Origin of the sequence: Neisseria weixii (assembly GCF_002327085.1) — a bacterium.
Taxonomy (GTDB): domain Bacteria; phylum Pseudomonadota; class Gammaproteobacteria; order Burkholderiales; family Neisseriaceae; genus Neisseria; species Neisseria weixii.
The window spans coordinates 1-57,671 of record NZ_CP023429.1 but is presented as its reverse complement, the minus strand read 5'-3'; the positions used below and the strand labels follow the sequence as shown (position 1 = coordinate 57,671).

The 57,671-nt window shown below is 50.9% G+C and carries 49 protein-coding genes, 2 tRNA genes, 3 rRNA genes and 9 pseudogenes (1 of these 63 running past the window's edge); 14 read left to right on the top strand and 49 right to left on the bottom strand.

The window, feature by feature from the left end; genetic code table 11:
* The 10 genes from CGZ65_RS00320 to CGZ65_RS00275 all read right to left on the bottom strand — a co-directional run.
* On the bottom strand, positions 1-7 hold the 5' end (the start) of the coding sequence (locus tag CGZ65_RS00320) for a F0F1 ATP synthase subunit epsilon (RefSeq protein ID WP_096294408.1). The gene continues 419 nt to the left of window position 1, outside the view; only the first 7 of its 426 coding nucleotides appear in the window; its start codon is at positions 5-7; its stop codon lies off the left edge, out of view.
* 10 nt (positions 8-17) lie between these two features.
* Positions 18-1,415, bottom strand: a complete 1,398-nt coding sequence (atpD, locus tag CGZ65_RS00315; protein WP_096294407.1) for a F0F1 ATP synthase subunit beta — start codon at positions 1,413-1,415, stop codon at positions 18-20.
* Positions 1,416-1,450: 35 nt separating this feature from the next.
* Positions 1,451-2,326, bottom strand: coding sequence for a F0F1 ATP synthase subunit gamma (gene atpG / locus CGZ65_RS00310; RefSeq protein WP_096294406.1), 876 nt, complete (start codon positions 2,324-2,326; stop codon positions 1,451-1,453).
* Between the two features lie 25 nt (positions 2,327-2,351).
* A complete protein-coding gene (gene atpA, locus CGZ65_RS00305; protein ID WP_096294405.1) occupies positions 2,352-3,899 on the bottom strand; it encodes a F0F1 ATP synthase subunit alpha in 1,548 nt (515 codons plus the stop codon).
* A 10-nt stretch (positions 3,900-3,909) separates the two neighbouring features.
* Entirely contained in the window at positions 3,910-4,443 is a 534-nt protein-coding gene (locus tag CGZ65_RS00300; RefSeq protein WP_096294404.1) for a F0F1 ATP synthase subunit delta, read from the bottom strand.
* A 4-nt stretch (positions 4,444-4,447) separates the two neighbouring features.
* Positions 4,448-4,918, bottom strand: coding sequence for a F0F1 ATP synthase subunit B (locus CGZ65_RS00295; protein ID WP_096294403.1), 471 nt, complete (start codon positions 4,916-4,918; stop codon positions 4,448-4,450).
* A 70-nt stretch (positions 4,919-4,988) separates the two neighbouring features.
* On the bottom strand, positions 4,989-5,222 hold the full coding sequence (gene atpE, locus CGZ65_RS00290) for a F0F1 ATP synthase subunit C (protein ID WP_004284425.1): 234 nt from the start codon (positions 5,220-5,222) through the stop codon (positions 4,989-4,991).
* 79 nt (positions 5,223-5,301) lie between these two features.
* Entirely contained in the window at positions 5,302-6,168 is an 867-nt protein-coding gene (gene atpB / locus CGZ65_RS00285; protein WP_096294402.1) for a F0F1 ATP synthase subunit A, read from the bottom strand.
* Entirely contained in the window at positions 6,158-6,511 is a 354-nt protein-coding gene (locus CGZ65_RS00280; protein WP_096294401.1) for an ATP synthase subunit I, read from the bottom strand. The genes atpB and CGZ65_RS00280 overlap by 11 nt, the downstream gene beginning before the upstream one ends.
* Positions 6,512-6,895: 384 nt before the next feature.
* On the bottom strand, positions 6,896-7,756 hold the full coding sequence (locus CGZ65_RS00275; RefSeq protein WP_096294400.1) for a ParB/RepB/Spo0J family partition protein: 861 nt from the start codon (positions 7,754-7,756) through the stop codon (positions 6,896-6,898).
* A 147-nt stretch (positions 7,757-7,903) separates the two neighbouring features.
* On the opposite strand from CGZ65_RS00275, the gene CGZ65_RS00270 reads away from it, so the two are divergent.
* Together CGZ65_RS00270 and CGZ65_RS00265 are read left to right on the top strand one after the other, a co-directional pair.
* Complete coding sequence (locus tag CGZ65_RS00270; protein WP_096294399.1) at positions 7,904-8,479, top strand: UbiX family flavin prenyltransferase; 576 nt, start codon at positions 7,904-7,906, stop codon at positions 8,477-8,479.
* A gap of 79 nt (positions 8,480-8,558) precedes the next feature.
* A complete protein-coding gene (locus tag CGZ65_RS00265) occupies positions 8,559-8,996 on the top strand; it encodes a PNPOx family protein (protein WP_096296049.1) in 438 nt (145 codons plus the stop codon).
* A 340-nt stretch (positions 8,997-9,336) separates the two neighbouring features.
* Here CGZ65_RS00265 and CGZ65_RS00260 read toward each other — a convergent pair whose 3' ends face one another.
* Together CGZ65_RS00260 and CGZ65_RS00255 are read right to left on the bottom strand one after the other, a co-directional pair.
* On the bottom strand, positions 9,337-9,705 hold the full coding sequence (locus tag CGZ65_RS00260) for a hypothetical protein (protein ID WP_096294398.1): 369 nt from the start codon (positions 9,703-9,705) through the stop codon (positions 9,337-9,339).
* Between the two features lie 64 nt (positions 9,706-9,769).
* Positions 9,770-10,426 (bottom strand): NAD(P)-dependent oxidoreductase, encoded by a 657-nt coding sequence (locus CGZ65_RS00255; RefSeq protein WP_096296048.1) that lies wholly within the window; start codon positions 10,424-10,426, stop codon positions 9,770-9,772.
* 124 nt (positions 10,427-10,550) lie between these two features.
* Here CGZ65_RS00255 and CGZ65_RS00250 point away from each other — a divergent pair, with 124 nt between their 5' ends.
* The 3 genes from CGZ65_RS00250 to ubiG all read left to right on the top strand — a co-directional run bounded on the left by CGZ65_RS00250 (position 10,551) and on the right by ubiG (position 12,514).
* Complete coding sequence (locus tag CGZ65_RS00250; RefSeq protein WP_096294397.1) at positions 10,551-11,438, top strand: LysR family transcriptional regulator; 888 nt, start codon at positions 10,551-10,553, stop codon at positions 11,436-11,438.
* A complete protein-coding gene (locus tag CGZ65_RS00245) occupies positions 11,435-11,704 on the top strand; it encodes a GIY-YIG nuclease family protein (protein WP_096294396.1) in 270 nt (89 codons plus the stop codon). The genes CGZ65_RS00250 and CGZ65_RS00245 overlap by 4 nt, the downstream gene beginning before the upstream one ends.
* Positions 11,705-11,797: 93 nt before the next feature.
* Entirely contained in the window at positions 11,798-12,514 is a 717-nt protein-coding gene (ubiG, locus tag CGZ65_RS00240) for a bifunctional 2-polyprenyl-6-hydroxyphenol methylase/3-demethylubiquinol 3-O-methyltransferase UbiG (protein WP_096294395.1), read from the top strand.
* A 90-nt stretch (positions 12,515-12,604) separates the two neighbouring features.
* On the opposite strand, the gene CGZ65_RS00235 is transcribed toward ubiG, so the two are convergent.
* From CGZ65_RS00235 to CGZ65_RS00195, 9 genes and pseudogenes are all read right to left on the bottom strand, one after another.
* Positions 12,605-13,264 carry a hypothetical protein gene (locus tag CGZ65_RS00235; RefSeq protein WP_096294394.1) on the bottom strand — a complete coding sequence of 220 codons (660 nt, stop codon included), beginning with the start codon at positions 13,262-13,264 and terminating at the stop codon, positions 12,605-12,607.
* A 79-nt stretch (positions 13,265-13,343) separates the two neighbouring features.
* Positions 13,344-13,991: pseudogene (locus CGZ65_RS00230) on the bottom strand (TIGR01621 family pseudouridine synthase).
* 2 nt (positions 13,992-13,993) lie between these two features.
* Entirely contained in the window at positions 13,994-14,566 is a 573-nt protein-coding gene (locus CGZ65_RS00225) for a TMEM165/GDT1 family protein (RefSeq protein ID WP_096296047.1), read from the bottom strand.
* A gap of 339 nt (positions 14,567-14,905) precedes the next feature.
* Positions 14,906-15,019 (bottom strand): 5S ribosomal RNA (gene rrf, locus CGZ65_RS00220).
* A 121-nt stretch (positions 15,020-15,140) separates the two neighbouring features.
* Positions 15,141-18,031: ribosomal RNA gene (locus tag CGZ65_RS00215) — 23S ribosomal RNA — on the bottom strand.
* A 425-nt stretch (positions 18,032-18,456) separates the two neighbouring features.
* Positions 18,457-18,532: transfer RNA gene (locus CGZ65_RS00210), tRNA-Ala, on the bottom strand.
* Between the two features lie 11 nt (positions 18,533-18,543).
* A tRNA-Ile gene (locus tag CGZ65_RS00205) sits at positions 18,544-18,620 on the bottom strand.
* A gap of 129 nt (positions 18,621-18,749) precedes the next feature.
* Positions 18,750-20,289, bottom strand: a 16S ribosomal RNA gene (locus CGZ65_RS00200).
* Together the 16S, 23S and 5S rRNA genes with 2 tRNA genes alongside form the textbook arrangement of a ribosomal RNA operon.
* 703 nt (positions 20,290-20,992) lie before the next feature.
* Positions 20,993-21,799: a cytochrome C assembly family protein gene (locus CGZ65_RS00195; protein WP_096294393.1), complete on the bottom strand. Its 807-nt coding sequence runs from the start codon at positions 21,797-21,799 to the stop codon at positions 20,993-20,995.
* 118 nt (positions 21,800-21,917) lie between these two features.
* Between CGZ65_RS00195 and ffh the strand changes: the two are divergent.
* Positions 21,918-23,287: pseudogene (gene ffh, locus CGZ65_RS00190) on the top strand (signal recognition particle protein).
* 84 nt (positions 23,288-23,371) lie between these two features.
* Here ffh and CGZ65_RS00185 read toward each other — a convergent pair.
* Both CGZ65_RS00185 and CGZ65_RS00180 read right to left on the bottom strand, forming a co-directional pair.
* Positions 23,372-23,977 (bottom strand): annotated as a pseudogene (locus tag CGZ65_RS00185) (nitroreductase family protein).
* Between the two features lie 30 nt (positions 23,978-24,007).
* Positions 24,008-24,391 (bottom strand): annotated as a pseudogene (locus CGZ65_RS00180) (DoxX family protein); the annotation flags it as partial.
* Positions 24,392-24,495: 104 nt separating this feature from the next.
* Here CGZ65_RS00180 and CGZ65_RS00175 point away from each other — a divergent pair.
* A complete protein-coding gene (locus CGZ65_RS00175) occupies positions 24,496-25,392 on the top strand; it encodes a LysR family transcriptional regulator (RefSeq protein WP_096294392.1) in 897 nt (298 codons plus the stop codon).
* A 68-nt stretch (positions 25,393-25,460) separates the two neighbouring features.
* Here the strand turns inward: CGZ65_RS00175 and CGZ65_RS00170 are convergent, their stop codons facing one another.
* The gene (locus tag CGZ65_RS00170) at positions 25,461-26,456 is read right to left on the bottom strand and encodes a S49 family peptidase (protein WP_096294391.1); all 996 of its coding nucleotides are present in this window, start codon (positions 26,454-26,456) and stop codon (positions 25,461-25,463) included.
* 68 nt (positions 26,457-26,524) lie between these two features.
* A complete protein-coding gene (pdxA, locus tag CGZ65_RS00165) occupies positions 26,525-27,529 on the bottom strand; it encodes a 4-hydroxythreonine-4-phosphate dehydrogenase PdxA (RefSeq protein ID WP_096294390.1) in 1,005 nt (334 codons plus the stop codon).
* 251 nt (positions 27,530-27,780) lie between these two features.
* Between pdxA and zupT the strand changes: the two are divergent.
* Together zupT and CGZ65_RS00155 are read left to right on the top strand one after the other, a co-directional pair.
* Positions 27,781-28,589: pseudogene (gene zupT / locus CGZ65_RS00160) on the top strand (zinc transporter ZupT).
* Between the two features lie 231 nt (positions 28,590-28,820).
* Positions 28,821-30,170, top strand: a complete 1,350-nt coding sequence (locus tag CGZ65_RS00155; protein WP_096294389.1) for an MFS transporter — start codon at positions 28,821-28,823, stop codon at positions 30,168-30,170.
* A gap of 59 nt (positions 30,171-30,229) precedes the next feature.
* On the opposite strand, the gene CGZ65_RS00150 is transcribed toward CGZ65_RS00155, so the two are convergent.
* Positions 30,230-30,388, bottom strand: coding sequence for a hypothetical protein (locus tag CGZ65_RS00150; RefSeq protein ID WP_232507462.1), 159 nt, complete (start codon positions 30,386-30,388; stop codon positions 30,230-30,232).
* Between the two features lie 436 nt (positions 30,389-30,824).
* Here CGZ65_RS00150 and CGZ65_RS00145 point away from each other — a divergent pair, with 436 nt between their 5' ends.
* Positions 30,825-31,838 (top strand): HupA family protein, encoded by a 1,014-nt coding sequence (locus CGZ65_RS00145; protein ID WP_157742670.1) that lies wholly within the window; start codon positions 30,825-30,827, stop codon positions 31,836-31,838.
* Positions 31,839-32,047: 209 nt separating this feature from the next.
* Here CGZ65_RS00145 and CGZ65_RS00140 read toward each other — a convergent pair.
* The 7 genes and pseudogenes from CGZ65_RS00140 to CGZ65_RS00105 all read right to left on the bottom strand — a co-directional run bounded on the left by CGZ65_RS00140 (position 32,048) and on the right by CGZ65_RS00105 (position 39,002).
* Positions 32,048-34,878: pseudogene (locus CGZ65_RS00140) on the bottom strand (valine--tRNA ligase).
* 192 nt (positions 34,879-35,070) lie between these two features.
* Positions 35,071-35,364, bottom strand: a complete 294-nt coding sequence (locus CGZ65_RS00135) for a helix-turn-helix domain-containing protein (RefSeq protein ID WP_095501722.1) — start codon at positions 35,362-35,364, stop codon at positions 35,071-35,073.
* A gap of 287 nt (positions 35,365-35,651) precedes the next feature.
* Positions 35,652-36,430 (bottom strand): annotated as a pseudogene (map, locus tag CGZ65_RS00130) (type I methionyl aminopeptidase).
* 255 nt (positions 36,431-36,685) lie between these two features.
* Positions 36,686-37,246, bottom strand: a complete 561-nt coding sequence (locus CGZ65_RS00120) for a hypothetical protein (protein ID WP_096294387.1) — start codon at positions 37,244-37,246, stop codon at positions 36,686-36,688.
* Between the two features lie 135 nt (positions 37,247-37,381).
* Positions 37,382-37,984, bottom strand: a complete 603-nt coding sequence (locus tag CGZ65_RS00115; protein WP_096294386.1) for a BON domain-containing protein — start codon at positions 37,982-37,984, stop codon at positions 37,382-37,384.
* Between the two features lie 68 nt (positions 37,985-38,052).
* Positions 38,053-38,646 (bottom strand): phosphoheptose isomerase, encoded by a 594-nt coding sequence (locus CGZ65_RS00110; RefSeq protein ID WP_096294385.1) that lies wholly within the window; start codon positions 38,644-38,646, stop codon positions 38,053-38,055.
* Positions 38,647-38,654: 8 nt separating this feature from the next.
* On the bottom strand, positions 38,655-39,002 hold the full coding sequence (locus CGZ65_RS00105) for a YraN family protein (RefSeq protein WP_096294384.1): 348 nt from the start codon (positions 39,000-39,002) through the stop codon (positions 38,655-38,657).
* Positions 39,003-39,024: 22 nt separating this feature from the next.
* Here CGZ65_RS00105 and rsmI point away from each other — a divergent pair, with 22 nt between their 5' ends.
* The gene (rsmI, locus tag CGZ65_RS00100; protein ID WP_378595820.1) at positions 39,025-39,948 is read left to right on the top strand and encodes a 16S rRNA (cytidine(1402)-2'-O)-methyltransferase; all 924 of its coding nucleotides are present in this window, start codon (positions 39,025-39,027) and stop codon (positions 39,946-39,948) included.
* A 279-nt stretch (positions 39,949-40,227) separates the two neighbouring features.
* Here rsmI and argG read toward each other — a convergent pair whose 3' ends face one another.
* Both argG and CGZ65_RS00090 read right to left on the bottom strand, forming a co-directional pair.
* On the bottom strand, positions 40,228-41,571 hold the full coding sequence (argG, locus tag CGZ65_RS00095; RefSeq protein ID WP_096294382.1) for an argininosuccinate synthase: 1,344 nt from the start codon (positions 41,569-41,571) through the stop codon (positions 40,228-40,230).
* 138 nt (positions 41,572-41,709) lie between these two features.
* Positions 41,710-42,231, bottom strand: a complete 522-nt coding sequence (locus CGZ65_RS00090) for a hypothetical protein (RefSeq protein ID WP_232507460.1) — start codon at positions 42,229-42,231, stop codon at positions 41,710-41,712.
* Between the two features lie 67 nt (positions 42,232-42,298).
* Between CGZ65_RS00090 and CGZ65_RS00085 the strand changes: the two are divergent.
* From CGZ65_RS00085 to CGZ65_RS00075, 3 genes and pseudogenes are all read left to right on the top strand, one after another.
* A pseudogene (locus tag CGZ65_RS00085) lies at positions 42,299-43,107 on the top strand (competence/damage-inducible protein A).
* 470 nt (positions 43,108-43,577) lie between these two features.
* A complete protein-coding gene (locus tag CGZ65_RS00080; protein ID WP_096294380.1) occupies positions 43,578-44,219 on the top strand; it encodes a phosphatase PAP2 family protein in 642 nt (213 codons plus the stop codon).
* Positions 44,209-44,490 (top strand): annotated as a pseudogene (locus tag CGZ65_RS00075) (alpha/beta hydrolase); the annotation flags it as partial. The gene CGZ65_RS00080 and the pseudogene CGZ65_RS00075, both read left to right, overlap by 11 nt.
* An 86-nt stretch (positions 44,491-44,576) precedes the next feature.
* On the opposite strand, the gene CGZ65_RS00070 reads toward CGZ65_RS00075, so the two are convergent.
* From CGZ65_RS00070 to CGZ65_RS13535, 14 genes are all read right to left on the bottom strand, one after another.
* Positions 44,577-45,410: a DNA adenine methylase gene (locus tag CGZ65_RS00070; protein ID WP_096294379.1), complete on the bottom strand. Its 834-nt coding sequence runs from the start codon at positions 45,408-45,410 to the stop codon at positions 44,577-44,579.
* Between the two features lie 47 nt (positions 45,411-45,457).
* The gene (locus tag CGZ65_RS00065) at positions 45,458-45,553 is read right to left on the bottom strand and encodes a Com family DNA-binding transcriptional regulator (protein WP_096294378.1); all 96 of its coding nucleotides are present in this window, start codon (positions 45,551-45,553) and stop codon (positions 45,458-45,460) included.
* A gap of 80 nt (positions 45,554-45,633) precedes the next feature.
* Complete coding sequence (locus CGZ65_RS00060; protein WP_096294377.1) at positions 45,634-46,011, bottom strand: H-type lectin domain-containing protein; 378 nt, start codon at positions 46,009-46,011, stop codon at positions 45,634-45,636.
* Positions 46,008-46,508, bottom strand: coding sequence for a hypothetical protein (locus CGZ65_RS00055; RefSeq protein ID WP_096294376.1), 501 nt, complete (start codon positions 46,506-46,508; stop codon positions 46,008-46,010). Before CGZ65_RS00055 ends, CGZ65_RS00060 begins: the two co-directional genes overlap by 4 nt.
* A gap of 13 nt (positions 46,509-46,521) precedes the next feature.
* A complete protein-coding gene (locus CGZ65_RS00050) occupies positions 46,522-46,722 on the bottom strand; it encodes a hypothetical protein (RefSeq protein ID WP_096294375.1) in 201 nt (66 codons plus the stop codon).
* Complete coding sequence (locus CGZ65_RS00045; RefSeq protein WP_096294374.1) at positions 46,712-47,053, bottom strand: hypothetical protein; 342 nt, start codon at positions 47,051-47,053, stop codon at positions 46,712-46,714. Before CGZ65_RS00045 ends, CGZ65_RS00050 begins: the two co-directional genes overlap by 11 nt.
* A 1-nt stretch (position 47,054) precedes the next feature.
* Entirely contained in the window at positions 47,055-47,282 is a 228-nt protein-coding gene (locus tag CGZ65_RS00040; protein WP_096294373.1) for a hypothetical protein, read from the bottom strand.
* Between the two features lie 34 nt (positions 47,283-47,316).
* On the bottom strand, positions 47,317-49,194 hold the full coding sequence (locus tag CGZ65_RS00035; RefSeq protein ID WP_096294372.1) for a hypothetical protein: 1,878 nt from the start codon (positions 49,192-49,194) through the stop codon (positions 47,317-47,319).
* Positions 49,195-49,207: 13 nt separating this feature from the next.
* Complete coding sequence (locus CGZ65_RS00030; RefSeq protein ID WP_096294371.1) at positions 49,208-49,576, bottom strand: hypothetical protein; 369 nt, start codon at positions 49,574-49,576, stop codon at positions 49,208-49,210.
* Complete coding sequence (locus tag CGZ65_RS00025) at positions 49,576-50,478, bottom strand: hypothetical protein (protein WP_096294370.1); 903 nt, start codon at positions 50,476-50,478, stop codon at positions 49,576-49,578. Before CGZ65_RS00025 ends, CGZ65_RS00030 begins: the two co-directional genes overlap by 1 nt.
* A gap of 134 nt (positions 50,479-50,612) precedes the next feature.
* Complete coding sequence (locus tag CGZ65_RS00020; RefSeq protein ID WP_096294369.1) at positions 50,613-54,107, bottom strand: hypothetical protein; 3,495 nt, start codon at positions 54,105-54,107, stop codon at positions 50,613-50,615.
* A gap of 14 nt (positions 54,108-54,121) precedes the next feature.
* Entirely contained in the window at positions 54,122-54,532 is a 411-nt protein-coding gene (locus tag CGZ65_RS00015; RefSeq protein ID WP_096294368.1) for a hypothetical protein, read from the bottom strand.
* Positions 54,533-54,630: 98 nt separating this feature from the next.
* On the bottom strand, positions 54,631-56,451 hold the full coding sequence (locus tag CGZ65_RS00010) for a hypothetical protein (protein ID WP_096294367.1): 1,821 nt from the start codon (positions 56,449-56,451) through the stop codon (positions 54,631-54,633).
* 116 nt (positions 56,452-56,567) lie between these two features.
* Positions 56,568-57,668: a phage tail tape measure protein gene (locus tag CGZ65_RS13535; RefSeq protein ID WP_096296046.1), complete on the bottom strand. Its 1,101-nt coding sequence runs from the start codon at positions 57,666-57,668 to the stop codon at positions 56,568-56,570.
* Positions 57,669-57,671 lie beyond the last annotated feature (3 nt).

The following is a 57,671-nucleotide window of genomic DNA, read 5'->3' as shown; positions in this document are numbered from 1 at the left end:
TGTTCATGCCGGCCTCCTTAGTTTAAGGTTTTCGCTTTCTCGGCTGCTTCTTCGATGCCGCCCACCATGTAGAACGCTTGTTCCGGCAAGTGGTCGTATTCACCGTTCAAGATAGCTTTAAAACCAGCGATGGTGTCACGCAATGCCACGTATTTACCCGGAGAGCCGGTAAATACTTCAGCAACGTGGAACGGTTGTGACAAGAAACGTTGGATTTTACGGGCACGCATTACAGTCAGTTTGTCTTCGTCAGACAACTCGTCCATACCCAGAATGGCGATAATGTCGCGCAATTCTTTGTATTTTTGCAAAGTAGACTGAACACCGCGCGCTACATCATAGTGCTCCTGACCCAACACCATCGGATCGAGCTGGCGTGAAGTAGAATCCAGCGGATCAACGGCTGGGTAAATACCCAAAGAGGCAATGTCACGGCTCAATACCACGGTTGCGTCCAAGTGGGCAAAGGTTGTTGCCGGAGAAGGGTCAGTCAAGTCATCCGCAGGTACGTAAACGGCTTGGATGGAAGTAATCGAACCGGTTTGCGTAGAGGTAATACGTTCTTGCAAACGACCCATCTCTTCAGCTAAAGTCGGCTGGTAACCTACTGCAGACGGCATACGACCCAACAATGCAGATACTTCTGTACCGGCCAAAGTGTAGCGGTAGATATTGTCTACGAAAAACAATACGTCGCGACCTTTACCAGTTTCATCTTTTTCGTCACGGAAGTATTCGGCCATAGTCAAACCGGTCAAAGCAACGCGCAAACGGTTGCCCGGAGGTTCGTTCATCTGGCCGTAAACCATAGCCACTTTATCCAATACGTTGGAATCTTTCATCTCATGGTAGAAGTCGTTACCTTCACGGGTACGCTCACCTACACCGGCAAACACAGACAAACCGCTGTGCGCTTTGGCGATGTTGTTGATCAATTCCATCATGTTTACGGTTTTACCCACACCTGCACCACCGAACAAACCTACTTTACCGCCTTTGGCAAACGGACACAGCAAGTCAATTACCTTGATACCGGTTTCCAACAATTCGGTTGCAGCTGAAAGCTCATCGAATTTAGGTGCAGACTGGTGAATCGCACGGGTCTCTGAAGCAGCCACAGGACCTGCTTCGTCTACGGGATTACCCAATACGTCCATAATACGGCCCAATGTTGCCTGTCCCACAGGTACAGTAATCGGCGAACCGGTATTATTTACGGTCATACCGCGTTTCAAACCATCTGAACTACCCATTGCAATGGTACGCACCACACCGTCACCCAAAAGTTGTTGCACTTCCAGGGTCAGACCGGTTTCGTCCAATTTCAGGGCATCGTAAACGTGCGGGATAGCATCACGTGGAAACTCCACGTCAACTACGGCACCAATAATTTGTACGATTTTGCCTTGGCTCATTATCGTATCCTATTTTCTGTACAGTTTCAGACGGCCTAAACAGCCGCTGCACCTGCAACAATTTCTGACAATTCCGTGGTAATCGCAGCTTGACGCGATTTGTTATACACCAAACGCAGCTCTTTGATGGCATTGCCTGCGTTGTCGGTAGCGGCTTTCATCGCTACCATACGCGCGGCTTGTTCAGATGCCATGTTATCAGCCAATGCTTGATAAACCACAGATTCTAAATAGCGGCGAACCAGATATTCCAATACAGCAACAGGGCTCGGCTCGTAACGGTATTCCCAACCATATTGGGAATGGGCGTTAACCTCTTCAATCTCGTTTTGGCCGATAGGCAGCAACACTTCCATACGCGGCTCTTGACGCATTGTATTCACGAAACCGGAATACACCAAGTGAATCACATCTAATTCATGTTTTTCGTAGCGTTGGAAAATTTCAGTCAACGGCCCCAGCAACAATTCCATTTTAGGCGTATCGCCCAAATTCACTGCACTGGCAATCACGTTTAAATCGATGCTTTGACAAGCAGCCAAACCTTTGCTGCCCAGACACACGACATCAACTTCAATGCCCTGCTCCTGATACTCTTGAACTTGCGCCAAAAACTTCTTCAATACGTTGGCATTTAAGCCACCGCACAAACCTTTATCAGTCGTCATCAAAATGAAACCGGCACGGCATACGGCGCGATGCGGTTCCAACAATTTAATGCCGTGATCGGTTTCGGTTTGTGCCAAATGGCTCATTACCGTACGAACTTTTTCGGCGTACGGACGCGCTAAGCGCATCCGTTCCTGAGTCTTCCGCATTTTAGAGGTAGACACCATCTGCATCGCTTTTGTGATCTTTTGGGTATTTTGAACACTGCGAATTTTGGTGAGAATCTCTTTTCCTACTGCCATTTCAGACTCCTTTCATCTGCTATTCTTAGGCTTGATAAGCGTAAGAAGATTTGAAAGTTTTCATGGCTTCGGTCAATGCTTGTTCTGCTTCATCAGACATCGCACCCGAAGCATTAACCGCATTCAGCACTTCTGGCAATTGGGTGCGGACATAGCTCAAAAATTCCGCTTCGAAAGCTAATGCTTTAGAAACTGGAACATCAGAATACGAACCATTGTTGATCGCCCACAAAGTTAATGCCATTTCAGCGGTGTTCAAAGTGTTGAATTGTTTTTGTTTCATCAATTCAGTCACGACTTCACCATGTTGCAATTGCTTGCGTGTTGCTTCATCCAAATCAGATGCGAATTGTGAGAACGCAGCCAATTCACGATATTGCGCCAATGCCAAACGGATACCGCCGCCCAGCTTTTTGATAACTTTGGTTTGCGCCGCACCACCTACGCGTGATACGGAAATACCGGCGTTGATTGCAGGACGGATACCGGAGTTAAACAGGTCGGTTTCCAAGAAGATTTGGCCGTCGGTAATCGAAATCACGTTGGTCGGTACGAATGCAGATACGTCACCGGCTTGTGTTTCGATAATCGGCAATGCGGTCAATGAGCCGGTTTTACCTTTAACTTCACCGTTGGTCAGCTTTTCCACTTCATCTTCGTTGATACGCGCAGCGCGCTCCAACAAACGAGAGTGCAAGTAGAATACGTCGCCCGGATACGCTTCGCGGCCTGGTGGACGGCGCAGCAATAGAGAAATTTGACGGTATGCAACGGCTTGTTTAGACAAGTCGTCGTAAACGATCAAGGCATCTTCGCCGCGGTCACGGAAGAATTCACCCATGGTACAACCTGAGTAAGGGGCGATGTATTGCAATGCCGCTGCTTCAGAAGCAGTTGCTGCCACCACAATGGTGTGTTCCATTGCACCGTGCTCTTCCAATTTACGTACCACGTTGGCAATTGAAGAAGCTTTTTGACCTACGGCTACGTAGATACAGATAACGCCGGTGTCTTTTTGGTTCACAATCGCGTCCAAAGCAACAGCTGTTTTCCCGGTTTGACGGTCACCAATAATCAACTCACGTTGGCCACGGCCTACCGGAACCATAGAGTCAATGGCTTTCAAACCGGTTTGCATTGGTTGGTCAACCGATTTACGGGCAATTACACCCGGTGCAATTTTTTCGATTGGCGCAGAACCAGAAGCATTAATCGGGCCTTTACCGTCAATCGGACGACCCAATGCATCCACAACACGACCTACCAGCTCACGACCTACTGGTACTTCTAAAATGCGACCGGTACAAGTAACGGTATCGCCTTCTTTGATGTGTTCGTATTCACCCAACACTACGGCACCAACGGAGTCACGCTCCAAGTTCATGGCCAAACCGAAAGTGTTGCCTGGGAATTCGAGCATCTCACCTTGCATGGCGTCTGACAAGCCGTGAATGCGTACGATACCGTCAGTCACAGAAATTACCGTACCGCGGGTACGTACTTCTGCGTTAACAGACAGATTTTCGATTTTGGCTTTAATCAAATCGCTAATTTCAGCAGGATTAAGCTGCATGAAAACTCTCCTAATTTGTCATAGTCGTATACAAAGCATTCAATTTACCTTGCACCGACAGATCCAAGACTTGATCACCCACTTCTACTTTCACACCACCGATTAATTGCGGATCAACTTTCGTGGTCACTTGCAAGTCAGTGTTGAAACGTGTTTTTAAAGTAGCGGTTAAATCAGCCAACTGCGCAGGCATTAATTCGTATGCGCTGTAAATCACAGCTGATTTGGTATTGTTGAGTGCCAAGACTAAGTCTTGATATTGCGCGTACACTTCCGGCAAAACATTCAAACGCTTTTGCTCGGCCAGAACGCTTACAAAATTTGTAAGGCTTACATCATTCAAACCGACCAAATCAGCCAATGCCTTTGCTTTATCGGAAGCAGCGGTTTCAGGCTGCTCAACCAGAGACAATACTTTCTGATCCTGCAACACTGCTGCCAATTCTTCCAGTCCGCCCAACCAAGACTCAATTTGGTTTTTTTCCTGTGCCAAACCAAATAATGCTTTCGCATAAGGTCGGGCAATCGTTGCGAACTCTGCCATAGGATTACAGCTCCTGTTTCAAAGTGTTGAGCATTGTTGCGTGTTTGGAAGCATCCACTTCACTACGCAAGATAGACTCTGCACCTTTCACAGCCAATGCAGCAACTTGCTCGCGCAAAGCTTCGCGCGCACGGTTCACTTCCTGCTCAACATCAGCTTTAGCCTGTGCTGTAATGCGTGCAGCTTCTGTAGAAGCTTGCTGTTTGGCTTCTTCTACAATTGCAGCAGCACGTTTTTCGGCGTTAGCCACCATTTCGGCAACTTGTCCACGCCCTTCGGCCATGAGTTCTGCAACTTTCTTTTCTGCCTGCTCAAAATCGCTTTTACCGCGTTCGGCAGCAGCCAAACCCTCAGCAATTTTGGCGGCGCGCTCGTCCAACGCTTTTGCGATCGGCGGCCACACAAATTTCATGGTAAACCAAACCAAACCGAAAAAGACGATAATCTGCGCAAATAAGGTTGCATTAATATTCACTTTACTTAACCTTCGTATTAGGGTTAATCAAACAAACGTTTAAACCGTTTGTAACGAACTTGTGTTCGGATTAGCCTGCAAACGGGTTAACGAAGGCGAACAGCAAGGCAATAGCAACACCGATCAAGAACGCGGCGTCGATCAAACCGGCGATCAAAAACAGTTTGGTTTGCAATGGACCAATCAATTCAGGCTGACGAGCAGAAGATTCCAAGTATTTAGAACCTACCATAGCAATACCGATAGAAGCGCCCAAAGCGCCCAAAGCTACGATCAAGCCACATGCGATAGCAATCAAACCCATTTTTAAAACTCCTTAAAAGAAACAAAGGTTAAAACTACGTTGAAAAAATTGAAAAACTACTTATAAAGAACAACTAAACTTAGTGTGCGTCATGTGCTTGGCCGATATATACAAACGCCAGCGCCATGAAAATAAATGCCTGCAGGGTAATCACCAAAATATGGAAAATCGCCCAAGCCAAACCGGCCAAAATATGGAACACAAACAGAATCGGATCCATCACACCAATACTGCCAGAAGCAGCCCACGCGCCACCCAACAAAGCAATCAGCAAAAATACCAATTCACCGGCATACATATTACCGAACAACCGCATACCGTGCGATACAGTTTTCGATAAGAATTCTACGATATTTAACAGAAAATTGGCCGGTGCCAATTTCGCACCAAACGGCGCGCTGAACATTTCGTGCATCCAACCGCCGAAGCCTTTAATTTTAACATTGTAGTAAATACAGATAATCAAGACACCGATAGCCAATGCCAGCGTGGTATTCAAATCAGCGGTAGGTACGACACGCAATAATGCATGATGATCACCGGTAATACCCTGCCAGGCGACTGGCAACAAATCAACCGGCAGCAAGTCCATGGCATTCATCAGGAAAATCCATACAAACAAGGTCAAACCCAATGGCGCAACGGCTTTGCGGGACTGCTCATTATGGATAATGCTTTTACACATATCATCCACAAATTCAAACAGGATTTCTACCGCAGCTTGAAAGCGGCCGGGCACGCCGGCTGTTGCTTTCCTGGCACCACGCCATAAGATAAAGCTACCGATAATTCCCAACACGACGGCAAAGAAAATTGCATCCAAGTTGATGTAAGAGAAATCAGCAATATTTTTCAGGCCTTGGCCTTGGGTTACGTCCGACAAACTGGTCAAGCTTTGCAAGTGGTGCTTGATGTAGTCGGCAGCGGTCATAGATTCACCTGCCATAGTCTTTAACTCTCAAGTAATACAAAAAAACCAAATGGCTGACGCCGAGCAATCCGAAGAAAAACGGAAGAAAAACCAGCGATTCATGCCAAATTGCAAACACAATCAGCATCAACACCAGCGACAGCACTACTTTTAAAACTTCTCCAAAAATAAACATCCTGCTTTGCAGATAAGGATTATTTTTAACAAGCTTTAAAAGTAAAACTGCAATAGATGAAGGGATGAGATACGTGATTCCGCCGACCAAGGCCGACCAAAAACCGCTTTTGCCTACAATTATTGCACTTAAGGCAGAAACTGCAAGCAAGACAATCACTTGTAAAATTAAAATTTGCTTCATATTTTTAAGGCGATTGAGCCACAATACTAAAGCGAGGCTACTATAATCAAGAAGTGCTATGTCGTCAAGCGATTGTTAAGCTTTGTGAAACGTTATTATTTGAGGATATGTCAATTTAAGAAAAGTTCTCTGTTTGGCAGTTTGGCAATTGCTATTCCGTGAAGATTTTAACACAAATTACACATTGTTACATGCTTATTAATCTTGAAATACAACAATTTATAAACACCTAACATATTCCATCCCTCAACTTCAAATAATCCCTTTGATTTCAATCAGATTTTAATAAGGCCGTTTGAAATTTCAGACGGCCTTAATTATCATTTTTTTGTGTAAAAGAAACAGTTTACTTAAAATTTTTTGGCCTCGCCTCTGAAATAAAGGTTACGCTTCGTATTGAATGCCCAATTGTTTCAGCAGATATTCAAATGTTTCGGGCGTGTCGAAATGCAACACGATTTTGCCTTTTTTCTGATTGGTGGTTTTGATTTCGGCATTCACGCCCAAACGCTCGGTCAATACGTCATTCAAACGCCGAACATCAGGGCTGATGGTTTTCTTCGGCTCGACTTCTTTGCTTTGATGCGCCAACTGACTGCGGCGCTCTACTTCGCGCACTGACCAGCCGTTTTTCACTGCTTTTTGCGCCAATTCCAACTGCTCAACTACCGGCAGCGTCAACAATGCGCGCGCATGCCCCATTTCCAAGTGGCGGTGGTATAGCATATCCTGCACCGGCTCGGGTAAGCTCAGCAAACGCAAACTGTTGGAAATTGCGCTGCGGCTTTTGCCGACGGCCTTAGCCACGGTTTCATGCGTCAAACCGAATTCATCGACCAAGCGTTTCAAGCCTTGTGCTTCCTCAATCGGATTCAGGTTTTCACGTTGCAGGTTTTCGATCAAACCCATCGCCAGCGCGGTTTCGTCGCTGATGGTTTTGATCACTACCGGAATTTCAGTCAATCCGGCCAATTGCGACGCGCGCCAACGGCGTTCGCCTGCAATCAATTCGTATTGCGACAAACCGTGTTCGCGCACAATCACCGGCTGAATCACGCCTTGCGCTTTAATCGAATCGGCCAACTCTTGCAGCGCTTCGTCATCCATCTGCACACGCGCCTGATAGCGGCCGGGCTGGATATCGCTGATGTCGACGGAGGTCAGGCGGTCGCTGGTACTGTTGTCCACCCCATTGGAAATCAAGGAATCTAAACCGCGGCCCAAACCGCCTTTCATTTTTGCCATATTGTTATCCTTTATTTTAACGGCGCCAAAACAGCGCTTTCAGACGGCCTTATCAAATCATGCGCTATTTTATCGGATATTGCTACGGATAGACAATTTGTATTCTATAATAACGCTTTCAGACGGCCTGACACAGAAAGGCAATGCATGACACGGCGGCTTATTATCGGCATTAGCGGCGCAAGCGGCTTTCAATACGGCTACAACGCCTTAAAAATCCTGCAAAACCTGCCCGGTATCGAAACGCATTTGGTGGTTTCCAAAGGCGCCGACATGACGCGTGCACTGGAAACGCCGTATTCAAAAGAGGAAGTCATGGCCATGGCCGATGTCGTCCACCCTATCGGCAATTTGGGGGCGGCGATTTCCAGCGGCTCGTTCCGCACCGCCGGCATGTTGGTAGCGCCCTGCTCTATGCGTTCGCTGGCAGCCATTGCCCATGGAGACAACAACAACCTCCTCACCCGGGCGGCAGACGTAGTGCTGAAAGAACGCCGCCGCTTGGTGTTGATGGTGCGCGAGTCGCCGCTGAATTTGGCGCATTTGGACAACATGAAGCGCGTCACCGAAATGGGCGGCATTATCTTCCCGCCTGTACCTGCGTTTTACCAACAGCCGCAATCGGTGGACGACATCGTCACCCACAGCGTCGGCCGCGCCTTAGAAATGTTTGACCTCGAAATCCCCGACTTGCCGCATTGGAATGGCGGCACTACACAATAAACCCGCATGAGCACACATGCGCCGGTTTCTGCCCAATTGGTTTGAAAGCCGTTTAAGGCCGTCTGAAACAGGAATGTTGATGAATCCCCTACCCCGCAATATTACCCACTTTTTAAGCCGCAACCATGCCGTCAGCCTCGCCACCCATTCGCCCGAAAGCGGCCTGTGGAGCGCGTGCTGCTTTTACGTTTTCGATGAAGCGCACGCACGGCTGATTATTTTGACTTCGCGCCAAACCCGACACGGCAGCAATATGGCGGCTTCGTCCCATATCTCGGGTACGATTGCGGGGCAGCCTGACAGTATCACCAAAATCAGCGGCATTCAGTTTCAAGCGCGCGCGGTTTGTTTGGAAAACGAAGCAGAACGCCAAGCCGCGGCCGCATTGTTTTACCGGATCCATCCCGTTGCACGGGCGATGAAAAGTGATGTATGGATGCTGGAGCTCGACTTCATCAAATTTACCGACAACAAATTGATATTTGCACAAAAAACACATTGGTCGCGTGAAAACTGAATGCGGCAAAAGGCCGTCTGAAAAGTGAATGCCTAGCCAATATAGGCTTACTTCCCAAACGGCCGCTTCCTTCGACCTATGCCGTGCCCAAGCATGTCGGCAGGCTACTTGGCTGATTCAAACAAAACACGGCTGTCCGCCACCTGCCAAACGTCTTGTCCCTCCCGTCGCAGCAACAAGCCCGGTACGTCGCTCAAGTCGAATTGCCGCATCAACGCCTGCCCCTCCAAAATCCGCTGTTCGGCCGCCGCCGCAACCTCATCGCTGCCAACCAGCGCGGTACCCGAGTCAGGCCGATTTCATTCAAAATCGTTTTAACCGTCTCTATATCGGAAGTGTCTCAAGCATATTGATAACGCGCCGCCTGAAAGGTTTTCAATATTTCGATCTCTTTCTCAGGCTCGGTTTTTTCCACCGCGCTCAAGGCCAGAACCATCGGCCACGAATCGAACGCACGACCGTCTCCCGACAGTAGTTGGGTACGATACGTTGCGCTAAAAGGCAAACCCGTCAGCGCAGCGATTTTTTGGTCGTTGCGCCACGCATGTTTGGCGAATCCGGCATCCACCACGCGGCCGTTGCGGGCAAACAGGCCGGTCGGCTGCATCCGGATACGCGTATGTTGGTCGGCCGCCAACTGTTCCAAACCAACCGTTGCGCCGTAGCACCAACCGCACAATGGGTCAAACAGATACATCATTTCCTGCATGAGTCACGCTCCCCATATGAGGCCGTCTGAATGTTTTCAGACGGCCTGTGATTTGACAAGTCAATTACACCTCGGCTACGGTAAAGCGGGCAAACAAATGTGCTCTATTTTCCACATCATCCGCAATCGCCGCGGCCAAATCGGCGACGGTAATATCCGCAGGCGCGCCGTTGGCATTCATCAACACATCATCTTGGCCTATGCGGTATGCGCCGCTTTTTTCAAAGCGCACAGGATTAACGGCAAACATGGCAGCAGGTGACAGAAATGCCCAATTCACATCGCGGCGCGGACGCAGACGGTCGAGCAGCTCGCGGGCGGCATTGGCACCGGGATAGACTTCTTTCGGGAAATCAGGCGTATCGACCAATTGCAGATTCGGAGCGACATTCAGACTGCCTGCGCCGCCGATAACCAGCAGATACGGCACTTGCGCGGTTTTCGCCGCTTCAATGATGTTGTTTGCACCCAAGGTAAAATCCGCCGCCAGATTCGGATTCTCCCAACCTGCATTAAACGCGCTGACCACGCCGTCAAAGACCCGCAGCTGCGCGGCAAAATCCGCCGCATTGACATCGGCCGCCACCGCTTTGATATTGCCGGCCTTCGCCACTTTAGAAACATCGCGTGCAAAAGCCGTTACTTCATGGCCGCGTGCAGCCAACTCTTGTACCGTTGCCTTGCCCACCAAACCTGTTGCACCAATCACAGCAAATTTAATTGTTCGCTCCTTGTTTTGTTCACTATTTAAGATAAACGTATTGTAAGGCCGTCTGAAAACACTGATAATCCCTATTTTACTGTTTGTATTATTAAGTCCAACTTCACTATCAAGACTGTCTGGAATGCAAGACATCAAACCTTTACTCGTATTTGCTGCCGTTTTGGAACACGGCAGCATGAATGCCGCAGCCGCAGCTTTATCCATGACGCCGTCGGCTGTCAGCCAGCACATCAACCGCCTGGAATCGCTGCACGGCATCAAACTGCTCAACCGCAACACGCGCAGCCTTTCCCCAACCGATGCCGGGCGCGCACTGGGCAGCTATTGCCGCCGACTGCAGGCAACGCTGGCCGATACGCGCGCGGTCATCGACCATTTAAAAACCGAACCCGCGGGTAGCTTACACATCGCGCTGACTTCGAGCATTCTCGATGCTCCGGCTTTTCAGACGGCCTTGCGCCGCCTGCACAACGAGTTTCCCAAAATCCACCCCGTGCTGCATTTCAACGACACGCTGGACAATCTGCAACAAGCGGAAATCGACTTGGCCATACGCGGCGGCGGCCACGCGCTCGACGACCCGAATCTGGCCGCACGGCATTTGGTGACTTGGCAGTACCAAATTTGCGCGGCCCCCGACTATTTGGCACAACACGCACCCGTCACCCACCCTAACCAGCTCCACGCCCACCGCTGGTTGCATTTCTTACCGTTACGTACCTCCCTGCATTGCGGTGCGGAACACTATTTTTTAGAAATTGAAAACAGCCTCTATTGCAGCCATCTGGCCGCCGTGCGGACACTGACGGAGCAAGGCTTCGGCCTGTCGCTGCAAGTCAGTGGCGAGATTACCGATGCCGCCGCCCAAGGCCGTCTGAATATTGTCTTGCCGGATTGGACTTTACCGGCGGTCAATTTATATGTGGTCACGCCTTATCGCGTGCAGTCGGCCAAAACCGAAGCGGCTGTCACCATCTTGCAGCAATCTTTTGCGGAGGCGGCGCAATGACGGCGCAAACATGGTGCGTATATTTGATTTTGTGTGAAAACGCCTCGCTTTATTGTGGCATCAGTCTGCGCCCGTACGAACGTTTACTGGCACATAAAGCCGGCAAAGGGGCGAAATATACGCGTATCCACAAGCCTGAAGCCATGCGTGTGGTTGCCGACGGTCTCAGCAAAAGCGAAGCTTTAAAACAGGAAATCGCTTTGAAAAAAATGCCTGCCGCCAAAAAACGTGCGTTGTGGATGGCATGCGCCGCGCATGAAATCTAGGCCGTCTGAAAAACATTGATGCCTTTCAGACGGCCTACCGTTTGCTGCCGCTTTGTTATAAAATTGCGTCTTCAATCCATCAGGAAAACCGATATGACCAGTCAAACCGAACGTAATGTCGATGACAATGAAATCGCCAAATTCAGCCAAATCGCCGAAAAGTGGTGGGATAAAAACAGCGAATTCAAACCGCTTCACGACATTAACCCGCTACGCTTGGGCTACATCGATGACTTAGGCCATTTGAGCGGCAAGCAGGTTTTGGATGTCGGCTGCGGCGGCGGAATTTTAGCCGAAAGCATGGCCAAGCGCGGTGCCGCGCACGTAACCGGCACCGACATGGCGGAAAAGTCATTAAAAGTGGCTGAAGTACACGCGGCTGAACAAAATGTTGGCAATATCGCTTACCGCTGCGTTCCAGTGGAAGAATTGGCCTCCGAGCAACCACACAGCTTTGATGTGGTCACCTGCATGGAAATGCTCGAGCATGTACCCGATCCGGCCGCCATCGTAAAAGCATGTGCGAAATTGGTTAAGCCCGAAGGCATGGTGTTTTTCTCCACCATCAACCGCAATCCGAAGTCTTATCTGCATTTGATTGTCGGTGCCGAATATGTATTGAACTTTGTACCGAAAGGCACGCACAACTGGAAGAAATTCATCACGCCTGCGGAATTGGCGCGTATGTGCCGCCAAGCCGGTTTGGATGTTGTCGATACAAAAGGCATGAAATACAATCTGCTGACCAAAGAATACAGCATCAGTGATATGACCGACACCAACTATATGATTGCCTGCCGTCCGGCTTAACAGCAAAACAAAAGGCCGTCTGATACATTGTGTTTCAGACGGCCTTTTATTTTGGTTTCCCTCAAATTGATGGCTTTTAGAAATACTTCATTAGCGCTTCATTTCACCCTGAATGGCACGAATATTCGCCTCGCGATCACGAACGGCTTGGTTTAAACGGCTGATTTTGGCTTGATCGCCTTTTTTACGCGCTACATTCAATTGTACCTTAGCTCGTGCCAATGCAGCTTGCTCATTGCGGATTTCGTTTTGTAAAATCTGCTTACGGGTAAGTTGCGGTTTCTGTTTGGCAGCCGGCGCGCTAATCACCGGCGCATGAATAATCTTAGCCTTGCGGTTCAGCTCAGCGGCACGCGCTTGGGCTGATTTCAAATCACCGGCACTGGTTTTACGGCCTGCTGTGTCATTACCATTGCGTAGCTTGATATTCATGCGCGGATTAGCCGCTTCAACGCTATTCGTTACACTGCCACTGATAGTCTGCGGTAAAATTTTAATGTCGCTGACATCTGGTGCAGCAGAGCCCGGTGCCTCTTTTAAATCAACTTTCTCGGGTAAAGCTTTAGTGGCTTCTTCAGGCGTCACTTGCGCCGCACCATCGGTATGGGATTCTTCGCATTGGTTGCCGATTTTCTTCTCGGAAAAGACAATGCCGCCATCTACCTTGCAGATATAAGTAACGGCTTGTGCCGACATCGCAGCAGTGCTCAGGCCCAATACCAGAATCAGTTTTTGAAAAATAGGTTTCATGCTGTTTTATTTATTAAAGTCATTCAGATATGCAAGCAGCTATTATACTATGCTGTCTGTAAAGTGCGTAAATACTGCGTTAAAGCGATGAAGATAATATGGCATAAATGTGCTCAGACGGCCATGTTGCATCTAAAGGTGCGGTGATTTTAAAATGCTCATCTCGATGTTGGAACTCTATTTGCCAAGCGTGCAGAAACATTCGTTCGGCGGCTGTACCACCATACAACCGATCACCAATAATCGGACTGCCTAAGCTTTTCATGGCAACGCGTAATTGGTGCGTTTTGCCGATATGCAGTCGCAACACAAATAAGCGTAAATATGGTGCGAGAGTATGGCTGTGAAACTGCGTGATGGCCGGACTCGATGTATCTCGAGTTAACTTTCACACACCACGGCGGGATTTTTTCATTCCGCCTTTAATCCACCCCTGCTTTTTGGATGGCTTTGCATCGCTCATTGCTAAATAGGTTTTGTGCATGGTTTTAGCAGAAAATTGTTGCGCCAGCTCTGAGGCTATCTGATCATTGAGTGCCAACAATAATACACCGCTGGTTGCTTTATCTAATCGATGCAATAACCATACTCTTTCTAAACCCAATTGCTCTGCCAGCGTGTGCGTCAAGCTGATTTGATTTTCTTCCTGATGCACCGCAAGATGGCAAGGCTTATTAATCACAATGAAGTTTTGATTCTGAAAAAGATCTTCCACATATTCTCCCAACCTTAATTTAATACTATACCTCTACCCAATAAAGTAATGGCACCCAACACGCAAAATAAAATGCAGGCAGAAATGCGAACTGCTTTAGCCGGAATCTTCTTCATCAGCATCTGCCCCAAATAAACCACCGGCACGTTTGCCAACATCAAACCCAACACGCTACCGCATATCACCCAAAACATCTCTTGATATTTGGCTGCTAACAACACTGTGGCGATTTGCGTTTTATCACCGATTTCCGCCATAAAAAACAGCAGTACCGTTGCGCCAAAAGCACCATATTTCAGCCATCGGCTATCCGGATTCTCATCTTTATCCGGCAACAGCAGCCATAAGCCCACCGCAATAAAACTCAAGCCGACAATCCATTTCATTAGCTCAGGCAAAATATATTGCGCCAACCACACACCAATGACTGCAGAAAGTGCATGGTTTAGTAATGTGGCTACAAAAATACCTAAAACAATAGCATTCTTTTGTGAAAATCGGGTTGCTAAAAATAATGCGAGCAGTTGAGTTTTGTCGCCAATTTCGGCAATCATCACACCCAATGTTGAAGAGAAAAAAGCTTCCATGTAGATACTCAACCGTTTCGTGGGCAACACAAAAGCATAACAATTGCCCACTGGAATTGCCATGCTTTACGTCTTGCCTGTCATTCGTTTGAGCGAAGATGCGGTTACCATGCCAAAGCAATTATGTTGATAACCGCTCCGGAACCGAAAAATCCGGATGGCTACTCCCGTAAAAAGGAGTGAAATTATAACGCTTATGCCTAAGCGGCACAACTTATTTAATAAACTCAATAAAACAATCAAATATAATTATACTAACAACACGGTAACCTGCTTTAGCCGCACTTTTCTGCCGGACGTAAAGAAGCCCCTGACAGAGTCAGAGGCTTCGGAATGGGTGTTTGGCAGTGACCTACTTTCACATGGAAGAACCACACTATCATCGGCGCTGAGTCGTTTCACGGTCCTGTTCGGGATGGGAAGGCGTGGGACCAACTCGCTATGGCCGCCAAACTTAAACTGTACAAATCGGTAAGCCGTTATGCAGTCTCCTGCACTTATTTATTCTTTAATCAACTTTTGGTGATGACTGAATCATCAGTAAGCTTTTATCATTTGAAATCCTTCAAATGATAGAGTCAAGCCTCACGAGCAATTAGTATCGGTTAGCTTCACGCATTACTGCGCTTCCACACCCGACCTATCAACGTCCTGGTCTCGAACGACTCTTTAGGAGGATTAAATCCTCAGGGAAGTCTCATCTTCAGGCGAGTTTCGCGCTTAGATGCTTTCAGCGCTTATCTCTTCCGAACTTAGCTACCCGGCTATGCCACTGGCGTGACAACCGGTACACCAGAGGTTCGTCCACTCCGGTCCTCTCGTACTAGGAGCAGCCCCCGTCAAACTTCCAACGCCCACTGCAGATAGGGACCAAACTGTCTCACGACGTTTTAAACCCAGCTCACGTACCACTTTAAATGGCGAACAGCCATACCCTTGGGACCGACTACAGCCCCAGGATGTGATGAGCCGACATCGAGGTGCCAAACTCCGCCGTCGATATGAACTCTTGGGCGGAATCAGCCTGTTATCCCCGGAGTACCTTTTATCCGTTGAGCGATGGCCCTTCCATACAGAACCACCGGATCACTATGTCCTGCTTTCGCACCTGCTCGACTTGTCGGTCTCGCAGTTAAGCTACCTTTTGCCATTGCACTATCAGTCCGATTTCCGACCGGACCTAGGTAACCTTCGAACTCCTCCGTTACTCTTTGGGAGGAGACCGCCCCAGTCAAACTGCCTACCATGCACGGTCCCCGACCCGGATTACGGGTCTGGGTTAGAACCTCAAAGTCACCAGGGTGGTATTTCAAGGACGGCTCCACAGAAACTGGCGTCTCTGCTTCTAAGCCTCCCACCTATCCTACACAAGTGACTTCAAAGTCCAATGCAAAGCTACAGTAAAGGTTCACGGGGTCTTTCCGTCTAGCAGCGGGTAGATTGCATCTTCACAACCACTTCAACTTCGCTGAGTCTCAGGAGGAGACAGTGTGGCCATCGTTACGCCATTCGTGCGGGTCGGAACTTACCCGACAAGGAATTTCGCTACCTTAGGACCGTTATAGTTACGGCCGCCGTTTACTGGGGCTTCGATCCGATGCTTGCACATCTTCAATTAACCTTCCAGCACCGGGCAGGCGTCACACCCTATACGTCCACTTTCGTGTTAGCAGAGTGCTGTGTTTTTAATAAACAGTCGCAGCCACCGATTCTCTGCGACCCTCCAATGCTTACACCGCAAGGGCTTAACATCGAAGGGCATACCTTCTCCCGAAGTTACGGTATCAATTTGCCGAGTTCCTTCTCCTGAGTTCTCTCAAGCGCCTTAGAATTCTCATCCTGCCCACCTGTGTCGGTTTGCGGTACGGTTCTGATTCAACTGAAGCTTAGTGGCTTTTCCTGGAAGCGTGGTATCGGTTACTTCAGCACCTTGGTGCCTCGTCATCACTTCTCGGTGTTAAGAAGACCCGGATTTGCCTAAGTCTTCCACCTACCGGCTTAAACAAACTATTCCAACAGTTTGCTAACCTAACCTTCTCCGTCCCCACATCGCATTGAATCAAAGTACAGGAATATTAACCTGTTTCCCATCGACTACGCATTTCTGCCTCGCCTTAGGAGCCGACTCACCCTACGCCGATGAACGTTGCGTAGGAAACCTTGGGCTTTCGGCGAGCGGGCTTTTCACCCGCTTTATCGCTACTCATGTCAACATTCGCACTTCTGATACCTCCAGCACACTTCTCAATGCACCTTCTTCGGCCTACAGAACGCTCCCCTACCATACGTGTAAACACGTATCCGCAGCTTCGGTTATAGATTTGAGCCCCGTTACATCTTCCGCGCAGGACGACTCGACCAGTGAGCTATTACGCTTTCTTTAAATGATGGCTGCTTCTAAGCCAACATCCTGGCTGTCTGGGCCTTCCCACTTCGTTTACCACTTAATCTATCATTTGGGACCTTAGCTGGCGGTCTGGGTTGTTTCCCTCTTGACAACGGACGTTAGCACCCGCTGTCTGTCTCCCGAGGAGCAACTTGATGGTATTCTTAGTTTGCCATGGGTTGGTAAGTTGCAATAACCCCCTAGCCATAACAGTGCTTTACCCCCATCAGTCTCATTCTCAAGGCACTACCTAAATAGTTTTCGGGGAGAACCAGCTATCTCCGAGTTTGTTTAGCCTTTCACCCCTATCCACAGCTCATCCCCGCATTTTGCAACATGCGTGGGTTCGGACCTCCAGTGCGTGTTACCGCACCTTCATCCTGGCCATGGATAGATCACTCGGTTTCGGGTCTACGCCCAGCAACTAGTCGCCCTATTAAGACTCGGTTTCCCTACGCCTCCCCTATCCGGTTAAGCTCGCTACTGAACGTAAGTCGTTGACCCATTATACAAAAGGTACGCAGTCACGGAACACGTCCGCTCCCACTGTTTGTATGCATCAGGTTTCAGGTTCTATTTCACTCCCCTCCCGGGGTTCTTTTCGCCTTTCCCTCACGGTACTGGTTCACTATCGGTCGATGATGAGTATTTAGCCTTGGAGGATGGTCCCCCATATTCAGACAGGATTTCTCGTGTCCCGCCCTACTTGTCGTACGCTTAGTACCATTGATCAGATTTCGAATACGGGACTATCACCCACTATGGTCAAGCTTCCCAGCTTGTTCTTCTATCTCAACAATTATCATGTACAGGCTCCTCCGCGTTCGCTCGCCACTACTTGCGGAATCTCGGTTGATTTCTTTTCCTCCGGGTACTTAGATGGTTCAGTTCTCCGGGTTCGCTTCTCTAAGCCTATGTATTCAGCTTAGGATACTGCACAGTATGCAGTGGGTTTCCCCATTCGGACATCGCGGGATCAAAGCTTTATTGCCAGCTCCCCCACGCTTTTCGCAGGCTTACACGTCCTTCGTCGCCTATCATCGCCAAGGCATCCACCTGATGCACTTATTCACTTGACTCTATCATTTCAAGAACCTCTTTGACTTAATCCGCACTACCGTTGACGAGTAGTGGAACTAGATGTTTTTACTTTGATAAAGCTTACTGCTTTGTTGTGTCTTAACCCTGCCTTTTGTGTTTCAGGGCTAAGTCGATACAATCATCACCCAAATCCTGTGATTTACTTCTTTGTCACAACCAGCTATTTGCAAATAGCTAACTGTCAAAGTAAATCAACTTTGTCTTTGTTTGTTGATTTCGGCTTTCCAATTTGTTAAAGATCGATGCTTTCCAATATTGCTATTGTCTTCGCAAATCAAAATGAGCTGGCCATTATATCAGCCTTCTTTTTGCAGTCAAGCTTCTTCAGTCGTTAAACAAAAAATCAGCGCTACGCGCTTTTTTATATTAACTTCTGCCAACTGACTTTGATTTGCAAAGTTTTTGGTGGAGGCAAACGGGATCGAACCGATGACCCCCTGCTTGCAAAGCAGGTGCTCTACCAACTGAGCTATGCCCCCAGTATGAGTTGTGGTGGGTCTGGGAGGACTTGAACCTCCGACCCCACGCTTATCAAGCGTGTGCTCTAACCAGCTGAGCTACAAACCCAAGGTCGTTATTTTGAAATCGGTTTAAGTTCAGCTTTTAAACTGTTCTTTTTTTGATTTCTCAATATCTTTTGCATCTTCTACAGTTTACCGATAAGTGTGAATGCGAAAAACCTCTTCTTTTCTCTAGAAAGGAGGTGATCCAGCCGCAGGTTCCCCTACGGCTACCTTGTTACGACTTCACCCCAGTCATGAAGCATACCGTGGTAAACGGGCTCCTTACGGTTACCCTATCTACTTCTGGTATCCCCCACTCCCATGGTGTGACGGGCGGTGTGTACAAGACCCGGGAACGTATTCACCGCAGTATGCTGACCTGCGATTACTAGCGATTCCGACTTCATGCACTCGAGTTGCAGAGTGCAATCCGGACTACGATCGGTTTTGTGAGATTGGCTCCACCTCGCGGCTTGGCTACCCTCTGTACCGACCATTGTATGACGTGTGAAGCCCTGGTCATAAGGGCCATGAGGACTTGACGTCATCCCCACCTTCCTCCGGCTTGTCACCGGCAGTCTCATTAGAGTGCCCAACCAAATGATGGCAACTAATGACAAGGGTTGCGCTCGTTGCGGGACTTAACCCAACATCTCACGACACGAGCTGACGACAGCCATGCAGCACCTGTGTTACGGCTCCCGAAGGCACTCCTCCGTCTCTGGAGGATTCCGTACATGTCAAGACCAGGTAAGGTTCTTCGCGTTGCATCGAATTAATCCACATCATCCACCGCTTGTGCGGGTCCCCGTCAATTCCTTTGAGTTTTAATCTTGCGACCGTACTCCCCAGGCGGTCAATTTCACGCGTTAGCTACGCTACTAAGCAATCAAGTTGCCCAACAGCTAATTGACATCGTTTAGGGCGTGGACTACCAGGGTATCTAATCCTGTTTGCTACCCACGCTTTCGAGCATGAACGTCAGTGTTATCCCAGGGGGCTGCCTTCGCCATCGGTATTCCTCCACATCTCTACGCATTTCACTGCTACACGTGGAATTCTACCCCCTCTGACACACTCTAGCCAGCCAGTTCAAAACGCAGTTCCCAGGTTGAGCCCGGGGATTTCACATCTTGCTTAACTAACCGTCTGCGCTCGCTTTACGCCCAGTAATTCCGATTAACGCTCGCACCCTACGTATTACCGCGGCTGCTGGCACGTAGTTAGCCGGTGCTTATTCTTCAGGTACCGTCATCAGCAGCTGATATTAGCAACTGCCTTTTCTTCCCTGACAAAAGTCCTTTACAACCCGAAGGCCTTCTTCAGACACGCGGCATGGCTGGATCAGGCTTGCGCCCATTGTCCAAAATTCCCCACTGCTGCCTCCCGTAGGAGTCTGGGCCGTGTCTCAGTCCCAGTGTGGCGGATCATCCTCTCAGACCCGCTACTGATCGTCGCCTTGGTAGGCCTTTACCCCACCAACCAGCTAATCAGATATCGGCCGCTCAAATAGCGCCAGGCCCGAAGGTCCCCGGCTTTCCTCCTTAGAGAATATGCGGTATTAGCTAATCTTTCGATTAGTTATCCCCCACTACTCGGTACGTTCCGATATATTACTCACCCGTTCGCCACTCGCCACCCAAGAAGCAAGCTTCTCTGTGCTGCCGTCCGACTTGCATGTGTAAAGCATGCCGCCAGCGTTCAATCTGAGCCAGGATCAAACTCTTATGTTTAATCTCTAACTTTATAACTTCTGGTCTGCTTCAAAGAAACCGACAAAGAATAGAAAATCTACATCTTGTCTGTTTTTGTCGCAGTGTGAGGCTTGCCGCACTCACACTTATCGGTAATCTGTTTGTTAAAGAGCAAGAACCGAATTATTACACCACTAAAACCACTCGTCAACTCTTTTTTCAAAATCCATCGAAAAATCAAATCAACCGTGCTATAATTATCAGTTCGTTTCGCCACCGCGTCAGCAGCGAAGACCGAACTATACCCCCTCCACCGAACCCGTCAACCCAAATCCAACACCATCCCCTGACAAAATCATCAACCCGCTGTTTTACAATCAGATTTAATCCTTACTAAATTACAAAAATCTCAAAACCCCATACCAAACAGCAGCCACTCAATCAACATAGGCCGTCTGAAATCAAATTTTTCAGACGGCCTATGTCTCTATAACCTTCAACATAACCTACAACCAAAATGTATTTCTATTTAATACTTTAGTGGTAGAAAATCATTCAAAATAATACTTGCGCATTTGTTAACTATCTATTACATTTAAGTCATGGTCGTGATGAATTCATTTTCAGCCGACTTAGAAAAAGCCAAGATAGCAAAGGTTATAAAATAATAGAAGAGACTGGTAATACCAAAGCAATATCCCAATAAAAGAGCTGCTTCCATAGCAGCTCTTTTCCATTTTGCTTATTGCGGCAAGATAATTTCTAAGACAAACTTACTGCCGACATAAGCCAGTACCAAACTGCTAAAACCGATAATCGTCCAAATCGCAGCTTTCTTCCCACGCCATGCCATCATACTGTGTTTGAGCAATAAACCACCGTAAATCAGCCAAGATAAAATACCGAATACAGTTTTATGGGTAAAGGTTACCGGCTTGCCAAATACACTTTCAGCGAAGAAAGTTCCGCTGACTACAGAATAAGTCAGCAAAACAAAGCCAACCAACATACCGCGGAACATTAATTTTTCTAAGCTCAACAGGGGCGGCAAAAATGTTACCAATGAAGACATTTTGCGTTTATGCAGGCTTCGGTTCAGAAGCAAAATCAATACGGCAAACAATGTGACAATTCCAAATAAGCCGTATGCCAATAATGATGTACCCACATGCAGCATAAATGGTATATCGCTGATTTCATAGCCGATGAATTTCCCTGGGAAAATCATACCTAATAATAAAGACAGCACGGCACACGGATATAACAGTAATTGCAATCCGCGCAAACAATAAAAGAAGCTGCCCAAACAATACATCATCAGCATCAGCCAGACAATCAGGCTGATGGAATAGCCGAAACCTGTAATCAACACCTGATCTTTCAATACCGGCATCAATAAGGTCGCGCCATGTACCAGCAACGCCACGCCCAGTACCATTAATTCGGCATGGATGGGATACGCTTGATTATTGTGTTTTTTATGGCGCATCCACACAAAGCCCGATAAGCCGGCATACACCAGCATCAGACAAATCAAAATTATCGGCATAACAAACTTTCTCTGTACGCATATTCATAACTGCGTGCGATAGTGTAAAATAAAACCGATTTTATTTTATCAAATAATGCTCTCTTGTGGGCAGCTATTCTCATTATCAAGGATAAGCATGTTAGACAACTTAACCAGCCGCTTCAGCAGCGTTTTGAAAAACATCCGCGGCCATGCAAAATTAACAGAAGACAATATTAAAGAAGCTTTGCGTGAAGTCCGTCTGGCTTTATTGGAAGCCGACGTTGCCTTACCGGTCGTCAAGGAATTCATCAACAACGTCAAAGAAAAAGCACTCGGCCAAGAAGTAGCCGGCAGCTTGACACCCGACCAAGCCTTTATCGGCGTGGTAAACGATGCCCTGATCGAATTGATGGGCAAAGAAAACACGTCACTGGATTTATCTGTTACCCCGCCTGCCATAGTGTTAATGGCCGGTTTGCAGGGCGCAGGTAAAACCACAACTGTCGGCAAATTGGCACGCTTACTGAAAACCGAGCAGAAGAAAAAAATTCTGGTGGTGTCTACCGACGTTTACCGCCCTGCTGCGATTGAGCAATTGCGCCTATTGGCCGAACAAGTCGGTGTGGATTTTTTCCCTTCCGACATCAGTCAAAAGCCGGTCGATATCGCCCGCGCCGCGGTGGATTATGCCAAAAGCATTTCTATGATGTACTGATGGTCGATACCGCCGGCCGCCTGGCCATCGATGAAGAGATGATGAACGAAATCAAAGCGCTTCATGCAGCCGTCAATCCGGTGGAAACGCTGTTTGTCATCGACTCCATGCTGGGCCAAGATGCGGTGAACACCGCTCAAGCCTTCAACGAAGCCTTACCGCTTACCGGTGTCATTCTGACCAAAATGGACGGCGATGCACGCGGCGGTGCGGCTTTGTCTGTGCGCCATGTGACCGGAAAACCGATTAAATTCATCGGTATCGGCGAAAAAGTCACCGGCTTGGAACCGTTCCACCCAGACCGCATCGCCAGCCGCATTTTGGGGATGGGCGATGTATTGAGCCTGATTGAAGACGTTCAGCGCGGCATCGATGAAGAAGCTGCCGCCAAGATGGCGAAGAAAATCCAAAAAGGCAAAAGCTTCGATCTGAATGACTTTAAAGAACAAATCCAACAGATGCGCAATATGGGCGGTTTGGAAAACCTGATGTCGAAAATGCCTGGCGAACTCGGCCAGATTTCCAAGCAAATCCCCGAAGGCACCGCCGAAAAGGCCATGGGCAAAGTTGAAGCTATTATCAATTCAATGACCCCGAAAGAACGTGCCAATCCTGCTTTAATCAAAGCCAGCCGCAAACGCCGCATCGCCGCCGGCGCCGGTACCAACGTGCAGGAAGTAAACAAAATGCTGAAGCAATTCGAGCAGTCTCAACAAATGATGAAAATGTTCAGCGGCAACGGCATGTCGAAGCTGATGAAAATGGCTAAAGGCATGAAGGGCATGAAAGGGATGTTCCCGGGCTTGTAATGTTGTTTGCTTGAAAAATACAAAGATAAAGGCCGTCTGAAAAGTTTCAGACGGCCTATTGGCGTGATTCTGTTCAATCAAAAATCACGCACCAAATACCTTCAAACGTTCTGCCAATGGTGCAAATTCTTTTTCACCCGCCGGCACTTCAATACCGCCGATAACCATTTGTGCGCGCAGCTGCCAGCTTTCCGGCAAGTCATATTCTTTAGCAATCGCAGCATCCGGCAGCGGATTGTAGTGTTGCAGGTTGGCACCGACACCGGCCGCAGCTAGAGTCGCCCAAACCGCATACTAGTGAATGGCGTTGGTGTGTTCGGCCCAAATCGGGAAGTTTTCCGCGTAAGACGGGAACTGCTCTTGCAAACCTTTCACCACGGTTTGGTCTTCAAAGAACAAAACAGTCGCGGCTCCGGCTTTGAAACCGCTCAATTTTTGCTCAGTCGGTGCAAATTTTTCGGCCGGAATGATTTGGCGCAAGGCATCTTCTATAAAGCCCCGTACTTTTTCGTGTTCCACGCCAAACAGCACCACCACACGTGTTGATTGCGAATTAAACGAAGATGGCGTGTGTAACACGGCATGCTCGATGATTTGTTTGATTTCGTCGTTGCTGATCGGCAGGTTTTTGTTCAGTCCGTAAATAGAACGACGGGTTTCTGCTGCTTGCTGTAAATCTTGATAAGCCATTTTCATTCCTTTTATATCAATGAGATTTTTAAACTGATTATCCACCGCCCACGCGCCGCCGCCTGCTGCGGCAATATAAATGAAGATAAAGCTGAACAAAGCGGCTGCTTCGCCACCGTTCAACAAAGGCAGTAAAACGTTGGGTTCGGCGTGCGCCATAAAATAGGCCACCGCCATCTGCCCCGACAGGATAAACGCTACAGGGCGGGTAAACAAGCCCAGCAGCAGTAAAATCCCGCCAACAAATTCCAAAATGCCGGCCAAGCCGTAAATCGAAAAAATCTGCAAACCGTCAAACCTTTCAATATAAGGCAGGGCAAACAACTTGGCCGTACCGTGAAGCATAAACATATACGCTGTGGCAATACGCAGAATCGACAAGAGCATGGGTTGGAAACGAGTTAAGAAATTCATTATTTTGCTTTCTAGTGGTTTAATCTCAATAAACGCAGTATAGATAATTCCTTTTGGTTAATATATACTATTTTCATTGATACACCATTTCCGGATAAGAAAATATGGATACCTTATTCAGTCTTAAGGTCTTTCGCCATGTGGTGCAGAACGGCAGCTTTACCCGCGCCGCCGAACAGCTCAATATTTCCACCGCCATGGCCAGCAAACACGTCAGCCATTTGGAAAACACCATTCAAGCCAAGCTGTTACACCGCAACAGCCGCAACCTGCACTTAACCGAGGCGGGCGAAGAATACTACCACCAATGCAGCTACGCACTCGACACTCTCGACACCGCCGCGCAAAAAGCCGCCGGCGGCACCGACAAACCGCAAGGCATGCTGCGCGTAACCATGCCGCTTTGGTTTGCCAACGGCCTGTTCAGCAGCTGGTTGGTGGAATACCGCGAACGCTATCCTGAGGTCACGCTGGATTTGGTGCTCGACAACCGCCACGTCGATTTGATTGCCGAAGGTTTCGATTTGGCCTTGCGCGTGTCCAAAACGCCCAACCCTTCACTGATTGTGAAACCCTTGGCGGTGATTCAGTTTGTTTTGGTGGCTTCACCCGAATACATCCGACAACACGGCAAGCCGACCACGCTTGAAGAAGTGGGAAAACACCAAGCGATTCTGCCGTCCTACACCAACCAGCGCAATGTCGAAATAACCCACACCGCCAGCGGAGAAAAAGCCACACTGAGCTTGAAACCGGTGATGCTTACCGACAATACGCTGATGGTTCGCGAACTGGTCAAAACCGGTGGCGGCATCGGCTATCAGCCGCTGTTGGTGGTGCAAAAAGATTTAGAAGACGGTTCGCTCGTGCGCCTGCTGCCCGAATACACCATGATTAACGAACAACTCAATGCCGCTTATGTCGACCGCGCCTTTTTGAGTGCGAAGGTGCGCAGCTTTATTGGTTTTATCAACGAAAAAATTCAGCAGGTGAATTGTTAGATCACATGCCAAAAGGCCGTCTGAACACCAAGCCTGATGTTCAGACGGCCTGAATAAATCAACCTCGCTCAACGCAGTATATCTGCCAAAGTTTCTTCCACTTTCGCTTTCACTTCCGCACCAAAACGGCGGCTCAGCAACTTGGTTAAATCGTCTTCCGGCGTGTAATTCACCAATTCCGGCGCTTTCACCACATCGCGCGCCACACTGTAAATGCTGCCAAAATCATCAATCAGCCCGACATTTTTCGCTTCCAAGCCGGTATAAACACGGCCGCTGAAAATATCAGGATTTTCTTTCAAACGGTTGCCTCGGCCTTCGCGCACAGCCTTAATGAATTCGCCGTGAATTTGATCCAGCATTTGCTGCCAAATTCTCGCCTGCTCGGGCGATTCCGGGATAAACGGGTCGCCCATGCCTTTATTGCTGCCTGATGTTTTCAAACGGCGTTTGATGCCAAGTTTATCCATCATTTCCGAAGCGTCAAAACCGCCGCTAATCACACCAATGCTGCCGACTACGCTGGACGGGTCTGCATAGATCTTATCGGCGGCCGCGGCAATGTAATAGCAACCTGAAGCACAAGTATCTTCCGCCACCACATATACCGGCACATTTTTATGCAAGGCTTTCAGACGGCGTATTTCGTTAAACGCAATATTCGACACCACCGGCGAGCCGCCCGGGCTGTTGGCACGAATCACAATCGCTTTGGCATTGCCGTTTTTATACGCTGCTTCCATGCTCTCGCGCAACATCTGCACTTGATCGCCGTACCCCCCGCCGATGGTGCCGTTTAAGTTAATCACGGCAGTATGGGCTTTGTTGGTGCCGATTGCAATCGGACTGTTTTTCTTACCGCCTTGGCTCATGCTGAAGATAAACGACAGAAACAACAGCAAGCCGATCACACGCCAAAAGTTTTTCCAAAAGCGGGCGCGTCGGCGGTCTTGATAGGCTTCAAAAAGCACTTCGCGCAAGGTATGGCGCTCCCAGCTTTCAGACGGCATCTGATCCGGATGTTCTTGAACTTGGTCGCCTTGACGGCGGATTCGGTATTGCATGATGACTCTCTGTGATTAAAAGCAATGGTGTGATTGTATAACAAATAGCCGTCTGAAACATGCGATTTTCAGACGGCCTGAACCTGCCCGTTGCGCGCCATTGCCAATGCGGTTGCCACCGCCATCATCAGGCTGCCCGAATCGGCTTTACCGCTGCCCGCCAAATCCAACGCTGTGCCGTGGTCCACCGATGTGCGGATAAACGGCAAACCCAAAGTCACGTTTACGCCCTGCCCGAAGCCCGCGTATTTCAAGGTCGGCAAGCCTTGGTCGTGATACATCGCCAATACCGCGTCGGCATCTTTGAGCATAAACGGCTGGAACACGGTATCGGCCGGATAAGGCCCGCGCACATCGATGCCCTGTGCTTGCAAATTGTTCAGCGCGGGTATAATCACCTCGATTTCTTCCCAACCCAAATGACCGCCCTCGCCCGCATGCGGATTCAAGCCCGTCACCAAAATACGCGGCCAGGCAATGCCGAATTTATCGCGCAAATCGGCGTGCAGAATCTGCGCCACCGATTCCACCAACGGCTGCGTGATCGCTGCGGCCACGTCTTTCAACGGCAGATGCGTGGTAGCCAAAGCCACGCGCAAGCCGCCGCCGGCAAGCATCATCACCACTTGCTCGGTATGGCTTTTTTCGGCCAAATATTCGGTGTGGCCGCTGAAAAAATGCCCACTGGCATGGCCGTCGTTAATCACGCCTTTGTGCAACGGCGCGGTTACCATACCGGCAAACAGGCCGTCTGAAATACCTTGGTAAGCCGTATCCAATAATTGCAATACATACGCCGCATTATCCGGATTCAGACGGCCTGCTTCGCATGGTTGATTCAGCGGCACATGCCACACTTCCAATACGCCGCTTTGTTTTTCAGACGGCCTTTGCGCATCAAAATCAACCAATTGCACGGTTTTGTCCAGCATATCGGCACGCTGTTGCAATAAAGTCTTGTCACCCAACACCACCGGACGGCAAGGCAAATCGGCAAAAGCCACATCCAAACAAATATCGGGGCCGATACCGGCAGGTTCGCCGCTGGTAACGGCTAAAATCGGTTGGCTCATGGCAGCTCCTTTATATTGAAATCGGCATCAGTTTCCCCCAGTCGCCGCGTTTTTTCAAGCCTTGCACCGAATTTTTACGGCTAAACCGCGTTACCTGCATCAGGGCTTATTGTTCAATTATTTTATCGCCGCTCCACACAGCAAAATTAATGCGCCGCTCCACACTCGCTCACTCAAAAAATATTAATGATAACTATTATTTTTTATAATAATCTGTTTGCGTTTTAATAAATAACGTCATCACACACATCATGTTAGAAATCAGCTCATCTAATCTTTGGACGGCCTTCGGCATCACGCTGGCCGCGGGCTTGTTTACCGTATTGGGCAGCGGCTTGGTATGTTTTCCAAAACACCCAATCCTCGCGCCTTATCGTTTGGTTTGGCCTTTGCAGGTGGCGCGATGGTTTATGTGCCGCTCACCGAAATTTTCGACAAATCCAGAGAAGCTTTCGCTCAAGCCCACGGCGAATCGCATGGCTTTGCTGCCGCCACGATTGCTTTTTTAATCGGCATGGCCGCCATTGCACTGATTGACCGCCTTGTGCCCAACCCGCACGAAACTTTAGATGCCAACGATCCTGCGTTCCAAGAAAGCCGCCGTCAACACGTCGCCCGCATCGGTATGATGGCGGCGTTTGCCATCACCGCGCACAATTTCCCCGAAGGCTTGGCCACTTTTTTCGCCACACTCGAAAGCCCGACACTCGGCATGCCACTGGCTTTTGCCATTGCCATACACAACATTCCCGAAGGTATTTCGATTGCTGCGCCGGTTTACTTCGCCACGCGCAACCGCAAACTTACCGTCTTAGCCTGCCTTGCGTCCGGTTTGGCCGAACCTTTGGGCGCAATTTTGGGCTACACCCTGCTCAAACCGTTTCTCTCTCCGGCCATTTTCGGCAGCGTATTCGGCATCATCGCCGGCGTGATGGTGTTTCTTGCCTTAGACGAATTATTGCCCGCCGCCAAACGCTATTCAGACGGCCACGAAACCGTGTACGGCCTGACTTCCGGCATGGCCGTGATTGCCTTGAGCTTGGTATTGTTTCATTTTTGAATGATTTGAAAATTTATGAATAAAGGCCTCAGGCCGTCTGAAACAGGAATAAGTTTCAGACGGCCCTTTTAATTGTCATAAGTCAAGTTTGATAGGTAATTGAGTAGGCGGCTACTTAGCATTACATTACAATTGTCACAATTTTGTAATATTTATCTTTCCTTCTAGCAATCAATCTGCAGGCTTTGCGCAGCTTGATTTATTTTTCCCATGTAAATCTAAGGATGTTTTATGTTGTCATTCTTGAAGTCCAAACCGGGCACGCCTGTACCCGAAGCGGAAATACTCGACCGATACAACCGCTTGCGTTGGCAGGCTTTATTCGGCATTTTCATCGGCTATGCCGCCTACTATATCCTGCGCAACAACTTCCTGCTCTCATCGCCTGAATTAATCAGCGAGTTCGGATTTACCAAAAAAGACATCGGCTTTATTTCCGGCACCATGTTGGTGGTGTACGGCATCAGTAAAGGTGTGATGTCGGCGCTGGCAGACAAATCCAATCCGAAACACTTTATGATCTTCGGTTTGGTGATGTCGGGCGTGGTCAACCTAATGATGGGTTTTTCCGCTTCATTTTGGATTTTCCTGTTTCTGTGTATCCTCAACGGCATTTTCCAAGGCATGGGCGCAGGCCCGGCTTATGTGGTATTGGCCAGCTGGTTCCCACGTAAATCACGCGGCGTGACCACCGCCTTTTTCAATATTTCCCACAACGTCGGCGGCGGCTTGGTAGCACCGATTGCCGGTGGCGCCATCGCTTGGCTCGGTACGGAACATTGGCAGGCCGCGCACTTTATCGTGCCGACCGCCATTGCAGCCGTAGTAGCTTTGATTTTCTACATTTTCGGTAAAGGCCGTACCTACAACGAAGGTTTGCCGCCGATGAACCAAATTCTGAACAATGCCGACGAAGAATTGGTGGTGACTAAAACCGAAGACGTCAACTTAACCACTTGGCAGATTTTCAAAGAATACATCTTAAAAGACATCAATGTTTGGTTCGTTTCCTTTATCGACGTCTTCACCTACATGATCCGCTTCGGCGTATTGACTTGGCTGCCGCTGTATCTCTTGGAAACCAAAGGCTTCAGTAAAGGCCAAATGGCTACCGCGTTTGCCATTTTCGAATGGGCAGCGATTCCGTCAACCCTGCTGGCCGGTTATGTGACCGACAAATACTTCAAAGGCAAACGCATGCCGTTGGCTATCGTCACCTTGCTTGGTGTGGGCGCCGCCATCTTCGCCTACTGGGGTGGACAAGACTTGTCCACCGTCACCATCGGCGCGGGCATTGTCGGCTGCTTGATTTACGTGCCGATGTTCTTATCGTCATTGCAAACCATCGAATTGGTGCCGTCATTCGCTGCTGGTTCCGCCACCGGCTTGCGCGGCCTGTTGAGCTATGTGTTGGGCAGCTTCTCCGGTACCGCCCTGTTCGGTATTTTGGCTGAACGCTACGGCTGGGACGCTGGCTTCTACCTGCTACTGTTCGCCGTAGTGGCTTGTATTTTCTGCTGCTACATGACCCACCGCGGCGTGATGAAGTTGGAACAGAAAAAATTGAATGTTTCGCAATAAAATAGGATCGAACTGAAAATGCCGCCTGAAAACATATTGTCTTCAGACGGCATTTTACTTTATCTGCCAAACAAATTTGCAATCATCTCAATCATCTCAATCTGCTCATCACTCACCTGCGTTTCATCCAAGCACGCAGCTACCGCCCATTCGCCACTTAAGCCGTGCTCTGCGGAAATATCCGCCCACTTTTCCTGCTTGGGCTTCATCGGTGGCATTTTTTTTTTGGAAACGGTTCAGTTTTGATGATGGTTTTCGGTGGGTGGTTGCATAATCTTTGATCTTTAATCAGCGTTATAATCGGATTATACGTTATTTATATGTGCCGTCTGAAAAATCAATTAGGCATATAAATACTTTATTGAAATTTAGTTGAATAGCTCTAATACTCTAAAAGCAACACTTTCTCTTGTTATCGTTTCAAAATCGATAACAGCATTTGGTTCGGCTATTATGCGAGTCGTATAATAGATTAAATCTTGAAAACTTATAAATAGGCTAAGCCTTATTTAACCTATCTTAATCAGCAAGCAAAGAACAAATAAAAGCGATAGCGGCCACCAAGCCGCATAATTTTGATTTTAACTATTAAGGTAAGGGAAACGACATGATGCAACGTGAAAAAATCTTCTGAACATCTTTCCGCTCACTATATTGAGCATTTGTCTATTGGCTGCCTGCGGCGGTGGCGGCGGTAAATCGCCGAGTGCTGCGCCGACACCGTCTGCCCAATCTCCGGAGAAAATTGGGCAGACGGCCAAATCTGAAACACCGAATCATGAACCGGCCGATAAGCCGAGCGTTCCTGCTTCACCTAATACCGATGCCGATCAGCCGGGCCATCCAGTTCAACCACCTGTAAAAATGCAGCCGGAAGAACCGAAAACCGGCATCAAACCATCTCACTCCGTTCAGCCCAAAGTTGAGGCAAATACACCACAGTCTGATCAGCCCAAAGAGGAAGCTCCCAAAACTGCCGTTGAAAGTGACCAAGATGTATTCAGCCGGTTAAGTTTAGAAAACCGTCACGGTCTGCTGCTGGACGATACGCTGAAAATGGTGTTTAACGGCCAAGGTAAAACGGTAGAAATCGAGCTGGTTCAGCCACAAGACCAATTCATCCAAAAGGACATCCGCACGCTGCGTGACAGCAACGGCAAAATTACCGGCTACTACGGCTTCGCCGCCGTCAACCGCCCAAAAATGAATGATTACGGCGAATATGAAGGCACGGAAATTGTTTACCACTACCTGCAAAGCGCAGATGGAAGCCAAATGCGCCGCCCGGTAAGCGACAATGAAATCAGCTATCGCGGTAATATGTATTATCACTATACTGACAGCCCAACTGATTTCCTGAACGCTGATGTGACTGCAAAATACTACGGCGGCAGCAAAACCTTGTCGATGATGATTCATGACAATAAGGGCGGCCTTTGGGAATTACATCAAGACCGTTCACCCAAAAGCCCGTTGCGTGTCTCAGTAGGAGAACGCGGCGATATCGGCGGTCATTTGTTTTTTCACGACAACAGCGGCAACCGGCCTGTCTTAAACGGGACATTCAGCGGTGGCTTTTATGGTGCAAACGGCAGCGTACTTACCGGTAAAGCGAACCACGACGGTAAAAATGCTTGGCAAGGTGTGATTGGTGCAGTGGCGCAATAGTTTTGATTGGAGGCTTAATTTTATAGTCGGAGAAGTAAACAAATCATACAAAGCTGCGAACCTAAGACCGTACATAATCGTATGAAAAGGCACGACCCTAGGCATTTTTCAATTCTCCGACTATATAGTACAAGGCCGTCTGAAAGGATAAACTTTCAGACGGCCTTGTTATCATTGCAAGACTAAAATCAAGTTATTCAACTCAATCATCAATCTTTCAATTTCGCCAATTGGCTTTGCACTTTAGCCATTTTGTCTGCCAACTCGGCCAATTCGGCGCGGTCTTTTTCAACCAAATGCGCCGGTGCTTTGTCGGTGTAGCCGGGTTTGCTCAGTTTGGCGTTGAGTTTGTCCAAGGCTTTTTGCAGTTTTTCGGCTTCTTTGGTCAGACGCGCGGTTTCGGCGGCTTTGTCGATTTCCACTTTCAGCATCAGGCGTGCGCCGTTGCATACGGCTACTGGAGCATCGTCACCTTCCGGCAGGGTTTCAACCAGTTTGGCTTCGGTCAGGCGTGTCATTGACGGCAGGTATTTCAGCAGGTCTTCAATGTCGTTGCTGCCTTCGATAAACAACGGCGCTTTGACGTTCGGGGCAATGCCCATTTCGCCGCGCAGGTTACGCACGGCGCCAATCAGGTCTTGCAGCGCGGTCATTTTATCAAAGGCCGTCTGAACGATTTTGCCTTCATCGGCTACCGGCCATGCGGCAATCATGATGCTGTCGGTTTGCTTGGCGTTGGCCAGCGGCGCGACGGTTTGCCATAGCTCTTCGGTGATGTACGGCATAATCGGGTGCAGCAGGCGCAGGATCACTTCCAATACGCGCACGAGCGTGCGGCGGGTGGTGCGCTGTGTGGTCGGACAGCCGGTTTGGATTTGCACTTTGGCCAGCTCGATGTACCAGTCGCAGAAATCGTTCCACACGAATTCATACAGCGTTTGTGCGGCCAGATCGAAGCGGTAGGTGTCGAAAGCTTCGGTCACGGCGGCTTCGGTTTGTTGCAGGCGGCCGATAATCCATTGGTCAACAAAGGTATAGGCCAACGGATCGGTTTCGTTTTGGCCGCAGTCTTTGTCTTCCACGTTTATCAACACGAAATTGGTGGCGTTCCACAATTTATTGCAGAAATTGCGGTAGCCTTCGGCGCGTTTGAAGTCGAAGTTTACGCTGCGGCCGAGGCTGGCGTAGCTGGCCATAGTGAAGCGCAGCGCGTCGGCGCCGAACACAGGAATGCCTTCGGGGAAGAGTTTCTTCGTGGCTTCAACCACTTGCGGCGCTTTTTCAGGGCGGCGCAGGCCGGTGGTGCGTTTCACCAACAGCTGCTCTAAATCGATGCCGTCAATCAAATCCACCGGGTCAATCACATTGCCTTCGGATTTGGACATTTTTTTGCCTTCGTGGTCGCGCACGATGCCGTGGATGTACACGTCTTTAAACGGTACTTTGCCGGTGAAGTGGGTGGTCATCATAATCATGCGCGCCACCCAGAAGAAGATGATCTCGTAGCCGGTCACCAACACATTGCTTGGCAAAAAGACTTTTAATTCATCGGTTTCAGACGGCCAACCCAAGGTTGAAAACGGCACCAGCGCCGATGAGAACCATGTATCCAACACGTCTTCATCGCGGGTCAAACCGGTTTGGCCGGCCAATTTTTCTGCTTCTGCTTGGTTTCGGGCAACAAATACATTGCCTTGCGCGTCATACCAAGCCGGAATTTGGTGACCCCACCACAATTGGCGCGAGATACACCAGTCTTGGATATTGTTCATCCATTGGTTGTAGGTGTTGACCCAGTTTTCAGGGATAAATTTTACCGCACCGCTGTCAACGGCGTGTTTGGCTTTTTGCGCCAAGCTCATGCCTTTAAACTCACTCTCCGGCTCGCCGCCGTTTGGCGTGGCCGACATCGCCACAAACCATTGGCTGGTGAGCATAGGCTCAATCACCGAGCCGGTGCGGTCACCTTTCGGCGTCATCAGCGTGTGTGGTTTCACTTCGGCCAGCAAGCCTTGCGCTTCCAAATCGGCCAGCATTTTTTTGCGTGCGGCAAAGCGGTCGAGTCCGGCATAGTTTTCCGGCAAGGCAAAGCCTGATTGTGCTTCGCCTTTGAAGTTAAACACTTCGGCTTGGCTCAATACTTTGGCTTCCAAGTCGAACACGTTCACTAAAACGGTGTCGTGGCGTTTGCCGACTTCGTAGTCATTGAAATCGTGTGCCGGGGTGATTTTCACGCAGCCGGTGCCGAAATCTTTTTCCACATATCCGTCGGCAATCACCGGAATTTTACGGCCGGTGAGCGGCAACACCAGCTCTTTACCGATGAAATGGGCATAGCGTTCGTCTTCGGATTCACGGCCACGGCCACGTCGCCCAACAGCGTTTCGGGGCGGGTAGTAGCAACAATCACGCTTTCAGACGGCGTGTCGGCCAGCGGATAGCGGATGTGCCACATCGAGCCTTGCTCTTCCACGCTTTCCACTTCCAAATCAGACACGGCGGTGCCCAACACCGGATCCCAGTTGACCAAGCGTTTGCCGCGGTAAATCAGGCCTTGTTCAAACAGGCGCACAAACACTTCGGTCACGGTTTCGGCGCGCACGTCGTCCATGGTGAAGTATTCGCGCGACCAATCAGCCGAGCAGCCGACGCGGCGCATTTGTTCGGTAATCGTGCCGCCGGAAATGTTTTTCCATTCCCATACTTTTTCCAAGAAGGCTTCACGGCCCAAATCATGGCGTGAAATGTTTGCTGCCGCCAATTGCCGCTCAACCACGATTTGCGTGGCGATACCGGCGTGGTCGGTGCCGGGAACCCAGGCGGTGTTGCAGCCTTTCATGCGGTAGTAGCGTGTCAAGCCGTCCATAATGGTTTGGTTGAACGCGTGCCCCATGTGCAGCGTACCGGTTACATTCGGCGGCGGCAGTTGAATCGAGAATGCGGGCTTGGCCAAATCCATGTGGGGTTGGAAGTAGCCTTGTTTTTCCCAGTTTTGATAATGTTTGCCTTCGATTTCGGCGGGATTGTATTTGTCTAGCATGATGGATTCTGTTTGGTGGGAATATGACAAAACATCCGCCCTGCACTATAAAACGTTTACGCTTCAAAAGGCAGCGGATGTCGAAAATGAAATAGGCTTGATTATAACGCAAAAAGGCCGTCTGAAACGAGATTTGCGTTTCAGACGGCCTCGGGTTTACCTCTGCTTGGCGACAGCCATAAACAATACAGCTTATTTATTTTTGTCGGCCTTGGCTTCTTTTTTCAAAGAAGCATACAGCTCCGGATCGCGGTTTTTCAGCAAGGAAGCAACAGCCAAATCATCGCGGTTGACTTTTGACAAATCCACGCGTTCGATATGCACCAGACGCAACAGCTCACGTACCGGCTTAGGCATATTGCGGCCGGACTCGTAACGTGAACCACCGGACTGGGTCACACCGATGCGGCTCCAAAAGTCCATTTGATTTAAACCGAGTTTTTTGCGGATGTCGCGGATATTGTCAATTTTCTCAAACGACTTCATGAGGTTTCCTTCTTATCGTATATTTAGTCTAGCAGTATCCCTAAAAACCTTGCTCAGTCAGGCAAACACATTGCCTGCACTAAATTAAAGCATAAGATCTATATGAATACCCCATCGTACAAATATATTAGACAGATTATTCGAAAGAAGTTTTATTGCACTCGTCATAATCCGAATAAATATTTCTTACATAAATATTTCAAAAAATAATTTGCATAATAATCAATATTTTATTTTGAAGAATGAATCCAAACTTCGCAAAATTTTTACAAAACTAAACAATTTAATTATGGTTTGCCGCTTGCCGGGCTGATGGTCAAGATTTCATAGCCGGTTTCGGTCACCAAAACTTCGTGTTCCCATTGGGCAGACAAAGAGCGGTCTTTCGTTACCACGGTCCAACCGTCGGGAGGATACGCAAATGACGTTTGCCTTGGTTAATCATGGGTTCAACGGTAAAAATCATGCCCGGCTCGAGCACCAGACCTTGGCCTTTTTGGCCATAATGCAAAACTTGCGGCGCTTCATGGAAACCGCGGCCGATACCGTGTCCGCAGAATTCCTGCACCACCGAATAGCCCGCATTCTCAGCCACCTGCTGGCAGGCATAACCGACATCGCCCAAAGTTGCGCCCGGCTTCACTGCTTCGATACCGGCCATCATCGATTCGTGGGTCACGTCAATCAGGCGTTGGGCAAACGGTTTGACTTCGCCAACGGTAAACATGCGGCTGGAATCGCCGTGAAAACCGTCTTTTTTAATGGTTAAATCGATATTCAGAATATCGCCTTCTTTCAAAGGCTTGTCATCCGGAATACCGTGGCAGATGACATGGTTGACAGAAGTACAGCATGATTTCGGATACGGTGGATTGCCGTAATTCAAAGGTGCAGGATAGCCGCCTTGCACATTGACATGGTAGTCGTACACCAGCTTGTCGATTTCATTGGTGGTGATGCCCGGTTTGACAAACGGGGTAATGTAATCGAGTGCTTCGGCGACCAAGCGGCCGAGCTCGCGCATTTTCTCGATTTCTTCTGGGGTTTTGATTACAACTTGATCCATCATTTCATACATTCCTTCATGTTTTCAGACTGCCTAGTCATGGGACGCATATTAAGCGTTCCCTAGGCAGAGACCTTTGCAAACTCCCGGATTCAGGTACAGTTCCAAGTGAGCGCAGGGCAGAAAGCGCAGACCTATCATCAAGACAGGCAAGCTTTCGAGCAGCGCATAACGAAGAGCTGTACCAAAGATGGGGAGTTTGCAAAGGTCTCAGGCCGTCTGAAAGGTTTAAAACTGTGGCTGGCCGCAAGCACATCAGAACAAATTATCAATGACTTCTTTTTGCTGCGGTTTAGGTTGCGGTGCCTGTGCCGGCCGCGGCTCAGGTTTCGGATCGGGACGTGGTTCGGGCTTGGGCCCGCTATGGGGTTGAACAGGCACGGCTTGCTCTGCCGGACGCGGCGGCGCCACTGTCGGGCTTTGCAGCGATGGCGACGGCTGGGCCGGCTGGGTTTCTGCCGGACGCGCACGATTGATTTCGCTGTCGCTGCGTGGGCGGGCGCGACGCGGTTGCTCCGGCGATTCACGCGATTCGGCACGGCTGCGTGACGGCGAAGAATTGATAAATGGGTTGCGCGCGGCCTGTTCGTCGCTATCCGCTGCGTTTTGTGCGCCTGCTTGACGGCGTGGCGCGTTGACGGCATCAGGGTTCAGGATAACGGTTTCCTGACTGTTGCTGCCGTTGGGTTTCCATACTTCAACACGATTGGCTTCGCGTTGCTGTTTTGTGCTTGCTCTTCCTGACGGCGCTCTTCGTCGCGCGGTTTGAAGGTGCCGAGCACGCCGATAATCAGCACAATAATGGCCAAAACGCACACAACCAAGGTGGCCGTGATTAAATGTTTGGGTCTGAGTTGGAATTGCTGTTTTGCCATGAATAGAAACTGTCCGTTGGTGTGGCGAATCAAGGATTCGGTAAGGCCGTCTGAACGGTTTCAGACGGCCTCTTTATTATTGTGGAACGTAGTTTTGATAGAGGGTCACGACTTTTTGCACGCCAAGTGTGGTGCTGACTTTTTGGGTAACCAACGCCTGCTCTTCAGGCGTGAGAATGCCCATCACATAAGTCACGTTGTCGTAAGTGACGATTTTGGTGCGTGCTTGGGTGGCCGGACTCACGCCCAGCAAAGTGGCGCGCACTTTGGATGTACCCCAAGTATCGGCGCTGACGTTACCAAAAGTACGGCTAGGCGTGGCTACAGTGATGTAGTTGTAAATGCCTTCCGCAGCCTGTTCGGAACGGGCGATTTGTTCGACAAAACGTTTTTCGCCTTCGGTGGCTACCTGACCCAGCAACAACAAACGGCGGTTGTAGCTGACCACATTGATTTTAGGTTGGTAATCAGCGGTTTGGTTGTTTTGGCGCAGGTAAGACAATGCGGTTTGCTCGACACGCAAAGCCATCACATTGTCGTCGGCCTGTGCGCCGGTGGTGCGGCGGTCAACCGCAGATTTGGTGCCGACAGCCGCGCCGCCGACCACAGCGCTGACGCAGCCGCTCAAAGTTGCTGCCAACAAAGCCGCTGCCAATAAAGTTTTGAATGGTTTGTTCATAAACGTCCTTTCGGATGATGTCAAACAGGTTTCAGACGGCCTTTTTAATGAGGCCGTCTGAACAGAAATCACATGCCTTCGAGCAGCATGGTGTCGATGCAGTCACACATCGCGTGAATCAGCAGGATATGGTTTTCCTGAATGCGGGCGGTACGCGGGTGCGGCACGTTGAGCAACACATCGTTGTCTTTCAGCATGGCCGCCATTTTGCCGCCGTCACGGCCGGTCATGGCAATGACATGCATGTCGCGCTCGTGCGCCGCTTTCATCGCTTCGATGACGTTGCCGGAATTACCCGAAGTGGAAATCCCGATCAACACATCACCGGAGCGGCCCAAAGCGCGCACCTGTTTGCTGAAAATATGATCGAAGCCGTAATCGTTGCCGATGGCGGTGAGTGCGGAAGTGTCGGTGGTGAGCGCCACGGCCGCCAATTCCATGCGTTCTTTTTCAAAACGGCCGGTCATCTCGGCGGCAAAATGTTGCGCATCGGCAGCCGAACCGCCGTTGCCGCACACCAAAATTTTACCGTCGTTCATCAAGCATTGCAGCAGCAATTGCGCGGCTTCTGCGGCCGGCTCGGCCAACACTTGCGCCGCCTGCCGTTTGGCTTCGATACTTTCGCTAAAATGCGCCGCCACGCGCTCTTGTAATGTCGTCATCTAATCAATCAACCTGTGATGTTTTGCACCCATTCGGGCGGTTGGCTTCCCTGAATCAGCACCGCATCCAAGCGGCATGGCGCGTGATTCAGGCCGTGTTGTTGCAGATAATACTCTACACTTCGTTGCAATTTCAATAATTTGGACGAAGAAATACTGTAGGCCGCCCCGCCGAATTGCCAGTTTTTGCGGTATTTTACTTCAACAAACAGAATCATGTTACCGTTTTTGACAATCAGGTCGATTTCTCCATACGGACAATGCCAGTTGCGCGCCACCAGCCGGCAGCCCTGCTGCTGCAAAAAAGCCAGCGCCGCATCTTCGCCTGCCGCGCCCTGTTTGTGGTTTAAACGCATATCTTGTTCCCCTTATTATATAATGAACGCACTTTCCTTCAGACGGCATTCAAAGCCGCATAACATCATGATTCAAAAACACCATCAAAAAGCCTGCGACAGCCTGAGCGCGCAAACATTATACGTGGTCGCCACCCCCATCGGCAATTTGGCCGACATTACCCTGCGCGCCTTGGCCGTATTGAAAACCGCCGACATCATCTGCGCCGAAGACACGCGCGTGACCGCCCAATTATTGAGCGCCTACGGCATACAGGGCAAACTCATCAGCGTGCGCGAGCAAAACGAGCAGCACATGGCCGATAAAATCATCCGGTACCTTTCAGACGGCCTGATGGTGGCGCAAGTATCCGATGCGGGCACGCCTGCCGTGTGCGACCCCGGTGCGAAACTGGCCCAACGCGTGCGCCAAGCCGGCTATAAAGTGGTGCCGGTGGTCGGCGCCAGCGCAGTGATGGGCGCACTCAGCGCCGCCGGGGTGAGCGAGCCGAATTTCTATTTCAACGGCTTTTTGCCGCCGAAATCGGGCGAACGGCAGAAACTGTTGGCCAAATGGGCAGAAGCCGATTACCCGATTGTGATGTTTGAAACACCGCACCGCATCGAAGCCGCGCTGGCCGACATGGCCGCCCTGTTCCCTGAGCGCGAATTGGTGTTGGCGCGCGAAATCACCAAAACCTTTGAAACCTTCCTCAGCGGCACGGTCAGCGAAATTCAGACGGCCTTACAGGCAGACAGCAACCAAACCCGCGGCGAAATGGTGTTGGTTCTGCATCCGGCCGTTAAGGAAAAAAGCAGCGATTTGCCCGAACACGCGCAAAACGTCATGAAAGTCTTGGCCGACGAACTGCCGACCAAACAAGCCGCCGATTTGGCGGCGAAGATTACCGGCGAGAGCAAAAAGGTGCTGTATGATTTGGCCTTGACGTGGAAGAATCAGGGGTAAGTTCTGTCTTTATAAAAGGTTGAGCCCTCCGCCAAATACTTTCACAAATCGGTGTACACAACGACAGCCGTCATTCCCGCGCAGGCGGGAATCCATTTTTCAGCATAACAAACTATTAAATAAATAGGTTTCTTAAATACCAAGATGGATTCCCACCTGCACGGGAATGACGGCTTTAAAGATTTCTATTGCTGCTGATGAAGTTTTACAAAAGTAAGGCCGTCTGAAAACGTGTGTTTCAGACGGCCTTGATCATTCAATCAGCTCAAATCAACTGAATTATTTTTTCTCGCCCAATTGCGGCAATACCGAACCTTCGCCCAATTGCAGCAAACCGGTTTGCGAGTAGATGCCCAATTTGGCGCGGGTATCGGCGATGTCCAAATTGCGCATGGTCAATTGGCCGATGCGGTCGAGCGGGGTGAACGCGGCATCTTCCACTTTTTCCATGCTCAGGCGTTCTGCTTGGTAGGTCAGGTTTGGCGACTCGGTATTCAGAATCGAGTAGTCGTTACCGCGGCGCAGTTCGAGGGTTACTTCGCCGGTGATGGCTTTGGCCACCCAGCGTTGGGCGGTTTCGCGCAGCATCAGGGCTTGGCTGTCAAACCAGCGGCCTTGATACAGCAGGCGGCCGAGGCGAAGGCCGTTGATGCGGTATTGCTCGATGGTGTCTTCATTGTGGATGCCGGTGAGCAGGCGCTCGTAGGCGATGTGCAGCAAGGCCATGCCGGGGGCTTCGTAGATGCCGCGCGATTTGGCTTCGATGATGCGGTTTTCGATTTGGTCGCTCATGCCCAAGCCGTGACGGCCGCCGATGCGGTTGGCTTCCAAGAACAATTCCACCGGATCGGCGTATTCTTTGCCGTTTAAGGCTACCGGTACGCCTTCTTCAAAGCGCACGCTCACTTCTTCCGGCTTCACTTCGACGCTTTCGTCCCAGAAAGCCACACCCATAATCGGTTTGACGATTTTGATGCCGCTGTTCAAAAATTCCAAATCTTTGGCTTCGTGGGTGGCGCCGAGCATGTTGCTGTCGGTGGAATAGGCTTTTTCTACCGACATTTTGTAATCAAAGCCGTTGGCGATTAAAAACTCGCTCATTTCCTGGCGGCCGCCCAATTCATCGATGAACTGCTGGTCGAGCCAAGGCTTGTAGATTTTCAAATTCGGGTTGGTAACTAAGCCATAGCGGTAAAAACGCTCGATGTCATTGCCTTTGTAGGTCGAACCGTCGCCCCAAATGTTGACATCGTCTTCTTTCATCGCCGACACCAGCATGGTACCGGTCACGGCCCGGCCCAGCGGCGTGGTGTTGAAATAAGTGATGCCGCCGGTGGAAACGTGGAACGCGCCGCACTGAATCGCAGCAATACCTTCGTGCGCCAATTGCGCGCGGCAGTCGATCAGGCGGGCGGCTTCTGCACCGTATTCCAGCGCTTTTTTCGGAATGGCGTTGTAATCGTCTTCGTCAGGCTGACCCAAGTTGGCGGTGTAGGCGTAAGGCAGCGCGCCTTTCAGTTTCATCCACAATAACGCGGCCGAAGTATCCAGGCCGCCGGAAAAGGCGATGCCGACTTTTTGGCCGGTCGGCAGCGACTGTAAAATGGTATGATTTTGGCTCATAAAAAATCCTGTCAGACTAAAAATAAATGGGCACGGCTGCCCGCTTTGTAAAATTGGGTTTATTATCTTATAAATACGGCAGATAATCCAGTTTAGGCCGCCTGAAAAAGCGGATTTTCTAAACAAACCGCCCTCCTTTCATTTTAAAAAACAGCATTTGGCGTATAGCTCCGACAAAGTTGCGGCACCCACATCGCCAAAATCATGCAAACCTGAGATTTCCGCAATCTGTCGGCGAACTTGATCAGCAGCTTGCGGCGGCTGCGCCGGCAAATGTGTAAACGATTGTACGACTGTGTGCAGCAGCAATGGCTGAGCAAGGTGGTTTGTAGGACCCAGCGCAGTCTGATACACATTGCCGACTCTGCCGCGCTGCGTGTCGCTAAATGTTGCTGCGCCGCAAAAATCCGCCACCTCCAAGGCTTCTCTGCCGCGCCGGCTGACTTGCTCAATCTGGCCGTCTGAAAACACAATTTCACGGCAACGTTTGTCGAAATCACGCCATATCGTCCATGCGGCCATGGCAAACAAGGCCAAACCGATTAACATGCCCCAGCTGTTTTCCGTCAGCAACAGCAGCAAACCGAAGGCGGCATAGCATGCAGTTTCCAAACTGTCCCACACATTCAGCGGCTGCTTTAACCGATATTCACGCATCATTTTCCTTTTAGATTGAATACTCATGCCGTCTGAAAAAACGTTCAGACGGCCTCTGGAGAGAAAAATTATGAAAGAGCGACAACATTTATTCAACCTCATCATCATCGGCGACGAAATCCTGCACGGCACGCGGATAGACAAGCATTTTGCTTTTTTCAAATCTTTGTTGGAATCGCGCGGCCTCAAGCTCAATCAGGTGCAGTATCTGCCGGATGAGCCTGAATTGCTGGTGCGCCAGCTTCAGCGCAGTTTTTCAGACGGCATGCCGACCTTTGTGACCGGCGGCATCGGTGCGACCCCCGACGACCACACGCGCCAAGCGGCGGCAGCGGCGTTGGACCTCCCGTTAATACGCCACCCTGAAGCAGCGAAAAACATCGAAGGCGTGACACTCCAGCGCAGCGAACTGCTCGATTCGGCCGAACACGCGCAGCGGCTCAATATGGCCGATTTTCCCGAAGGCGCGGAACCGGTGCCAAATTCGTTCAACAACATCGCCGGTTTTTCGATTCGGAGCATTATTTTTTTCCCGGTTTTCCGGTGATGGCACATCCGATGGCCGAATGGGTATTGGATACCTATTACGCCGAGCGCTTCAATCAGATAGAAAGCGGTTTTCGCAGCGTGTATGTATTCGGCCAGCCCGAATCGCGCCTGACGCCGCTGATGGAATACATCGAGCAAACTTATCCCGGCGTGCGCTCGTACAGTCTGCCCACGGTGGCGCGCACCGACGGTAACGGCCGGCGCGTGCATTCGCATATTGATTTCGGCATTAAGGCCGAAGGATCGGCTTGTGCGCTGCTGGATACGGCGTGGGCGGATGTGTTGCAGCATTTGCGTGATTTGGGGGCAGAACTGAAAGATACTGTTTGAAAAATAATTGGGCGGCAAAAGGCCGTCTGAAAACCAATATTTCAGACGGCCTTTTTGAATCAAATAAAAGACTGAGTTACAAATCCGGCTCGCTGACCCACAACGCCGCCAGCGTTGCCAGCGATGCGAAGCCGATGACCATAATCACATTTAAAAAGAAGACTGGCATGATAACCTCCGTATGCTAGGTAAAACGGCGTTTGCGGTTTTTTACCTTAACGCTTGACGCCTTGTTATATGCCGCCTGAACTGCACGGCAATGGTTTGTGTGTTCGGGACGGCATTGTGTCCCATACCCTTTTAATGACAGAATAGCAAGTTTTGTATGGCAAAGCCGTAGCTTTTACCTGCTTTTCCAATCAGAAAAAAGCAATAATTATCAAAAACCAATGCAATAAACTATCAATATCGGGATTTTTATAGCTTCCCCTTTACCAACATACCGAATTATCGAGATTTCAAGCATTTCAATGAATTTCCAAGCTCCTCCCCCGCACACCGTCCGCCCTACCCTTATCCTGGTTGTCTGTGTCGCATTATTGGTCTTGGCGGGCATCATCGCGGCTCATGTCATTGCCGGCCACCGTTTCGCTTTTGAAGAACTGCTCATGATGTGGATTCACACCCACACCGGCGAATGGTTTACCCCGATTGCCGGCGTGATGCACTATGCCGGCAAAACTTCGCTGGCGGTGCCGGTGATTGCCTTGCTGGTGGTGTGGCTGCTGCTCAGCGGAAGGCGCGATTACGGCCTGTTTATCGGCTTAAGCACCCTGCTGCCGACGCTGATTATGCTGGCGGTCAAATTTTTCATATCACGCCCGCGCCCTGAATTTTGGCCGCGCATCATCGCCGAGACCAACAGCTCGTTTCCCAGCGGCCACAGCACTTTTTCCGCTGCCTTGGCAACCATCACTTTCTTGCTCTGTATGCGTTCGCGCCATCGCGGCATTATCTTGTTGGCAGGCATTTGCTTTGCCTTGTTGATGGGCTATTCGCGCATGTATTTGGGCGTGCATTACCCGACTGACGTGTGGGTCGGCTGGACCAACGGTGTGCTCACCACGCTGGCCTTGTATTATTGCTTTTTCCGGAAACGTTTTGTCCAATGAAACATTTTGCGCCCCGAATACCCCGTTTTGGCTGCATAACGGCAACGCCGAAACCATTTTCGCCAAAACCCTGCAAGGCAAACCGCCGCTTTACCGCCGCGAGTTGCTGCCCGACAGCACCGGCCAAACGCAGATTGCCTATGATTTTGTCGATGCTGCCGACCCCGTTGCCCCTTTGCTGGTGTTGTTTCACGGCTTAGAAGGCAGCAGCCGCAGCCATTATTCGGTGGAGCTGATGAAAGCCGTACAGGCGCACGGTTGGCATGGCGTGTGTAAGGTAGCGCGCGTTTTGTCATAGTTTTGCGTTTTTTTGTCATAGCTTCCCTGTAGTTTATCCATGACAAAAAAACGCAAAATCTAAAATTTAACCACCATATTATCCTCATAAGAAACCCCCTTAGCCATCTTGACAGGTAACTTATGTATTTGTGCATCTGCAAACTTACTCCAAGCCTGCGGTTCGTACTCTTTTAAATAGTCAAGATACTCACAAATCTCACTCCGATTGCTGCTGAATAAGATGAAAGGCGGACGTGTCAGGTGGATTAGCTTCAGAAATGCGACCATATTGAAATATTTCTCGTTCTTGTAGGCAAATTGCTCCGTGCCCACATAAGGCGGATCAAGTACAAATAAGATATTCTCGCCATGCTGATAATGGTGCATGAGATTTTCGTAGTCCTCAGAAACAATTTCCAACCCGTCCAAATAACCATCACACGTATTAAACGGGGTTTTGCGCACCTTGTTATAAAATTCCCAGCCCAATAATTGCGCAATATCAACTGCCTGTTTGGTACTAAAAAGCAGCCATGATGATAACACCCTGACATCAATTGCACCGTCGAAATTACGGATGGCCGATTTTACTGCCGCTTCCACATCCTGCGGCAATCTCACTTCTCTTGGCACGTCTTTTGTAAGTGCCTGAATCTCTGCCAATAGGCGGTTGTAATCAGGGATATTATTTAATCTTTCGGCATACCCATCGAAGTCATTATAGATGACTCGCGCTGCGGGTTTATTGCGTTTGGCGGTATGTGCCAATAGGCCGCTGCCGCCGAATACGTCGACAATCACCCACCCCGCACCATCATCAGGAATTTGTTTCAAAGACTCTTTAAATAATTGTAGAAAAAACCGTTTCTGTCCAACAAAAGGGATCGGGGCTTGATTCCAAACTTTAGTCACTTTTTAATCTCCGGTGCTCGCGGCACTCGAAGACAAAGCTCAAAGGCTTATTTAAATTGATTGAATGTTTTGCAACGCGGACATTTGATTTGTACACAGCCACATCCTTTAGCCAGCAGCTTGTTACAATTCATACACCGCATTTCATTTGAGATTTTTTCGGGCGGGGGAACCTGTTGAACATGACATTATTTAAATTCCGTTCTGGTAAATCTATTTTCTGCTATGCCGTCTCTTCTTCCATTGCCATCCAATGCAATATCAAGTTATTGCCCCAGTAGTTGCAGCGGATGCTGAACATCTCTTCGGTCACGGTGACTATCTCAATAAATCGCCAGCTTGGCGTATCTGTGCGTTGCTGGGCAAGGGTCACTACCGGCACTTTTTTAAAAGGCTTTTTAAATCTGATGTTATAAACAGATGAATTGGCAATTGCGCCATTAAGTAAGCCTGTCCATCCTGATAAATCGTTTTTCAGAACGGCATCATTGAACACCACACGTCCTCTTTGGATATTGAGTGGTGCGGCTTGCTCCTTGCGGCTGTTTAACTCTTCTGCCACCGCTATAGACAATGCTTCGATTCGCTCTTCCAAGGTCATTTTAGGGCTGCCTTAAATCGTGCGGCGAAGTCGGTATCGGTATCGCCTAAGTTAAGGGTGGTTTCGACGGCGTTTTTTTGCTCGGCCGTCAATTCCTGCGCCTCATCGATGCGCAGACGTTTGCCGATTTGCTCGGCCATCGTTGCCGCGCCGCTTTTGTCTTCTTTAATGTAATCACCGATTTCTTTTAGCGTATCGTAAGCGGTATCTGCGCCGTCTAAGATTTGATTGCGGATGTTTTGGCCTTCGGCGGCAATCAATTGCTCGGTTTTTTGGCTGGAATATACGGTTGTGGCTGATGCTGCCGATACGTCGTCAATCAATGCGCCGCCGGCCTGATTGTTGTCAACCATGCTTTTAAGCTCATTGATGGCCCCGACCAAGCTGTTTTTGTCGCTGGTTTGCAAGTTGGTTTTTTGGCCGATGTCGGTGCGGATGCCTTTAATGGCGGCTCCGGCGGCATCGATAAACTGGTTAATACGGTCAATCAGTTTCATTTTTTTTCCTAAATCAGTTGAGGGCAAGAATAAATCGGGCGACGAAATCAGGGGCTTCTTGGCTGCTTTTGCTTTGTGCGAGCCACTCGGTAAAATCGTCAAACGACTTGTCGCGGTTGCCGGGCTGCGCGAGCCACACGCGGTATAAATCGTCATCGTATCGATGGCCGGCATGTTCGATGTTGCCGCGGTATACTTTAAAATCAGTCAGCATGGCTGGTACTCTTGATAATGTTGACGGCAATGTCGCCGCTGTATTGGGTCAGGCCGTCTGAAAGGCGGGTGAACATCACATCGGTCACATATTGGCCGGCATCGAGTGCGGCGCAGACACCGGCAGTCAAAGTCAGTAAAACGCGCGGTGTTTCGGGGTAGACGGATACGTCAAAATCCGCCACGGTATCACCGCCGTGTTTGCGCCGCAATTGGGCAACGGCGGTCACGCCTGTCAGCGACGAAATGCCGTAATCATCCAAAATATCGAATAAAACGGTAATTTCCACCGTTTCGCCGCGCTTGAACCTCAATTCGGGATTTTTTGTCATGTCACACTCCCAACTCAATCAACCGCAAATCCGGGGCTTGGCTCAAGATTTTGTTGGTCTTAATGTCGTAAAACACTTTATTGCCGATTGCCGCCTGACCGCTCAGCACCAAATTACTGCCGCCCTGCGAGCGCGCCGCCCATGCGCCGCCACCCAAGTCGCCGGTGATTTGGGCAACGCCTTGCTGCTGACGGCTTAAAATGCTGCTTAATCTTTGATAGTTATTCATACGTCAAAAATCTTTAAAGGCCGTCTGAAACGGTTTAATCGTCCAAATAACGGTCTATGCTCAAGGTTTGCGTCACCACCGGCGCATCGTCGGCAACGGATACGTCCAGCGTTACGCCGGTAACCACGCCTTGCCACATGCCGACCGGCTCTTGGATTTGCCAAATCTGCCCCAGCGCGGCCAAAGGGATGGCGTACTTGTCGGATACCGGCAGCGTCACCGTCTCTTTTTTATGGATTCCCGTGGCACTCAAGGCGGTGATACCGGCGGCAGTCAACACGGCTTGGTCGGTGTAGAGCGCGCCGCTCAAAGCCGATGCGCGCGGCTCGCGGCCGCTGCCGCTGCGGTAAATGTCGCCGCCCACACCTTTGTCATGGTTTGCCCAAACGAATACGCCGTTGGCTTTTTCCGACACGCTGCGCCGGCCGCTGATTTTGATAATCACGCTGGACGGCACGGCGACATCAGGGGCGGCAGAATCAATCTCCCACGCAGCCTTAGGCCATTTCGGTTTGAGCCGTACCACGGCTTCGGCTCGGTCACTCTCGACAAAACCGCCTGCAGCGGCCGCCAGCTCCTGCAGCACGGCCATCGGCGTTTTGTCCGTCACGGAATACACATCGGCAGGAATCAGCCAATCGGCGATGCCCCAGCCGTCCAGCTTGACGCTGCCGAACTTAAGCTGCCCGTTGGCGATTTGCGCCGCATAAATCGGGTTGCGGTAAGTGCCGTCGCCTTTTGCCGCGTAGTCGTCGCCCAGCAGGGCCGTTTGGCTGCGCCCGGTAACGGTGTAGGATTTTTGGCCGAACTGTCGGTTGTCGCTGTAATCCTCGGCCATGAAAACAAAATTATCGCCATTAATGCGGCAACTGATTAAGGCCGGGCTGCCTTTGGCGCGTCCGTCGATATTGAGCCGCACGAAATCATCAGGCGGCAGGGTCACGCTGCCCTGCCAGCAGTAGCCGCCGGTGTCGCAGGTAAAGGAAGCCGACAAGAGATTGAGCGGCCGGCCGTCAACGGCGGCGGAAACGGTGTTTTGCATGATGTAGCCTTTTAAAATCGGGGTGGCCGATTGGTCAAAACAGGCAAACGGCAACGGTATGGCGTGGGCGGCGTGGGCGATTTTGCGCCGCTGAAACCGCAATGCCATGCGGTTGGACGGCGGACGGATGCCGCAGATATAGGTCTTTTCGGTGTTGTCCGGTTCCGGCTCGAGCGGAATCTCGTAGTATTCGCACGGCACGCTTAAGGCCGGTTGGTATCGGGGGTGCAGACAGGCCGCCAAATCCTGCGCCGCGTGCAAGTCCGAATCCAAACACAAGCCCACTGCACCGCTCGCACTGGTACGGGGTTGCGTGCAGGTATCGACAAACAGGCCGGAAACCGCCGACGTGTCGTCATGATTGCCGTTTGCCCGAACCGCGCTGCCGCTTGTGTGCGGTTGCTCACAGCGTCTCAAATCGGCAATACCGCCGGTTTGCACATGGCCGCAGCCGCCGAGTTTTTCAGACGGCCTGTAATGTGCGGCGGTATCACGGCGCACATCGGCCAAAGCGTCGGTAAACGGCTCTAAACACACCGACACATCCGACGCGGCATCCCACGCCGTCTGAAAAGGCAGCCGCAAAGCGGCATGGGTATAACCGGCACCCCGGCAAACCGCTGCCGACCCGACCGCGTGCTGCACAAATCCCCATCCTTGAGACACACGCGCATAACCGTCGTCAGGCTTGGGCTGCGGCAAAGGGTTATCCGGCTGCTGCCCCGTATCATGGGGCGGCGTGTCATCACCGGCATAGCCCAAAGGCCGTCTGAAAGGCAACGGCAGGCGGTTGGCTTCAGACCGCCCGTCAATCCGCTGCGCAAACGGCAGCGGTATGGCATTGGCGGTGTATTTTTTAGGGTCGGACATTTCAGACGGCCTCTCAGCCGTCTGAATCTACATACGGCTTAATGTAGTCGTAGCTCACCGGCTCGTATTGTTTTTTGTAGTCGCGCGCAACCATCATGTACTCTTTATCGGTGTTGAGACGGTCAAAACGGTAACTGCCGTCAGGCTTGCTCCATGTGTCGGCGATGCATTCCATCGCGGGTAGGGCAAACAGGTAGATGCGGCGTGACGCGGGTTGGCCGTCGACGGTGACGATGCCGTCTGCTTCGCCGGCGATGCAGCCCTTGCCGCCGTATTTATGGTGTGCCGACCTTAAAAAACAGTTACTTTGCAACAAATGGTTTTGATAACTCAATTGCCTGTAATAAAATACCGGGCGGCTGCGGAAAAACAGGTCGGCCATCACATTTCCCACGCATTAAGGTTGACCAGCATGCCCCGGCCATTAACTCTGCAATAAAGGTATTGGTCACCGCTGCCGTCAAGATCCTTAAAAATCTTGCCAAACGGCACTTCGTTTGACGTAGGCATATCCTCGAAAATCATCATACAGCCGGGTAAAGAGCCGGCAAGCATGTTCAATGAGTTGGCAGTCTCCAACAGATAGCAGTCGTCGGCACAAAACCCGCCGGTAGCCGGGTTAGGGTATTTAACAGAATAATAACCGTTAGCTTTAGAAACTATCCTTCCTCCTGCCCCCGATAAATAGTCATAGCTGCGCGCATATTGGATATGCAAACTCCCGCCGGTATAAGCAGCTGACCCAAACCCGCCCACAAAACCCAAACACAAATTACCGGACTGCCGATCAGCAACCGACGGGAATAAGCCAAAATAAAGAAAGCCGCATTCTCTAGACGACGATGAATCAGAGGTAACCAAAACAAATGCTCTGCCATTGCCAACAAGCCACCACTTACCGGAACCTTTAAATGACGAATAACTAAAACCACACCAGGCCTCGGAATTGACAATTTCACCGTTTGAAATTGATGTCGGGTTTAAAATAATCCGACAACGCGCTCCTGAGTCGGTCTGGTTGCCGGTATTGCCCCGCCAAGAATCATCCGCTGACAGCGCCCAGCCTTCCGCCTCGTCATCCTTCGGCGCGAAAACAGCTTTATAATCCTCCTCAAAGCTGATTTTCCACCCTAACGGCTCTTTACGGTTGTCTCCATCGCCGTAACCGCTAATCAAGCACGCTTTTAAAACGGTTTTAATTGAGCCTTGGGTATAGCTGACCTGAGGCGCACCCGGGTCATCCCACTTATATAATTTTACGGGCGTGCGGGTAGTATTAAACATGGTTGAATCCCTAAAAAAACATATGCACTCATTATGCAGAAAAGCCCCGGAAACCGGGGCTTGCACGGATGCACTTTGCGGCTTGGCGGCAGTTTGTCTTCAGCTTCGCAGAAGCCTGCGGCTTTCAGACGGCCTTACCCGGCCACCGTATTGCCGCGCAGACAGGCGGTGAAACCGTCGCGCCCGGCCTGCTTGTCGGGGCTGGGGTGGACGCTGCGCAATACCCATACGGGCAGCGGCGTGCCGAATGTGTTGAACCGGATGCAGTTGCCGCGCTCCCAGCCGCCGCCGAATGCCGCGGCTGGCAGGCGGAAATACGGTTTGCCGGTGGCCGGATTGGCGGGTGCCAATCCGGTCAGCGTGTCCGATGCCAACACCAAGCCCAACTGCTCGCCGTAGAGCCGGTATTGGCTCTCGCCGGTAAACTGTATCAGCCAACGCTCGGTAACCGCGCCGTTGCTGGTCAGTTTAAACGGGTAGTCTTTGACGTTGAGTTTGGCCAAAATCTCTTCGCCGCGCATAGCATCCGCCCATACGTTGTCCCACGCCCGCTGGCTGAAAGGCTCGGTGGCGCGCACCAGCAAATCGCCGCCGATGAGCGCGCTGGAAACGTAGGTGTTTTCCTGCGGGTAATCGCGCGACAGGGCGAATTGCAGTTTCAGACGGCCTGAAATATCCACACCGGTGATGCGGTTTTCTTCTTCCCATGCCATTGATGCGGTCAGGGGCATGGCGTATTGCGACAAATCCAGCGGCTCGGAAAAAGTCAGCTCGCCCGTTTTTAAATCCATGCTGTATTTTTCGGCCAGGACGTGTTTGCCGTCGGCGTCCAGCAGACACAGGCGGTCGATGTTTTGGCGGTTAAGCGTGATTTGCTGTCCGCCGGTAAACGACCCGCCCAAATCCTGCTTGAGATGGCTGCCGATGACAATCATGTCGCCTTTGCGGTAAATCGGCACGCGCCCGTCTGACGGCAGCCGCACTGAGTCGATGCCGATAATCGATGAATCCAAGGGCAGATTGTCTTGGGTGACGGCGTTGTAACGCATGGTCGACGGATAAAAGCCGTCGGCGGATTCGACGCTGTAGAAACCTGTCTCATAATCAATAGTGCCGTTGAATGCGCCGGTAATATTGCCGTCGGCATCGGATTTGGCCACGGAATCACCTGCATACACCGTAAAGCTCTCCGGCTTGACCGGAGCAGAATCCGTGCGGCCGGAATAGCTGTACATGAGTGTTTCAGGCCGCTTTACAATGCCTGCCGTGATTTTGAGGCTGCCGCCGTCAACGGCATCATCGGTCAAGTCGACTTTACCGTGATCATCCATGTTGCCGACCATCTGGCCGCTGCCGGATGCGGTATCCCAATTTTTATACAGCACGCCGCCGCGCTCGACGATGTCGGTTTTGCCGTCTGAAAACCGCCATGTGTCAAATACCGCAGTATCGTTGGCATAGCCGCCTTTGAGCGCATCCAACACCAAAGAGCCGCGCACGCTGCCCGATTTGGACTCGGCGGCGGAAGATTCTTTTTTGACCCAAACGATTTTGCCGTTGGGCGTGACCCTTACTTCGCGGTCGGCTATCTCACTTATTCTGACCCGGGAAAAACCTTCACCCGGATCCACATAGCCTTGCCGTGAATCATACACCTTCAAATCTAGCGATGCAGCCGGAATTCTTACTGCGCCGCTTGAATAGTCAATGCTGCCGCCACTCAACAGGTTACCGTCCAAAAGCAGGCCACCCGAGCCGTTGTCAGAAATCACCAAATTAAAAGACCTGGCGGTATAGTTACTTTCGACAATCCGGCGGTCGCCATAACGAAAACGAAAGCGACTGGAAGAGTCAATCAGATATTTAATGTAGATCACCTTTACATTTAGGCTCCCCGACAACACCGCCATAAAACTGCCCGGCGCGGTACGGCCGATGTCTAACACCAAGTTGCCCTTCTTCCATTGGGCTTCGCCTTTTGCATCTGCTGCCGTGTACTCTTCGCGGGCGATGCCGATGTTTCCCGCTCGCACCACGGTCGTTTTAATCACACCCGACGCATAGTCGATGGTGCCGGTGATGTCACCTGTTATGCCGCCTGCGCCGTTGTCCCGGGCGGTTTTGGCTCCACCGTCCGTCCAACTCAGGCGCACGGTGCCGGGCTTGACGGCTTGTCCGATGTCGTACACGCCGTCGCCGCCGCTTGGCGTGCCGACCATCACCGACCCCGCGGCCTTGCCGTCAAAGGTCTGAAAACCGTCGCCGCCCCATTGGAATACGATTTTACTGCCGACATCGGGCATGGCGGGCAGATTAAGAATCACCGAGCCGGACACATACGACACCGTGCCGACCTGTGTGTTGGCCTCGTCACGGATAATACCGTCACCAAAATCTTTCAGGGTGTACCACACGCCCAAAGCCATAAACGACACGGCCAATGCGCCCGGGGCGGGCAGCGGCTTGAGCAGCGGTGCCCATGCTGTGCCTTGGTTGGTCTCTTTGACTTCGACATAGGTAGAGTAACGGGCGGCTGACGACTTGGCACCGAATTGGCCGCTGATGGTGTAGCGGCCGGACGGCAGGTTTTCAATCACACCGCGATGGTAATCGACGGAGTAGCTGTTGCGGCCGTCCGAAAGCAGGCCGGCAGCATTGTCTTTAAAATTGCCCCATGCGATGCTGCCCGGCAAAACCGGCTGCGGGAAATACAGATTACCGCCGTTATGGTATCCCGCAAACACCACGCCCACGGGCGCGGATGGTATCCACATTTCAGACGGCACCGGATATTGGTCGGCGATGGCGGTTTCAACTGTTGATGTCGGCACCAGTTTTTCGTAAATGCCGGACACGGTCAGCGCGGCGTCGCCTTTTTTCAGCGGCGCGGATACGGGTTTGACACCGTAATAGCTGGCCGAATCGGCAACCTGAGTTTCCAAAATCTTAACGGGGGCGTTAGCATATCCCTCGACCGGGTAGTTTACGCCCTCATAATCGTTGACCAGCGGATTGGTAATTTCCATTTTAACCACGCGACGCCGGATTTCTTTGGTTTCTCCGTTTGGCAACGGGATTTCAAACGTGCGGATTTCCGACTCCAAATTCTGGATACGGAAATACTCGTAACGCCGCGCGGCGGCGGAATTTCGGGTATCGGTAAATTCAAGGCAATAACGCTCGCCGACCTTCGGCAGCGGGGCTTCGACGCGCTGGTAGGCCTGAATCAGGCGCACGCCGGACAAATGCCGCCCCATCATGGTCATGCGGCTTTCGACCGTCGGCACGCTGTAGGCTTCGATGCGCGGCATGATGTCCTGCCGCTCTTCGCCGTAATTGCGCGCTTTAAACGCCAAAAACGACACATTCGGCGATTTCGGCGGCTCGCTGATGATGAAATGGCCGCCGTAAAGCGGCTCGGCATCGTTGCGCAACACGGCAGGGTAGAGCAGACGCGCGTCAAAGCTGCCCATTGTGCGGTCAACATCCGACACCGGCGGAAAAATCTCATTATCGGCACCGGTCAGGGGCGTCCCCGTCATCAGGCCGCCGCCGTCCGGCGTGTCGGTCATGCGCTGGCTCGGGTAAATCTGCAAATCCTGCTGGGTAAGGCGGGTGGTTTTATTCATGGTTTAAAGCCTGTTTAAAAAGTCATTAATAAGATTTCGGCGGTGTAGCGTTCGCTGCCCGCTTCAGGCGTGGCATAACGTACAGGCTCGACATTGCCGAGCGCGGAATCGTGCAGGCGGAACACGACATTAAATTCGCGTCCGTCGTAATGGCTAAGCGTCATCTCCAGTTCGGGTGTATCAGACCATTCGCGTAGCCGGCGCACCGTGCCCAGTGTGTGCCATACCCACGAGCCGGACAGCGTAATCGGTCTGCCGTTGAGCTTGACTCCTTGCTGGATAATCAAACCGCCCGACAAAGTCCGCTGCGGCGCGGCTTGCGCCACTTTCGACCACTCAAACTCATCACGCCAGCGTATATCCTGCGGCAGCTCAATCCGTTCATTGGTATCGTTGCGTTTCAGAATCCAAACATCGTTTGCCATTTCAGACGGCCTTTCGTGGTTAATACCTGATTAAAACAAAAGCCCCGCCTGATTGGGCGGGGCATGGCTGCACTTTACGGCTTGGCGGCAGTCTGAAATCAGGTACTGCGCTTTAAACCGTCCTCAAGCTGCTTAAACATACTGTCGACCACAGCCTGATCGCGCTCTTTGAGCACGCTGCTCAGACGGCCCAAGTCGATATTGACCCCGCCTGTGCCGATTTGGCGCAACACATCGGCACTCGCACCGGAATTGCTGTTGCCGCCGCCTGAATAGACGGGCGTGCTAACCGATTGGGCTTGCACCCGCTCGGCTTGGCGGTTGCTTTTTTGTTTTTGGTAAATCTGCTCGAGCAACTTGATTTGCTTTTGATATTCCGCCGCCACTTCGGCCTGCTGGAACCGTTGCGCCTCGGCCAATTTCGCCTGCAAATCAGCAAGCTGCTTTTGGTGCTGATACGCATAAGTCGCTTCGGCATTGCCGTTCAGTTCGTCAAGCTGTGCCTGCAAAGACGCGGTAGCATCGCTGGCTTCTTGCCTTAAGGCCTGCATTCGGGCGCGGGCATCTTCAATGGCCGCGCGGAATCGGCTTAATTTGACCTCGCCCAATTTGTCCGCCGCCGCATTGGTCGCAGTGATGGCACGCTGTAGGTCGGCATTATTGACCATGCCGGCTGATGTTGATTGGTTTAACCGCTCCATCGCCGCGTTGGCGTTGGCTATTTTTTCGGTCCAATCTTTAACTTGGGCTGTTACCAAATCAGCGGCCGCGCCGAATTTAACGCCCGAAAATGCACGGTTAAGCTTTTCCATCTCCTCGGTCGTCAGCTTGACATAGCCGTGGGTTTGGCTCATTCGGTAGCCGTAGTCGGTAACGGCTGCCGACGCTTTTTCTGTTGCCTTGGCTGATTCCCCGACGGCATTGGCCGCACGGCGTTCGGCGGATTCGCGCTGCCGCGCGGATTCGGCGGCTTTTTGGTGTGCCTGCACGGCTTGGTCGCCGCCTTTGGCCGTGTTTTGCGCCAATTCCTGCGCGCGCGCGTTGACCTGTTCAATCACTCGGTCGTATTGCGCCGCGCTGATTGAGCCGCTCTCAAAAGCCGCCTGCGCCTGTTTCGCGATTTGGTTAAGCGTAGCAGGGTCTCCGGCCGCCTTAATACTGCCGCCAAGCTGGTCATAAGCCGTTTTGGCCGCACCCGCACCTTTTGCCGCCGCCTCATTAAGGCGCGCGATTTGGTCTTGGGTCAGTTTGGCCGTTTGGCCGTTGGCCTCCAATTGGGCGCGGAATGCTTCAAATTCTTGGCGGCTTTCCAGCTTGCCCATCATCTGCTCGAACGACGCGCGGATCAGGTTGGCACCGTCGATACCGTGCTGCGCCGCCGTTTTCGAGGCCGTCTGAAAATCCGCAAACGCCTGTTTGGCCTTGCTGCTGATGCCGGTGGTGACGGAATCGACATCCACGCCGATTTTGGCGAAGGCTTCGGATACTTTGCCGGCGGCTTTTGGGGCGGCATCGCCGATTTTTTCGATTTCTTCAGCGGTCAGGCCTGCTTCTTTACCGACCTCGTTCAGACGGCCTTTAAGTGCTTCCACTGCCTCAGGGCTGTCCATTTTGGACAAGGCCGCCTGAAACAGCCGCCCCATCTGGTCGGCATCATTACCGAACTGCCGTGCGGCCAGACTGAAACTGTCCAAGGCTTTATTGGCGTTATCGCTCATGCCGGTGGTAACTTGCTGCGTGCTCAAGCCCAATTCTTCCAGCGCGGCGGTGGCGCGTGCCAAATCGCCCGTATCCACACTGATTTTGGCGTTTTTAGCGTCAAGTTCGGCTTTCAAAGCAGCCATTTTTTCTCGGGCAACTCCAAGCTGCACGGCAAATTCGGCATACATGGCGGTGTTTTCACGGCCACCGGCGCGCAAGGCATTGAGCGTGGTTTCCAGCGCGGCGGCTTCTGATGCCGATTGCCGGTATTCGGCTTGCAGGGCTTTGATGGCGGCAGCTTCTGCGGCTGCGGCCTGTTCGGCTTTTTCTTTTTTCAGCGCATTCTGTTTGGCCAGCTCTTCCCTGCTGCGGCCAATTCACGGGCGGATTGAGCCGATGTTTTGAAATTTTCGTTGTATTTTTCCAGCCCGCCCGTTGTCCAAAGCGAATCGATAATCGCCGGGATACGCGCCAATTCATCTCCGAAGCTGCGCACAATCTCGCTGTTTTTGTAAAGGCCGTCTCCAATTGAGCGGCCTGTCTCAAATGCTGCCCACAATGCCCCTGCATTGGCTGCCACCGATTTCAGCGTACCGCCCAAAGTCGCAATCGAGCCTTTGACCTTGCCCATGCCGGCTCCGTTTGCCGCCGTCAGCTGCACCGTCAATTCACGCGCGGCCTGTGTAGCCGACTGTAAAGATGTGCGCACACCGTTAATGCTGACCTGTTGTTTGGCAAACGATGCCGCCGACGAGCCGCCCGTCAGTCGCACGGCGGTTTCATAGGCTTGCACCGCCAAACGTGCACCGGCATACAGCGCGGCCAACTGGGTGAGAACAGGAAATTCTTGGGCAACTTTAGCCACGCCGCCCGCAACAGAGGCGGCAGCTTCGGCGGCTGTCGTAATCGCGGGCAGCAGCGCGCTGCCGATTTCTGCCGCCGCCACCGAAAATGCTGCTTTGGCACGGTTGATTTGGGCTTCCGTCGTACCCATCACGTTAGCCAGCTCTTCCTGCATGGCACCGGCCACTTTGCTTTTATCACCGACCAAGGCCAAGGCCTTTTCATACTCGCCGAGCGAGCCGACCAAAAGGGCAATATCGTCGCTGTATTCCGTGCCGAACAGTTTCGACAGCACCAGGGCGCGGCTCTGTTTGTCCAAATCCTGCAACTTGCTCAAAAAGCCGGTTAATGCCTGTTGCGGATTGGCGGCGATATTGGCGGCCATCTCATCCGCACTCAAACCTATACTTTTAAGTGCATCTTGGAATCCTGCCCCTTGCGTCTGCGCGGTTTGCAGCTTTTGCAACAGTGCATTGATGGCGGTAGCCGCCACTTCGGGCGGTTTGCCCAAAGCAATAAAGGCATCGGCAAGCGCTGCGGCTTCCTCCGCCGCCAAGCCGAACTGATTGGCCGTACCGCCGATGCGCGCCATTGC

Bases quoted from the DNA above. Each gene is read 5' to 3' on its own strand.
- atpD (WP_096294407.1), bottom strand. From the start codon at position 1,415: ATGAGCCAAGGCAAAATCGTACAAATTATTGGTGCCGTAGTTGACGTG.
- atpG (WP_096294406.1), bottom strand. From the start codon at position 2,326: ATGGCAGTAGGAAAAGAGATTCTCACCAAAATTCGCAGTGTTCAAAAT.
- atpA (WP_096294405.1), bottom strand. From the start codon at position 3,899: ATGCAGCTTAATCCTGCTGAAATTAGCGATTTGATTAAAGCCAAAATC.
- CGZ65_RS00300 (WP_096294404.1), bottom strand. From the start codon at position 4,443: ATGGCAGAGTTCGCAACGATTGCCCGACCTTATGCGAAAGCATTATTT.
- atpE (WP_004284425.1), bottom strand. From the start codon at position 5,222: ATGGGTTTGATTGCTATCGCATGTGGCTTGATCGTAGCTTTGGGCGCT.
- atpB (WP_096294402.1), bottom strand. From the start codon at position 6,168: ATGGCAGGTGAATCTATGACCGCTGCCGACTACATCAAGCACCACTTG.
- CGZ65_RS00280 (WP_096294401.1), bottom strand. From the start codon at position 6,511: ATGAAGCAAATTTTAATTTTACAAGTGATTGTCTTGCTTGCAGTTTCT.
- CGZ65_RS00275 (WP_096294400.1), bottom strand. From the start codon at position 7,756: ATGGCAAAAATGAAAGGCGGTTTGGGCCGCGGTTTAGATTCCTTGATT.
- CGZ65_RS00270 (WP_096294399.1), top strand. From the start codon at position 7,904: ATGACACGGCGGCTTATTATCGGCATTAGCGGCGCAAGCGGCTTTCAA.
- CGZ65_RS00265 (WP_096296049.1), top strand. From the start codon at position 8,559: ATGAATCCCCTACCCCGCAATATTACCCACTTTTTAAGCCGCAACCAT.
- CGZ65_RS00260 (WP_096294398.1), bottom strand. From the start codon at position 9,705: ATGCAGGAAATGATGTATCTGTTTGACCCATTGTGCGGTTGGTGCTAC.
- CGZ65_RS00250 (WP_096294397.1), top strand. From the start codon at position 10,551: ATGCAAGACATCAAACCTTTACTCGTATTTGCTGCCGTTTTGGAACAC.
- CGZ65_RS00245 (WP_096294396.1), top strand. From the start codon at position 11,435: ATGACGGCGCAAACATGGTGCGTATATTTGATTTTGTGTGAAAACGCC.
- ubiG (WP_096294395.1), top strand. From the start codon at position 11,798: ATGACCAGTCAAACCGAACGTAATGTCGATGACAATGAAATCGCCAAA.
- CGZ65_RS00235 (WP_096294394.1), bottom strand. From the start codon at position 13,264: ATGAAACCTATTTTTCAAAAACTGATTCTGGTATTGGGCCTGAGCACT.
- CGZ65_RS00225 (WP_096296047.1), bottom strand. From the start codon at position 14,566: ATGGAAGCTTTTTTCTCTTCAACATTGGGTGTGATGATTGCCGAAATT.
- CGZ65_RS00195 (WP_096294393.1), bottom strand. From the start codon at position 21,799: ATGCCGATAATTTTGATTTGTCTGATGCTGGTGTATGCCGGCTTATCG.
- CGZ65_RS00175 (WP_096294392.1), top strand. From the start codon at position 24,496: ATGGATACCTTATTCAGTCTTAAGGTCTTTCGCCATGTGGTGCAGAAC.
- CGZ65_RS00170 (WP_096294391.1), bottom strand. From the start codon at position 26,456: ATGCAATACCGAATCCGCCGTCAAGGCGACCAAGTTCAAGAACATCCG.
- pdxA (WP_096294390.1), bottom strand. From the start codon at position 27,529: ATGAGCCAACCGATTTTAGCCGTTACCAGCGGCGAACCTGCCGGTATC.
- CGZ65_RS00155 (WP_096294389.1), top strand. From the start codon at position 28,821: ATGTTGTCATTCTTGAAGTCCAAACCGGGCACGCCTGTACCCGAAGCG.
- CGZ65_RS00150 (WP_232507462.1), bottom strand. From the start codon at position 30,388: ATGCCACCGATGAAGCCCAAGCAGGAAAAGTGGGCGGATATTTCCGCA.
- CGZ65_RS00135 (WP_095501722.1), bottom strand. From the start codon at position 35,364: ATGAAGTCGTTTGAGAAAATTGACAATATCCGCGACATCCGCAAAAAA.
- CGZ65_RS00115 (WP_096294386.1), bottom strand. From the start codon at position 37,984: ATGAACAAACCATTCAAAACTTTATTGGCAGCGGCTTTGTTGGCAGCA.
- CGZ65_RS00110 (WP_096294385.1), bottom strand. From the start codon at position 38,646: ATGACGACATTACAAGAGCGCGTGGCGGCGCATTTTAGCGAAAGTATC.
- CGZ65_RS00105 (WP_096294384.1), bottom strand. From the start codon at position 39,002: ATGCGTTTAAACCACAAACAGGGCGCGGCAGGCGAAGATGCGGCGCTG.
- rsmI (WP_378595820.1), top strand. From the start codon at position 39,025: ATGAACGCACTTTCCTTCAGACGGCATTCAAAGCCGCATAACATCATG.
- argG (WP_096294382.1), bottom strand. From the start codon at position 41,571: ATGAGCCAAAATCATACCATTTTACAGTCGCTGCCGACCGGCCAAAAA.
- CGZ65_RS00090 (WP_232507460.1), bottom strand. From the start codon at position 42,231: ATGATGCGTGAATATCGGTTAAAGCAGCCGCTGAATGTGTGGGACAGT.
- CGZ65_RS00080 (WP_096294380.1), top strand. From the start codon at position 43,578: ATGAATTTCCAAGCTCCTCCCCCGCACACCGTCCGCCCTACCCTTATC.
- CGZ65_RS00065 (WP_096294378.1), bottom strand. From the start codon at position 45,553: ATGCGGTGTATGAATTGTAACAAGCTGCTGGCTAAAGGATGTGGCTGT.
- CGZ65_RS00060 (WP_096294377.1), bottom strand. From the start codon at position 46,011: ATGACCTTGGAAGAGCGAATCGAAGCATTGTCTATAGCGGTGGCAGAA.
- CGZ65_RS00055 (WP_096294376.1), bottom strand. From the start codon at position 46,508: ATGAAACTGATTGACCGTATTAACCAGTTTATCGATGCCGCCGGAGCC.
- CGZ65_RS00050 (WP_096294375.1), bottom strand. From the start codon at position 46,722: ATGCTGACTGATTTTAAAGTATACCGCGGCAACATCGAACATGCCGGC.
- CGZ65_RS00045 (WP_096294374.1), bottom strand. From the start codon at position 47,053: ATGACAAAAAATCCCGAATTGAGGTTCAAGCGCGGCGAAACGGTGGAA.
- CGZ65_RS00040 (WP_096294373.1), bottom strand. From the start codon at position 47,282: ATGAATAACTATCAAAGATTAAGCAGCATTTTAAGCCGTCAGCAGCAA.
- CGZ65_RS00035 (WP_096294372.1), bottom strand. From the start codon at position 49,194: ATGTCCGACCCTAAAAAATACACCGCCAATGCCATACCGCTGCCGTTT.
- CGZ65_RS00030 (WP_096294371.1), bottom strand. From the start codon at position 49,576: ATGGCCGACCTGTTTTTCCGCAGCCGCCCGGTATTTTATTACAGGCAA.
- CGZ65_RS00025 (WP_096294370.1), bottom strand. From the start codon at position 50,478: ATGTTTAATACTACCCGCACGCCCGTAAAATTATATAAGTGGGATGAC.
- CGZ65_RS00020 (WP_096294369.1), bottom strand. From the start codon at position 54,107: ATGAATAAAACCACCCGCCTTACCCAGCAGGATTTGCAGATTTACCCG.
- CGZ65_RS00015 (WP_096294368.1), bottom strand. From the start codon at position 54,532: ATGGCAAACGATGTTTGGATTCTGAAACGCAACGATACCAATGAACGG.
- CGZ65_RS13535 (WP_096296046.1), bottom strand. From the start codon at position 57,668: ATGGCGCGCATCGGCGGTACGGCCAATCAGTTCGGCTTGGCGGCGGAG.